42 protein-coding genes (1 of these 42 running past the window's edge) are annotated in these 57,671 nt (G+C 56.6%); 10 read left to right on the forward strand and 32 right to left on the reverse strand.

Annotated features, from left to right (window positions below):
- The coding region (locus B5M42_RS23030) for an IS3 family transposase (RefSeq protein ID WP_230632848.1) at nucleotides 1–192 on the forward strand (192 nt) is incomplete at its 5' end.
- 251 nt (nucleotides 193–443) lie between these two features.
- Here the strand turns inward: B5M42_RS23030 and B5M42_RS23035 are convergent.
- Nucleotides 444–878: a hypothetical protein gene (locus tag B5M42_RS23035; protein WP_134757725.1), complete on the reverse strand. Its 435-nt coding sequence runs from the start codon at nucleotides 876–878 to the stop codon at nucleotides 444–446.
- Nucleotides 879–1,459: 581 nt separating this feature from the next.
- On the opposite strand from B5M42_RS23035, the gene B5M42_RS23040 reads away from it, so the two are divergent.
- From B5M42_RS23040 to B5M42_RS23055, 4 genes are read left to right on the forward strand one after another with little or no spacing between them, the layout of a single operon-like run.
- Nucleotides 1,460–3,058, forward strand: a complete 1,599-nt coding sequence (locus tag B5M42_RS23040; RefSeq protein ID WP_134757727.1) for a hypothetical protein — start codon at nucleotides 1,460–1,462, stop codon at nucleotides 3,056–3,058.
- Between the two features lie 24 nt (nucleotides 3,059–3,082).
- Entirely contained in the window at nucleotides 3,083–3,763 is a 681-nt protein-coding gene (locus B5M42_RS23045) for a sensor histidine kinase (protein WP_134757729.1), read from the forward strand.
- 15 nt (nucleotides 3,764–3,778) lie between these two features.
- Entirely contained in the window at nucleotides 3,779–4,426 is a 648-nt protein-coding gene (locus B5M42_RS23050; protein ID WP_134757731.1) for a response regulator transcription factor, read from the forward strand.
- Nucleotides 4,419–5,360, forward strand: coding sequence for a polyprenyl synthetase family protein (locus tag B5M42_RS23055; RefSeq protein WP_134757733.1), 942 nt, complete (start codon nucleotides 4,419–4,421; stop codon nucleotides 5,358–5,360). Before B5M42_RS23050 ends, B5M42_RS23055 begins: the two co-directional genes overlap by 8 nt.
- 628 nt (nucleotides 5,361–5,988) lie before the next feature.
- Here the strand turns inward: B5M42_RS23055 and B5M42_RS23060 are convergent.
- Together B5M42_RS23060 and B5M42_RS23065 are read right to left on the reverse strand one after the other, a co-directional pair.
- The gene (locus B5M42_RS23060; RefSeq protein ID WP_134757736.1) at nucleotides 5,989–6,852 is read right to left on the reverse strand and encodes a M15 family metallopeptidase; all 864 of its coding nucleotides are present in this window, start codon (nucleotides 6,850–6,852) and stop codon (nucleotides 5,989–5,991) included.
- Between the two features lie 153 nt (nucleotides 6,853–7,005).
- Entirely contained in the window at nucleotides 7,006–9,129 is a 2,124-nt protein-coding gene (locus tag B5M42_RS23065) for a glycoside hydrolase family 52 protein (protein WP_134757738.1), read from the reverse strand.
- 127 nt (nucleotides 9,130–9,256) lie between these two features.
- Between B5M42_RS23065 and B5M42_RS23070 the strand changes: the two genes are divergently transcribed.
- On the forward strand, nucleotides 9,257–10,675 hold the full coding sequence (locus tag B5M42_RS23070; protein WP_230633155.1) for an AraC family transcriptional regulator: 1,419 nt from the start codon (nucleotides 9,257–9,259) through the stop codon (nucleotides 10,673–10,675).
- A 16-nt stretch (nucleotides 10,676–10,691) separates the two neighbouring features.
- Here B5M42_RS23070 and B5M42_RS23075 read toward each other — a convergent pair whose 3' ends face one another.
- The 11 genes from B5M42_RS23075 to B5M42_RS23125 all read right to left on the reverse strand — a co-directional run bounded on the left by B5M42_RS23075 (nucleotide 10,692) and on the right by B5M42_RS23125 (nucleotide 26,492).
- On the reverse strand, nucleotides 10,692–11,654 hold the full coding sequence (locus B5M42_RS23075) for an ABC transporter substrate-binding protein (RefSeq protein ID WP_230633156.1): 963 nt from the start codon (nucleotides 11,652–11,654) through the stop codon (nucleotides 10,692–10,694).
- A 327-nt stretch (nucleotides 11,655–11,981) separates the two neighbouring features.
- Nucleotides 11,982–12,812 (reverse strand): AraC family transcriptional regulator, encoded by an 831-nt coding sequence (locus tag B5M42_RS23080; protein ID WP_134755924.1) that lies wholly within the window; start codon nucleotides 12,810–12,812, stop codon nucleotides 11,982–11,984.
- Nucleotides 12,813–13,477: 665 nt separating this feature from the next.
- A complete protein-coding gene (locus B5M42_RS23085) occupies nucleotides 13,478–13,837 on the reverse strand; it encodes a 1,4-dihydroxy-6-naphthoate synthase (RefSeq protein ID WP_134755926.1) in 360 nt (119 codons plus the stop codon).
- A gap of 379 nt (nucleotides 13,838–14,216) precedes the next feature.
- On the reverse strand, nucleotides 14,217–14,540 hold the full coding sequence (locus B5M42_RS23090) for a hypothetical protein (protein ID WP_134755928.1): 324 nt from the start codon (nucleotides 14,538–14,540) through the stop codon (nucleotides 14,217–14,219).
- Between the two features lie 21 nt (nucleotides 14,541–14,561).
- A complete protein-coding gene (locus B5M42_RS23095; protein ID WP_134755930.1) occupies nucleotides 14,562–16,163 on the reverse strand; it encodes a pre-toxin TG domain-containing protein in 1,602 nt (533 codons plus the stop codon).
- A 373-nt stretch (nucleotides 16,164–16,536) separates the two neighbouring features.
- Nucleotides 16,537–17,415, reverse strand: a complete 879-nt coding sequence (locus tag B5M42_RS23100; protein WP_134755932.1) for an ABC transporter ATP-binding protein — start codon at nucleotides 17,413–17,415, stop codon at nucleotides 16,537–16,539.
- 3 nt (nucleotides 17,416–17,418) lie between these two features.
- Complete coding sequence (locus tag B5M42_RS23105) at nucleotides 17,419–20,298, reverse strand: ABC transporter permease (RefSeq protein WP_134755934.1); 2,880 nt, start codon at nucleotides 20,296–20,298, stop codon at nucleotides 17,419–17,421.
- 30 nt (nucleotides 20,299–20,328) lie between these two features.
- A complete protein-coding gene (locus tag B5M42_RS23110; RefSeq protein ID WP_134755936.1) occupies nucleotides 20,329–21,363 on the reverse strand; it encodes an efflux RND transporter periplasmic adaptor subunit in 1,035 nt (344 codons plus the stop codon).
- Nucleotides 21,353–22,021, reverse strand: coding sequence for an ABC transporter ATP-binding protein (locus B5M42_RS23115; protein WP_134756003.1), 669 nt, complete (start codon nucleotides 22,019–22,021; stop codon nucleotides 21,353–21,355). The genes B5M42_RS23110 and B5M42_RS23115 overlap by 11 nt, the downstream gene beginning before the upstream one ends.
- A 404-nt stretch (nucleotides 22,022–22,425) precedes the next feature.
- Nucleotides 22,426–23,538, reverse strand: a complete 1,113-nt coding sequence (locus B5M42_RS23120; RefSeq protein ID WP_167690181.1) for a YbjN domain-containing protein — start codon at nucleotides 23,536–23,538, stop codon at nucleotides 22,426–22,428.
- 35 nt (nucleotides 23,539–23,573) lie between these two features.
- Nucleotides 23,574–26,492: a hypothetical protein gene (locus tag B5M42_RS23125; protein WP_134755940.1), complete on the reverse strand. Its 2,919-nt coding sequence runs from the start codon at nucleotides 26,490–26,492 to the stop codon at nucleotides 23,574–23,576.
- Nucleotides 26,493–26,725: 233 nt separating this feature from the next.
- Here B5M42_RS23125 and B5M42_RS23130 point away from each other — a divergent pair, with 233 nt between their 5' ends.
- Complete coding sequence (locus B5M42_RS23130) at nucleotides 26,726–27,457, forward strand: glycosyltransferase family 2 protein (RefSeq protein ID WP_134755942.1); 732 nt, start codon at nucleotides 26,726–26,728, stop codon at nucleotides 27,455–27,457.
- A gap of 32 nt (nucleotides 27,458–27,489) precedes the next feature.
- Here the strand turns inward: B5M42_RS23130 and B5M42_RS23135 are convergent, their stop codons facing one another.
- The 6 genes from B5M42_RS23135 to B5M42_RS23160 form a co-directional block, all read right to left on the reverse strand.
- The gene (locus B5M42_RS23135) at nucleotides 27,490–28,434 is read right to left on the reverse strand and encodes a hypothetical protein (RefSeq protein ID WP_134755944.1); all 945 of its coding nucleotides are present in this window, start codon (nucleotides 28,432–28,434) and stop codon (nucleotides 27,490–27,492) included.
- Nucleotides 28,435–28,472: 38 nt separating this feature from the next.
- Nucleotides 28,473–28,964 (reverse strand): HAD domain-containing protein, encoded by a 492-nt coding sequence (locus B5M42_RS23140; protein ID WP_134755946.1) that lies wholly within the window; start codon nucleotides 28,962–28,964, stop codon nucleotides 28,473–28,475.
- Nucleotides 28,955–30,370: a sensor histidine kinase gene (locus B5M42_RS23145; RefSeq protein ID WP_134755948.1), complete on the reverse strand. Its 1,416-nt coding sequence runs from the start codon at nucleotides 30,368–30,370 to the stop codon at nucleotides 28,955–28,957. Before B5M42_RS23145 ends, B5M42_RS23140 begins: the two co-directional genes overlap by 10 nt.
- Before the next feature lie 304 nt (nucleotides 30,371–30,674).
- Nucleotides 30,675–34,187, reverse strand: a complete 3,513-nt coding sequence (locus tag B5M42_RS23150; protein WP_167690183.1) for an S-layer homology domain-containing protein — start codon at nucleotides 34,185–34,187, stop codon at nucleotides 30,675–30,677.
- Nucleotides 34,188–34,431: 244 nt separating this feature from the next.
- On the reverse strand, nucleotides 34,432–37,545 hold the full coding sequence (locus tag B5M42_RS25635) for a BTAD domain-containing putative transcriptional regulator (protein WP_134755952.1): 3,114 nt from the start codon (nucleotides 37,543–37,545) through the stop codon (nucleotides 34,432–34,434).
- A 56-nt stretch (nucleotides 37,546–37,601) separates the two neighbouring features.
- Nucleotides 37,602–38,336, reverse strand: coding sequence for a PaaX family transcriptional regulator C-terminal domain-containing protein (locus B5M42_RS23160; protein ID WP_230633157.1), 735 nt, complete (start codon nucleotides 38,334–38,336; stop codon nucleotides 37,602–37,604).
- Between the two features lie 203 nt (nucleotides 38,337–38,539).
- Here B5M42_RS23160 and B5M42_RS23165 point away from each other — a divergent pair, with 203 nt between their 5' ends.
- Nucleotides 38,540–39,499, forward strand: a complete 960-nt coding sequence (locus B5M42_RS23165) for a YbhB/YbcL family Raf kinase inhibitor-like protein (protein ID WP_134755956.1) — start codon at nucleotides 38,540–38,542, stop codon at nucleotides 39,497–39,499.
- Nucleotides 39,500–39,718: 219 nt separating this feature from the next.
- Here the strand turns inward: B5M42_RS23165 and B5M42_RS23170 are convergent, their stop codons facing one another.
- Complete coding sequence (locus tag B5M42_RS23170; protein WP_134755958.1) at nucleotides 39,719–40,975, reverse strand: mechanosensitive ion channel family protein; 1,257 nt, start codon at nucleotides 40,973–40,975, stop codon at nucleotides 39,719–39,721.
- A 247-nt stretch (nucleotides 40,976–41,222) separates the two neighbouring features.
- Here B5M42_RS23170 and B5M42_RS23175 point away from each other — a divergent pair, with 247 nt between their 5' ends.
- Nucleotides 41,223–42,302 carry a hypothetical protein gene (locus B5M42_RS23175; protein ID WP_134755960.1) on the forward strand — a complete coding sequence of 360 codons (1,080 nt, stop codon included), beginning with the start codon at nucleotides 41,223–41,225 and terminating at the stop codon, nucleotides 42,300–42,302.
- 31 nt (nucleotides 42,303–42,333) lie between these two features.
- Here B5M42_RS23175 and B5M42_RS23180 read toward each other — a convergent pair whose 3' ends face one another.
- The 6 genes from B5M42_RS23180 to B5M42_RS23205 all read right to left on the reverse strand — a co-directional run bounded on the left by B5M42_RS23180 (nucleotide 42,334) and on the right by B5M42_RS23205 (nucleotide 50,979).
- Nucleotides 42,334–42,936, reverse strand: a complete 603-nt coding sequence (locus B5M42_RS23180) for a class I SAM-dependent methyltransferase (protein WP_134755963.1) — start codon at nucleotides 42,934–42,936, stop codon at nucleotides 42,334–42,336.
- A 29-nt stretch (nucleotides 42,937–42,965) separates the two neighbouring features.
- On the reverse strand, nucleotides 42,966–43,829 hold the full coding sequence (locus B5M42_RS23185) for a DNA methylase (RefSeq protein WP_134755965.1): 864 nt from the start codon (nucleotides 43,827–43,829) through the stop codon (nucleotides 42,966–42,968).
- A gap of 6 nt (nucleotides 43,830–43,835) precedes the next feature.
- Nucleotides 43,836–45,134: a hypothetical protein gene (locus B5M42_RS23190; protein WP_209280767.1), complete on the reverse strand. Its 1,299-nt coding sequence runs from the start codon at nucleotides 45,132–45,134 to the stop codon at nucleotides 43,836–43,838.
- Nucleotides 45,135–45,355: 221 nt separating this feature from the next.
- The gene (locus B5M42_RS23195) at nucleotides 45,356–47,068 is read right to left on the reverse strand and encodes a response regulator (protein ID WP_134755967.1); all 1,713 of its coding nucleotides are present in this window, start codon (nucleotides 47,066–47,068) and stop codon (nucleotides 45,356–45,358) included.
- Between the two features lie 8 nt (nucleotides 47,069–47,076).
- Nucleotides 47,077–49,104 carry a sensor histidine kinase gene (locus B5M42_RS23200; RefSeq protein WP_134755969.1) on the reverse strand — a complete coding sequence of 676 codons (2,028 nt, stop codon included), beginning with the start codon at nucleotides 49,102–49,104 and terminating at the stop codon, nucleotides 47,077–47,079.
- A 354-nt stretch (nucleotides 49,105–49,458) separates the two neighbouring features.
- Entirely contained in the window at nucleotides 49,459–50,979 is a 1,521-nt protein-coding gene (locus B5M42_RS23205) for an MDR family MFS transporter (protein ID WP_134755971.1), read from the reverse strand.
- 131 nt (nucleotides 50,980–51,110) lie between these two features.
- Here B5M42_RS23205 and B5M42_RS23210 point away from each other — a divergent pair, with 131 nt between their 5' ends.
- On the forward strand, nucleotides 51,111–51,605 hold the full coding sequence (locus B5M42_RS23210; RefSeq protein ID WP_134755973.1) for a MarR family winged helix-turn-helix transcriptional regulator: 495 nt from the start codon (nucleotides 51,111–51,113) through the stop codon (nucleotides 51,603–51,605).
- Between the two features lie 505 nt (nucleotides 51,606–52,110).
- Here B5M42_RS23210 and B5M42_RS23215 read toward each other — a convergent pair.
- The 5 genes from B5M42_RS23215 to B5M42_RS23235 form a co-directional block, all read right to left on the reverse strand.
- Nucleotides 52,111–52,971: a hypothetical protein gene (locus B5M42_RS23215; protein WP_230633158.1), complete on the reverse strand. Its 861-nt coding sequence runs from the start codon at nucleotides 52,969–52,971 to the stop codon at nucleotides 52,111–52,113.
- Nucleotides 52,972–52,977: 6 nt separating this feature from the next.
- Nucleotides 52,978–54,174 carry an ABC transporter permease gene (locus tag B5M42_RS23220; RefSeq protein ID WP_134755975.1) on the reverse strand — a complete coding sequence of 399 codons (1,197 nt, stop codon included), beginning with the start codon at nucleotides 54,172–54,174 and terminating at the stop codon, nucleotides 52,978–52,980.
- Nucleotides 54,171–54,884 (reverse strand): ABC transporter ATP-binding protein, encoded by a 714-nt coding sequence (locus B5M42_RS23225; protein WP_134755977.1) that lies wholly within the window; start codon nucleotides 54,882–54,884, stop codon nucleotides 54,171–54,173. The genes B5M42_RS23220 and B5M42_RS23225 overlap by 4 nt, the downstream gene beginning before the upstream one ends.
- Nucleotides 54,885–54,966: 82 nt before the next feature.
- On the reverse strand, nucleotides 54,967–56,682 hold the full coding sequence (locus tag B5M42_RS23230; RefSeq protein WP_230633159.1) for an alkaline phosphatase: 1,716 nt from the start codon (nucleotides 56,680–56,682) through the stop codon (nucleotides 54,967–54,969).
- 115 nt (nucleotides 56,683–56,797) lie between these two features.
- On the reverse strand, nucleotides 56,798–57,671 hold the 3' end of the coding sequence (locus B5M42_RS23235) for an ATP-binding protein (protein WP_134755981.1). It continues 1,727 nt past the right edge of the window; 874 of the gene's 2,601 nt are visible here — the last part of the coding sequence; its start codon lies beyond the right edge, outside the window; the stop codon is at nucleotides 56,798–56,800.

The following is a 57,671-nucleotide window of genomic DNA, read 5'->3' on the forward strand; positions in this document are numbered from 1 at the left end:
AGCTTTTTTGCTACGCTAAAGAAAGAGAAGCTGTACAAGATCCGCACGGAGCGCTATCCGATGGCCGCGATGAAATCGATCATCTTCCGATATATTATGGTCTACTACAACAGGCGACGGATCTATACCTCTAATCCAGGTGGCTGGCCCCCCGCCATTTATCGCGAAAGAATGCTGTCAATGGCAGCGTAGAAACGAGATTTCTCTATGAGTGTGTTTTCAAACTGCACTTTTGTTGACAACTCCAATTCATATCTCTCCTCCAAAACACGATAATTTATTTTATAACGCACAATGATTGAAGATACCACTAACACAATTTTTCATGAGAAATTGTTAAAAAACGAATTATGTAAACCACTCCTTTGTTATCTTAAATAAATCCATTTTTAGGAAATATTATTATAGATTATTTTTTTGTCAAATAATTTAATATAACTCCCCTAACGCCTCTTCCGTCCATGCTTCACCAACGTCATCCGCCGCGAATGGCGCAGCCATGCGTAATAGCTCCGCAAATCGCGCAGCTCCAGAGTCTCCGACATCCGGCCGAGGAACGTAATAACGACCATTTTATACAGCGGCCCGCCCGCAATATCCACCGCATCATGCATAGCAAATTCCGCCACCAGCAGCAAATCGTCGTCCACGACGTACACGTCCTGCTCGTTCGTGTAATACAACGCCAGACGTCCTTGCTTCAGCTTATCCCACAAAAACGAACAAATCTCGTACACCCCGACCTGTTCCCGCTCCACTCGCTCCACCCACCGCTGCCGGGCATGACGCGTAATAATGATATCCGCCACCTTGCGACCGGCCAGCTCGATATAAAACAGCTCGTACGTACACCAACGCTTCATGGTTTTGTCCTTCATGATTGGATTCTCCTTTGTATGGTCTCAGCACCCGGATGCTTGCTTACATTATACGGCTGTGTCGAAAGGAATTTATTGCATAATTTCTACGAAAAGTTTGCATATTATTTTGCAACTTATTGCAAATCGGACGCATGAAATAGAAAGAAATTCCCAAACAGTATCCAATTCCTTGGATTCGATACAAATAAAAAAACTGCAACAACATGCAAGTATTCTTGCAAGAAGTTGCAGTTTAAATTTGTGATGTTGCATCAGGTAAAATCAGGTAAAATATAACAAGTGTTAATCTGATGCTTCTCTCACGACCATGTCGTGGCGCGCACTTGATCATTCTCTAATTCACTCCGATTAGATTCCATACAAATCGAGTGAAGCAAGCTTTTCTCTTGCAAAGTCAATTGAAAATGATTTAGAAATGTCGTGTCTAGCAATTTCGTCCATCCCTCCGAGCGATTAGTTTGACAGATGCTTGAGAAAACGCGCTTCAAATCTGAGGAGTAGATCGTTGAATCCATTGAAACCACCTCTTTTATTTAAATTTGGAAAATAATATAACACAACTTAAAGGAGTCTGCCAGATGAAAAGTAAACGCTTATTATGGATACTGCTCCCAATTTTGCTTACTTGCCAGCTCTGGTTTACCTACATCTCATTCCATTATCCATTTATGGGCATTTACGTTGCCAAGAAAGCCGATCACTGGGAAGTAAAAAATTTTGAGGCCAATGTGCCTTATTTACAAATGGGCTTACAGATCGGTGATGTCATCTTAAAAATCGATGATCATGATCCTGAACGCTTCTTTACCGTCAAAAACTTCGCTCAAATTGAGCAAGCCAACAAGCTCCTCATTTCCCGGAATCATCACACCTATGAGATTACAACCGACGGGGCAACAATAAAATTTTCTATCTTCGCCTACAGCCTTTTGGGAGAATTACTATGTCTGTGCATCGCCATTATGCTGTATCTCGATCATTCCGGATCTCGCTCCGCCCGCTTTTTATCCTTTATTTTTTTCATCGGCGGTCTGGCTTTTATGAGTCTGGAAGCATCACCGAGAGGCGATGTACTGGCAAAAATTTTAATTACCAGCATCGTAATGTCTTTGCCGTTCCTGTTCTTACACTTCCTGATTGTATTTTTCAATGAAAAAGGTGAACAGAATTTCCCTTATAAATTCTTATACACATGCTATGGACTTATAGGACTCGTCAGCTTGCCGAGTATTGCCTACTTTACATCGCTGCCTGCATACACCTATTTTTATTACTATGAAGTCATCACAAGAGTGAGCTTTCTTTCCGGTTCCCTAATGGTTGTAGGTTTTTTGATTTACATCTACATGAAATTCCGCAAAACTCAATCTTATTTCTCCGGCATCGTAAGGACGGTCTGGACTTCTTTCATGATTTCCTTCATGCCGCTTGCTCTTTTCTCTTTTCTTCCCGAAGCAATCTGGAACAAAGCTATGATTACCCCCTATATTACGGGAATGTGTACGTTATTTTTTCCGTTATCCTTCTTTTATTTGTTATCTGCCCAAAAGATTTATCATGTTCAACTCATCCTTCGCAGAGTTTTGGCCGCCCTTGTGATTGCGGTAATTCCAAGCGCCATGATGATGATTTTTATCATTCCTCTTTTCCAAAATGCCTTTTCATGGCAAAGAGTGATTTTCATTTTTTTATTTACCGTCACGCTCATCTCCATATTGTTGTATTCGCTGGAAGCCATCATGTCAGGTTTTGAGGCATTTTTGTTTCCAAGAAAGCATAGATTGCAACTCACTTTGAAAAAAATTGCCGACGACCTCAGCCATTTGCAAAGTTTCCGCGAACTACAAGAACTGATTCTCGTGGATATCGTCCGTACGCTTCAAGTAGCAAGCGGCGCAATTGTCTTCCAATACGAGCATGATATTGACATCATGAGTGAAGGCGATATGGAACCTGAGCAAATCAAACAGGCTCTTACTGATCCGACGCCATCAACGAAACAAATGTACGCCGTGTATGAAATCAATCGTCACGAAGAGTACACCAGCTTTTTGATTCTCGGCCCCAAGAAAACGAATACGTTGTTTCATAAGGAAGAATTGCAGTGGCTCAAGGTCGTGGTTTCGAATCTGGCGACAAGTCTGGAAAATCTATATTTGATTCGCAAGCTGACGTAGCGCCTGCAAGAGCTTGCTTCCCGGTTGCCAAGTGAAGAAGAAAGTCAAAGCTTGTTCTGGTTCCGCAAGACGATGTTTGATCTGCAAGAAAAAGAGCGCATGCGCATTGCTGCCGATATGCACGACACCACGATGCAGGATATCTTTTTTATTCAGCGGAAGCTCCGTGCTTTTCAAGCGCATGCTCCAGCCAACACCAACACAGAGCCTATTGATGATATTATTCAGCATCTGGATGCGGTTAATGTTACGCTGAGGCAAAATTGTTTTGAACTGCATCCCCCTACACTCGATACGGCAGGACTTTTAAGTACAATCGCCAATTATCTGGATATGCAGAGCAAGCTTTGCAGCTTTGCATTGTTTTTTATGACCGACGATGATCGACGGATTGAAGGCAAAGGTCTGGAAACGAAGCGCCATCTGTTTCGCGTGGTTCAAGAATTGCTGCATAATGGCAAAAAGCATGCTCAAGCCACGAAAGTAACGGTAAGCTGCACCAGCAGCGAAACGCATTTTTATCTCGAATATCAGGACAATGGCATCGGCTTCGATTCTTTGTCCCTGTTATCATCCGCCAAACGTGCTTCAGGCATTGGCATTGAGCAAATGAGAGGACGCATTCTCCATATTCACGGTGATTTTCAGCTACAATCCGCTTTGGGTCAAGGCGTGCAGGTACAGATTACGATTCCCCTTATATGAAGGAGGCTCTGTTTGATGAAAGAACCGTTTAAGATATTGATCGTTGACGATCATCCGATGTTTGCCTTCGGCACCAAAACTCTCTTGGAGCAAATGGAGCATGTGCAAATTGTCGGCATTGCGGAGACGGGTAAAATTTGCCTGGAGTATGTAAATACATACAAACCAGATTTGGTATTACTGGACTTTAAGCTGCCGGATCAGACCGGGTATGAAATTGCCAAGCAAATCCACGCGATGAAAAACCACATCAAAGTCGTGCTTTTTACAGGCATCGATGTACTGCCCTTATATAATGAATTGCTGGATCTCCATATTTGTGGAATTTTAGCTAAAAATTCAGGTGACGAGAAGCTTCGTAATATGGTCCGTTGCATCATGGAAGGTCAAACCGCTGTTCCGTTGGAATTTTTCCAGCAATTGCGCTTAGCGTCGACGCACACTGCTCAGGAGATGTTAACGAAGCAAGAGATGGAGATTATGGCTATGCTGACAGACGGACAAACGCAAGATCAGATTGCCGAAAATCTTTTTACCAGTAAGCGTTCCGTTGACAATTATTTAAGAAGGATTTACGAGAAATTGGGAGCTAAAAATAAGTCTCAGGCCATTCAAAAATTTGTGGAAATGCAAATGAATACGGATGTGAGCCATCTTGGATAAACGGCTGCTTGAGGAAATGATCAAGGTGATCGATCGACATTTTCACGTTCAGGAGTTAAATCACTTATTAAAAGCTTGTATGGACGACAAGATACAGAGTAAGAGCATTTGGGGGGAAATTACGCTTACGGTACATGAGATGCTTGAGGGTTCATCCCCTTATATTGATAAATTGGCAGCCTATATTGAGCTGTTGATGCTGGCATCGGATATGATGGACGATTTGGCCGATCAAGATAACACTAGCAGACCGTGGATGAACATTTCCACTCCTATTGCGCTCAACGCTGCGGCAGCGCTGCTCATTGCAGTAACAGGAGAATGTGCCGAGCTTCGAGAACAGCACCCACATCTGCCTTTGCCTGCGAATGGCGATATTCATCGCATGCTGACGCGTGCTGCCAATGGACAACATCAAGACATCCGCGGTCAAGCGATTCACTCCGAGGAGGATTATTTAGCGCTCGTTCTGCAAAAGTCCGCTCCGCTTATGCAGCTTGCGTTCTATATGGGTTACTCCAGCGTGGAATCCTGCGAGGATACCACCAAGCTACAATTAGATCAAATGGCCGAATATGTGGCTATCGCCGCCCAGCTTCATAATGATCTTCACGACCTGATTCAATTTGACGTCAAAGGCGATCTTTTTGATAAAAAACGAACCTTCCCGATCCTGTATTTGTTAGATCAATGCTCGGAGCAGCATCCCGTATTTTATGAATATTATGAAGGCAAGCTGTCGCTCGAACGTTTAAAAGAAATGAAGGAAGCGTGCTTGCAAGCGATTGTTCAATCAGGCTGCATCGAATATACCCGAGTCGTGCAAGGCTTGTATGTCCATGAAGCTGAAAAGATTGTGGAAGCCATCCCCGGGCAACCGGAGGGGAAACGGCAATTTTTGCAAAAAGTAATCGCTCCATACCGTAAATTTTGAATAATTGACTGAACGTACACGAAGAGTTGCATCTGTTTTCCCCGTTCTCAAAAAGAGTAACAAAAATCCATTCCAAAATTTAAAAGTATCTTGTAGTATAAAAAGTACAATTCGATCAGGAGCGGGCTCGGGGTGCCCAATATGCGCTAAGCTCCAATCCCTATGCGGGTATTGAAACGAATCCCTATTTTCAGAAGATCGTCAATCTGGGCAATGATGCGCTTCCGTTCTTGCATGATTTCATCGACCGCAGTCCCAATGACGGCTTAAAAGAATATATTTGCGCGATAGCCATACAACAAATCTCCGGGTGGGATGGAACGGATCATGGAGTACGGACATGGGCAACGGCGAAGGAGTTTGAACAGGCATGGAATCAGCATTTAGAAAATCCCCCCGCTTGCGTTGAACCAATTGCAACCTGCCCGCGCAATACAGATTTAAAATAGACCTGAAAAATCCAGTGTTCCCCCAAAGAAAAAAGCCCCCGTTCAAGCAATGGTTGAAGGCATACACCTATTTGCTTAAAGGGAGCTTATCGTAAGTGCGCGATGAACGGGGGCCAGCGGCTGCTTCGCCTTGGAGCGAGACCGCGCCCTGCACAACGGTTATGCGACTATGATTGGGCCTATTTGGCTACCGGCACGGCGTTAAAATATTCCTCCAGCGTGATGCCCTTGGACACAACCGCCTGAGCGATGTCTTTGCCAACGTAGCGAATGTGCCACGGCTCGTATTGGTAGCCGGTTATGCTATCTTTGCCTTTGGGATAACGGATGATGTAGCCGTATTCGGCGGCGTGGTCTTCGAGCCATTTGGCTTCTTTGGTGCCGGCAAAGCAGTCGGTAGCTGCGCATTTGCCGTCGCTGCCGGTGACATCGATCGCCAGACCTGTGGCGTGCTCGCTGGTGCCGGGCACGGCGCTGTAGGTGCGGGCTTTTTCCAGCCCGTCCTTGCGGACGTAGCTGTCAAACAACGCCTTCTGCGTAGCGTAAGAGCGGTAAGCGGAAACGCCGGCCAGCGGCACGCCGTCGTCTTTGGCGGCTGCAAACAGCTGCTCCAGGGCGGCTGCGGCTTCCTTGCGCATTTTGCGTTTTTCGTTTTTTTCATTGAATACGAACGGTACGTCCGGGTAGACCAGATCGTCCGGCGTATAGCTGGCCGGCAGCGCCCACATCTTGTTGACCAGCACCTCCAGGCTTTCAGGGTGCGCAACGACCTGCAGGTCGCCATATGCACCCGCCGCATCGTTCTTGGCCGGCGGCGTGGCGCTCGGCTTGGCTATTTCGCTCGCCTTGGGCGTGGCGTGGGCCGTAGCAAACGGCGCGGTCGTCCCGGCGGGAGTTTGGCCGCCGTTTGCCGATGTTTCGGCTGACGCGGTCGGGGCAGCTGCGGATGGTGACGGCGACGCCGTATCGCTTTCCTGACCACAGCCTGCGCAAAGCGCAAGCGTTAGAGCCAGCGCGAGCGCGCCTTTACTTTTTGCTAACATTTGTAAATGTCCTCCTCGCCTATCGATCCTGGCTATTATCCTTTTCTCTCTCTTACAAATAGACCGATTCACAGCAGCAAAAGTTGCCGCCGGACGCAAAAAAGCTGCAAATACGGCATAGCGCCCGCTCGCAGCTTTTGCTCTCGTTCTATTTTACGCGTTCGCGCGTTGCTCTTCAAGCCACAGAATGGCGGTGACGCCGCGCGGGTAATATTTGCTGCCGGTGATTTCGCCGGAAATGATCTGATCGCTCCAACTCCAGACGGACAACGTAGGGTGTGTCAGCCAGCGCACATGCGCGGCATCGGCGGCGGCGCTCGTTTCGTCTTCAGGCCAGCCGAGAATATGACGGGCGACAAATTGGCACAAATAAATTTTGCTCAGCCACGAATTGTTGCTTGTCGAGCTCAGCTTCCAGCCGCCATCGGCAAACAGGCACGTGCCGGGAACGAGCACGGTTGTCAAATGACGACGCAAAGCTTGCAGGTAAAACCCGTAGCGCCCGTCAGCATCAAGCGCCGCTTGACAGCCCGTCATGTACGGGAAAATCAGCCCTTCAATCGCAGGAATGATTCGCGAATCGTTGTTTTCGCCGAGCACGGCCGGAATGTAGCCGCCTTCGGTCATGTGGCTGACAATCGTTTGCGCGCAGCGCAGCGCCTGATCGGCCGATTGATCCGCCAGCTCCACCTCTCCCGCCTCGCGGAAAATGCGCTCCAGCGCGACATAGGACGCCCAGCATTTGCCGGCCATGTAGATATTGTTCCGCGCCTGCCCCAGCGAGACGTCGAGGCTGTCGTAGGTCGTAATCTCCGCACCGCCCATTGCCCGCGTGCTGTCCAGTCCCATGACGCCGTTGCGCTGAGTCGGGTCCGGATGGTCGCGATTCAGCATGCTGTCGAAGCATTGACGCAAAAGCGGCAGCTGCCCTTCCAGCCACTCGCGGTCCCCGGTCTGCTCGGCATACGTGGCTGCGCACAAAATCCAGTTCACAAGCTGCTCGTGCGTCATATGCGAGAAGCAGCCGGTCAGGCCGTACAGCTCATACGAGGAATATTGCGGCCGCGAAAATATGTTGGCCACGCCCATATCGTGCGTGAAGCTGATCCCGCCGGGATATTCCGTTTCGTCGCCGGGGAAGCGCACGCGATCTTCGTAGCTGTAGCGCTCAGCGAACAGCTCCAGCTCGTTTTTTACCGTCCACGGATTCATTTTCAGCTCGAAAAACAACTGGTCGACCGTCAAATCGAACGTGTTCATCATCCGGTATTCGCCTTCGTTCACGATCCAGACCGCCTTGCCCTCCACGTCAAGCAATTGCGTACTGCCATAGTAGGCGCGAATCGCATGGGCCAGCATAAAATGCTGGTCGTCGGATAAGCCGGAAGACTGAATGCGGGCGTCAGCAGCGGCGCCAGCGGCGGCAAGCTCGTCAAAGTGGGCCAGCGCATAGGCCGCGACGATTTCGATATTCGGAAAATAACGATTATAGGTATAGGAAGCGTCCCAGCCCGCGGTGACGATGCCCGCACGGTGGAAGCAGATCGCAAAGCGGTAGGTTTGTTTCTCGCCGGCCGGCGTTTCTGTCAGCAGCGCGCCGACGGTGCCTAGGCCAAAGGTCAAATTTTCCTCCAGCTTGGCAGTCAGGATATCTTCTATGCTAAAATGAAGCGCAGAGCGGACGCGCGGATCGTCCGACACAATCGCTGTCATCCGCCCCTGGCCGATGCCTGCGGCTCCCGGCAGTGTATCGTCAATCCGGCGCATTGCGCTGTACGGGTCAGTGCCTTGATAGCCGAAAAAGGCGCGGCGCGGCGTCGTGCCCGCCGTATTGTCGACGGTCAGCTCGGCGAGAATGGCTGGAAGCAGCGCTTGTTGCAGCGCTTCGGCGCTGGCTGTGGCCGGGTCCGGCACGGACATCACCGGCGAGATCAGCCGGAACGTCAGATCGCCTGCCGTCCACGTATCGGAGCTGACGCGAAAATCGCGGCGCACGTCGCTATGTGCAAACGGATGGACAAGCTTCGGCTTGTCCGGGTTCGGATCGGGATTCTCGATATCAAACCGTTTGCTTTCGTCGTCGCCGGACGCCCAGAACGGCAGTGCCTCGAATTGCCCGGGCTGGCCGGCGCTCTCCAGGCCGATAAACACGCTTTGCCGCGGTGGGCGGCCGATCTCCAGATCAAAGCCCCCCGCGGCTCCGGGGAAGCCAAGCGTAAAACTGGCGAAAGCGCCGATTGGCGCATGATGAGCGTTAAAAAACAAATTGTCGGGCATGAGCAGGTCATCCTTTCTGATGGGAGCGTATAGCTTCATCATAAGGCGGCGGCGGCGGAATGCCGATGGACAAATCGAGCGGGGTTTTGGGCAAAATCGCGTTTGGGTGCAAGCGCTTTTATGAAGGGTGACGGGCCCTGGATCGGCGCTACTTCCACGGAACCGGACCAACGATGCATGGAGATTTTCCCGACGGCCAGCCGCTTTCCAGCTTTCTACTCCCGCAAGCAACCATCTCGTTCAAGGAGCGATGCCAACCATGTCCAAGCCTACCCGCGACGCCGAGCTGCAACGCCATGCCGCTTCGGCGGAACACCGCCATCTTGAAGGAGCAATGCTGCCCGATTTGCAGCTGTCGTTTCGCTTGTTCGCTGCGCACCGCCGCAAGGTCAGGGCAGGCTGGACGTTTCCGGAGCACAGCCATTCGCTGTACGAAATCAACCTTGTGTTGGACGGCATTCAGCTGATGCAGGTCGAAGGCACAAAGCGCGAGCAGCGTTGCGGGGACTTGCTCTGGCTGCTGCCGGGCATGAAGCACGCCAGTCTGGGCGCGGCCGGGGGCGGCACGATGGAGTACATGTGCCTGCATTTTGCCGTCGACGATCCGTGGCTGCGCCACCAGCTCAACCAGCTCGCCGGCGTGCTGTACCGCGCAGATTCGCCGCTGACCGCGGCGCTGCGTCCGGCGCTCGACGCGTGGCTCGCAGCGATCCGGGACGCGGACGGCGAGCCGCAGCTTGTGCGGCTGCAGACGATGAACGCGTCCTTTCAGCTTTTCGCGGCGCTGAGCGGCTATTTGACGGCGAGCCGGGCAGGCGCGGAGGCGGAGGCGGCGACGGGCGCGGGGCGCGGCGCAAGCGGCGAGGCGGCTTTGCGCGCGGACGCAGCAGCGCGCTCGCAGGGGCGCAGCGACGCGGGGGCGGCGCGAGAAGCGGGGACGGCGACCGCGGGCGGCGGCGGGCGGAACGCGGAGCGCGGCGACCGCTCGACGGGCGCGAGCGCGGGCGACGCAGCGCGTGGGCGCGGCGACGTGGACGCCGCGACGCACGCGGCGGAGCGCGACGCACGCGCAGACGCGGCCGCGCAAGCCGACGCGCTCGCCCCGCCGAGCCGCGGCCCGGCCGCCGGCGGCGCAGCGCGCCCCGGCAGCAGCCACGGCGGTGCTCCGGCCGCCGCGCGCGGCAAACTGCCCGCGAGCGCGTCCGAGCTCGCCGGGCGGCTCGCCGCGAGCATCGAGGCGCTCGTGCTGCACGCTGGCGAAGCCGACGCCGACGCCGCCAAGCGCGGCATCGAGCAGCTCGCTCAGCGGCTCGGCTACACGGCGGCGCATTGCAGCCGCGTGTTCCAGAGCGCCTACGGCATGTCGCCGCGCCAATACCTCAGCATGGTCAAGCTGCGCCAGGCCAAGCTGCTGCTGATGGACAGCGAGCTGTCCGTCGAGCAGGTCGCTGTGCGGCTCGGCTACCACGATGTCTCGCAGTTCAGCAAACAATTTAAGCGCTGGACGAATTTATCGCCCAGCGCTTATCGGCAGCTTTCTTTTTAGCAGACAGTCCGCAAATTTATTTGCTCAAAGCCTTCAACACGGCGTCCACGCCATACGAATTGCCAATCGGAACGTAGCCCATCGCCAATGCGCCGTTCACCGCATAGGTCTGGTTATTTTGCACCGCCTTCAGCTTTTGCCAGACGGGATTTTTCTTCCATTCCTCCAGCAGCGCCGCTTTCGACTGGTCCTCATAGTTGAAATAGCCGAGGATCACATGATCCGGGTTCAGGGCAGCCAAGCCCTCCAGCGACATTTCGGCACCTTCGGTCATAAGCGAATTGTCCGGCGCCTTAAATCCCAGCCCATTGTCGTAATAGGGGGTCAAAAACTTCGTGCCGCCCAGCCAAATCGCATTATCCCGCACCTGCAGGAACGCTATGGTGCCCTTGACGTCGGCCAGCTTGGCCTTGGCGTCTTGCACCTTCGCCTGATAGCCGGTAATGAACTGGTCAGCCGTCTGCTCTTGGCCCAGCATCTTTCCGAACTTCGTCACCAGCTTCGGCCAATCGCTCCACACGTCGGTTGCGGTTTCGTCGATGACGACGGTTGTGGCGATTTTCGCCAATTGATCGCTTATCTCGGCGTTGACTTTATTGCCCGCAATGATCAAATCCGGCGCATATTGCTGCAAAGCTTCCATGTTCACAGCCGTATTCTCGCCGACGATGGAAATGTCTTTGATTTTGTCCGTAAACGGCTTGTACGCCTCTGTTTTCAACGAGGAATTTTCCTTCGTAAACGGCAGCGCCAAACCGACGGAAGGCAGATCAAACAACAGCAGCGAATCGACATATCCCCAATGTACGACAGCGACGCGTTCAGGCTTTTTCTGAATCACAATGCTGCCGTTAGCCGCTTCAATCGTGCGCGGGAACGTGCCGGACGCCTTCTCCTGCGGAATTGCGCTCGACGACGGACTCGACGCAACAGCCGGACTCGCCTTTCCCCCCTTTCTACCGGCGCTGCGCCTGCGCAAGCGCTTAACATCAGGATCATGCCGAGCAGCGCGGCAAGCCAAGCAAACGATGATATAATTCGACGATCCTTGTTCATAGTAAAAGGACACCCTCTCTTTTTCTCACAGCATTTTATGATAATGATTCTCAATATCAATCACAATCCTACCATTACCTTCGCTTTCCGAAAATAGAGAGTTTCCCGCTAGTTGCATGGACAATTTCCATAGCACACAACAACATCCATGCATACAAGGATCAGACAACGCCCTTGCCCGGACGTTCCAACCAACTTGCAGCTCCACATCGTCCCGACTCATCGCTTGCAGCACCCGGCGCGTTGACGCTCAAGCATCCCGGCTGTCAAAGCCGACCTGGCTGGGGGCAACCCCCTTATATTTTTTAAACAGCCTGCTAAAATAATACGGGTCGGCATAACCGACGCTACGCGCCACCGCCGAAACGGAAAACCGCTTCGTCAACAGCCACTCATGCGCTTTGTTCATCCGATAATGAATCAAATATTCGATCGGGCCCGTCCCCGTAAATTTGGTAAACAAATGCGAAAAATATTTCGGCTTCATCTGATAGCGCCCAGCAAGACTAGCCAGCGTCAGCGGCTCCATAAAATGCGCCTGCATATAACGCATCGCATCTTCGATCATCGGATAGCTGTCGGCATTTTGCTGATAGCGCTCTGCTTGCAGTACCTTGGCCACAATCTGGTAAAACAGCGACCGCTGATTCAGCTTGCCGATCACATCGGGCGCAGACGCGGTATTCGCGATTTGATCCACCAGTCGCAGCAGTTCGGGATCAAGCTCCGCCTCCACAACCGAAATTTCCTCCGGCTTGCGCTGATTCTTGACTTGCCCCGTTTCAATCGGCAAATAATGGGCCAAGCAATAACGAAAACCTCCCGCACCCGAAGCCATTTCCAAACGCCGTCCCACGCCACCGATCAGCACACTGCCCGGCTTCAGCTTATAGCGCTCCGTTTCGTCGAAAACAAACTCCGCCGCTCCTTCCAGCGCAATAATAACCGCGCAGCGGGAGGTCGGAATGTGAACGTGACCGCTGTAGATGCGGCTGCTTTCCAGGCACGTGCGGTACACGCCAAACAGCTCAATGGGCGTATTGGCAAAATACACCGCCAACTCCTCATACGTCCGCGACATGTGAAATAACTCTCCTTATATTCATTAGGAATGATATTGATTCTCAATTTCATTTACGCTGTCATTATAGGCAATCCGGCTCGCAATTGCAACGCAAAAATCGTTCGTTTACATAGTAGCGCTAGTAAATAACAAAACAGGCCCATCATGGTTGTTTTACACCATAACTAAGCCTGCTTGCAGTAACGAAAATCGCTATCCGAAAAAATCCCCCTCCTCTGACTGAGCAAAAGGACAGATGTTGAGCTACTCTGGCGGTAAAAAGATTCGCGGATTCATACACGGGTTTCATTAATCCTTACAATTGTACTCCTCATAAGCATGTTAGATAACCTCATGATATCGTTGAGGCAACCCATCGCCAAGCTCGCCACTTTCAACTAACGAAATCCATTCCAAATATCGTAAACAAATGGTTTTGCATAAAAGATTCGGAGTTCCTGACTCTGTAAAAATAGAGGTCATTAGATACTCTAAATCCAAATCGCTGCCAATCACTTTGGCAGGGCTAAAAAATGGCCCCATTTCGTAAGCATGCCGCTTCAAAAATATAGAAGCTCATCTTAAATATTCAGCAATCAACATCTCACTCGATTGTTTTTTTATTTCTCTGGCTCCCCAGTTCAAATCAGAAATTCGCGACACCGCTTGTTCCAAAAGATTATTCATGTCTCGTCTCCAAGCAGTTCATCTTCAAAGTCACAGGAAACAACTGTCTTGAATCCAGCTTCCCATAACCCTTTTACAAGTTTGGCAATTGCATCCATGTATATTTTTTCCCCAGCACCCGTGACGGGTTCGATATCCAGATAGTATCTATAGTACAAAAATTCATCATTTCCCTGATTCCGTTTCTTTTCTGAAAAATCTTCGTTATGAAAAACAAAAATCTCAGACAGTTGCGTTGTAATCACCGAACCTGAAGCAGCACCCTCGCCAAGTTGACAAACCATTTCAACTACTTTTTTTTTTTCGTAATCCGTATCCAAAAACACTTTTGTAAACAAATCGTATTGAGATTGCATAAATAGTACCTCACATCACATAGTCGGCGTCTCCATCACGAATACCACTCTCCATCTGAAAAGATGTCGTCGTTTTCACTGGCCTGAATGTTATGCAGATGAATAAATCTTATCATCTCCGACCTAACCAACGGCCAATCGGAGTTGGACACTGCAAACCCCCGGTGATGATTCCAGCTCATATCAACCTCTATGTTCAAATTCATCTCACGTCGACACCATTCTATAAAATCATACATGATCATCGTGAAACCAACATTCGATTTAGCGGATGAAACCCAGATTAATGTCTTTTCTTCCCCGCATACGGTTTGTCTAAAATGAATCTCACCTTCTGCGAACCAGGTGGTGCGCACGTATCCGTTCTTTGTAATGAGCCCTACACCCCCATTTCCTTACAACGGTCTGAAAACTGTTGAATGTAGGCCGCAAGCTTCTCTGGATCATGGGATAAATCAATGATAGTGCCCACATCTCCCCGTTTACTGACGGAATAAGCGCAATCCCATGAGCGAAACCCGTCTTCCGGTCCCACGATTTGTTTATTTCTAAAGAAAAACCAGCAACATTCTGCTTCAAGCATGTGTTCACTTAATAGCGGAATCGTTTCATTGGTCCGATAAGGGTTTAATTTGATCAACGCAAGCTGATCTGCCAATTGTCTGGCTTCTTCCAAGGTAATGGTTTGGATATACTCTTTCAAAGAAATAACCTGCCCTTCTCTTTAATTTGGTTTTCCTAGTTCCAATATAAGCTTAGGATCTAACTCAACAATTTTTCCTATTTGCGAATCGATGAAAATGACTTCCCCATTCTTGTTAATAACATTAATCACATGCAAGATATTTCCTTGATGGATAACAACCGGCGCTGTAAATCCATCACTTTTTTTAGAAACTTGTTCAATAACTTCAGAAACTGAACTTGGTTTCTCAAATCCCCACGGCGATGATGGCAATAAATCATTATGGTATCCATAGCCTTTCATGTTCTGAGCAATTGCTTCCAAGTCCGTCCCGGATAATCGACTATGTGTCGCATTTGCACAAGAAGTGCAGTTCGTATTGATTCCAGGACTGGCATCCTCAACATAATGAGGATTAATATTCTTTAGTTCAGGAAATACTTCTTCAACTGGACGGATAGAAGTATAAACATGGTCATATGCACTTCCTATACCATTCCCTAACTCCGCAACCCGCGCCCCATCCTTCACCGCTTCCTCCGTGCCGAACACTGCTTTGACGCCCTTGCTTATGCCCTTTGCAATCGGCTTGGCCACCACAGGTGCGAGAATGCCCGCTCCGGCGATGCCGTAATCCCAGCCGTCCAGCTCGTGGCCCGTGACGGAGTCCTTGCCCGTCGACAGGTCGATCACGGCTTTGATCGAGCCGACAATCGGCGTCAAGTCCAGCACCAGCGACTCCCACGCCCGCGCTTTCTGACGCGATTCTTCTTCAAAAACCTTGCGGCCGATGACATAGCCGAGCATCGCGTCCCGGTCCTGGGGATTCAGCGGCAAAAAGGTCCGCGGATCGTAGCCTTGTTCCACCGCATATTGAAAAAACTTCGTATAATCCACCGGCATCATCATCAAAATATCGCCGGGATGATAGTTGGCCCCGGTCCTGTTGAACTCGGCCATTAACGCCTGCAAATTGTCAAAATCAATCAGCGTCCGCTTCCCATGCTCATCGATGTAGTAGACGTCGTTGCTGCCGGCATGCTCTCGCTCGTAGCCGCCCACCATCGCCTTGAACTCGGCCGGCGTGCGTTCAGCCAGCGATACTGGCTGAGGCTGAGGCTCCTCCGCCGGAAGGTAGGCGCGCTGCTGCGCCGCCTGATCGATGCTCGCTCTGAGCTGGTCGCGCAGGTTGGCCGGCACCTTGTCCCAATCGAGGCCGGGGATCTGATATTTCTGCTGCTCGGCGTTTGCGATACTGTCCAGCAATTGCTGCTTCATGTTGTCCGGCACCTTCGACCAATCCAACCCCGGAATATCCGGATAGGAGGACGGCAGCGAACGCCGCTCCATGAAATCGCGCGCTCTGCCGGCGAGTCCGTCTTCAGCTTGCTGGTAACGGTCGGTCGCTTCCCTGATACAAGCATACAAGCTCGTCAGCCGCTGCTGCAAGCTGTCCACGTCGCGCTGCGCCTTATTGATCCGGCTGGAAATCCCCCGGCGCGCCGATACGCCCCCTTCCAGCCCATATACCAACAACCCTACGCCGCTGCGTACTTCAGCCAGTTTCCCCGTCTGCCGGCTTGCGTCCTGCGTCAAGCTGCGAATGACGTCTACATCTACTTTCAGCCCGCTAATGCTCATCACCCCTCAGTTTTATATTACATGCAATTTGTAAAATGTATTCAACAGCCTTTAGCGAATTCCTGCATGCAACCTTGCGCGTTTTTAACTTTTCGTCCAGAACCAGGAAGATAGGACCACGCAAAAAGAGAGCTGCAGAAACGAAGGCAGGGATGCCTTGTCGTTCTGTAGCTCTCTTGGCCAATCTTTATCACATTCTACCACGTTCGAGCACGCCATATCGCGTTTTCTCCCGCATTCTTAGCGATCTCCTCTATCAAGCTCTATTGCGTCCTAACTCATTCTACCTCACTAAAACTCACTACAACTCGCAATAACTCACTATACCGCGCTCTGTCTCGTTCTGTCTCGTTCTGTCTCTTTCTGTCTCGTTCTACCGCGAATCCGGCGGCAGCAGCACGATGCGCCCGTCCTCCACAGCGACGCGCAGCTTGTTGGTGCCGCTCGCGCCGATGGAATCGAGATAGCCGGACGGAATTTGCAGACGGCCCGCTTTGTCTACGACGGCGTATTCCACGTGCGTATCTTCTTCCCCGTCGCCTTGCTCCAGCTCCTCCAGCTCTTCGGCGTAAGAGCGGCGGCGCAAGATTTCCGCCGAGGTTTTGCCGTCGCGGATCGCGACGACGCGGTCGACCTTTTTGGCCAGCAGCGGATCATGAGTGACGATGACGACGGTCAAACCGAAGTTGCGGTTCAAGTCGCGGAACAAGTCGAGAATTTGATTGGCCATTTTCGTATCGACCGAGCCCGTCGGCTCGTCGGCCAGCAGCAGCTTGGGCTGGTTGGCCAACGCAATGGCAATCGCGACCCGCTGCTGCTCGCCGCCGGACAGCTGGCTGAGCTTGTTGGAGCGGCGGTGGCTGAGGCCCACCGCTTCCAGCAGGTCGAGCGCCCGCTGCCGGCGGCGGCGGCCCTGCAGCAGAATCGGCAGCTCGACGTTCTCCAGCGCAGTCAGATACGGGATCAGGTTGCGCGCATTATTTTGCCAGACAAAGCCGACCGTTTCGCGCTTGTAGCGGACCAGATCGGACTCGCTGAATTTGAGCAAATCTTTGCCGTCGACAAGCAAATTGCCGGCCGAGGGGCGGTCAAGCCCGCCCAGCATGTTGAGCAGCGTCGATTTGCCGCTGCCGCTGTTGCCGATAATCGCCATCAGCTCGCCTTCATCGACATGCAGGTCGAGCCCTTGAAGCGCGACGACTTCGATGTCGGCGGCTTTGTAGATTTTGACCAGATTTTCGCAATGAATCATCCGTTAATCCTCCCCGAGCTTCACGGCCTGATGAATTTTGATCCGGGACAGCATCGAGCCCAGCGTCAGCAGGCCAATCGACATCATCAAGCTGACGATGAGATACAAATTCAATTGATCGCGCGGGTCAAAGCGCACCTGGAACGGCGGCACCTGCGTCGACGCATCGAACGACAGCTGGAACAGCGGCACGAACAGCTCGCTGGTGAGGTTGCCGGTCAGCACGCCGATCAGGACGGCCGCGCCGGAGGTCAGCAGCTGCTCGACGATCAGCATGCCGACGATTTGCGCGAAGGAGACGCCCATCGCCCGCAGGACGCCGAATTGCAGGATGCGCCCCGACAGCGACAACACCCAATAGAGCAGGAAGCCGATGAAGCTGATTCCCGCCGCGATCAGAAAGCCCAGCGTCATGACGCCGTTGATGGCGAGCTGGAACGGGTCGTTTTTCGACCGGACGAGCTGCTGCTTGGTGTCGTGGATTTCCGTAATCGGCATGTTTTTTTGCTTGAGCGCCTCGTATAGCGCTTGGCTGGAGGCCTCCGGCTTCATTTTCAGCCATACGTCATAAGGCTCCACCGCCAGATTGTTCTGGATGAAGGACAGATGGCCGACGACCAGATGCGGCACCTTTGTTTTCGTCTCCTTGTTGGCGGCCGTCTCGCCGCTGCCCAGCGCCGGGTTCGGGTTCCAGCTCGGCCAGTAGTCGATAATGCCGTAGACAATAGCCGTCGAGCCGTCGACGCCGCTCCAGCCAACGCTCACCTTATCACCAGGCTGCACCTGCAGCTCGTCAGCGACGGAGCGGGAGATCAGCACCGCCCGCGGGTTGGAGGCCATCACATTCAAGTAGGCGTAAAAATCATGATCCAGCAAGCCGTCGCGCAGCCAGGCCGTACGCCCGAAGGCATCGGTGTCAATGCCCATCAGGTCGGTTTCAAGCACCTCTTTGCCGATCGTCACGGTTGCCGCTTGCTTGCGGAAGACGCGCGCCGCGGATTCAACGCCCGGCAGCTGGCTGTAGAGGAGAAACGGCGGCTCTGTGTATTGAACGCGCTTGAGCTCCTTTACCCCGCCCGAATCGGCTGGCGGTGCGCCCGGACCGGAAGGCGCTGGCGGCGGCGCGTCGTTTTGCCACATCGTGCGCAGCGTGATATCGGCGCCGGTCGCGTAGCGGATTTTGTCCTCGATGTTCTGGTTCATCGTACGGGCCGCGCTGGCGCTGAACAGGCCGGTTGCCATCGTCAGAATCAGGAACATCATGATGAACTGATATTGCGTCGTCGAGCGGCCGACCTGCAGCAGCGTCGAATACAAATACGGCGGCCACCATTTGCGCCCGAGCCAGTAAACGAGCCGGATCAGCCACGGATACACCCGCAGCAGCAGCAATCCGCTGGCCAGCACGAACAACGCCGGGACGACGAACAGCAGCGGATCGACCTTCAGATCGACCGAATCGAGCCCGAGCGACACCAGATCGCTCATTCGCCGATGGAACGATTGCAGCAAGTAAATCGATAACGCCATCAGGATGACGTCGATAAAAATTTTATGGGCAAACGACATCCGCCCTTGCCGGGCCAACGTTATCTTATGGCCGACAATCGAGACGCGAGTCGCCAGCACAACCGGCAGCAGCGTCATGACAATCGAAGCGCCGACCGCAATCAGCGCGTAGCGAAACGCTTCGCGGTTCAGCTCGACGTCCATCGCGGCGCGCTGGACAAATTCGAGGAAGCCGTTGGCGGCGCCGAGCATTTTCGTCAAGTACAGCCCGATCCACGGCCCGATCGCCAGCGCCACGACGCCCAGCAGCACGCCTTCGATCAAATAGCCGAGCAGCATCTGCAATCGACTCGCGCCCCGGCTGCGCAGCACGGCGATTTCCGTTTTTTGCCGCTCCGCGATCAAATTCGCGACCATGAACAGATAGAACGCCAGCAGAATCATCACCGGTACGTTCAGCGACCAAAGCATCAGCCGCAGACGTTTTTCCTTGTCAAAATACGTTTTAAACGTCTTGAGCGCCGGATTGGTAATCGTGTAGGTTTTGAAATGGGTCGATAAATAGTTGTCAATACGCGCGGAGCCGCCCGTGAAATCGTCGATGCTCTCCAGCTTCATCGCATGATAATCGAAGGCATAATACCAGTAGCCGAACAGCACCTTGAGCTTTTTGCCGACGGTAAAGTCCTTTTCGAACAGCTCGTACGGTACGAAAAAGGTGGAGCGGAAGTTTTTGTACCCGCTTGGCCAGTACAGATCGGCATTGTCCTTGCGCTCGAACACGCCAACCGGCTTGATGCGCACCGGCTGGGGCAGCGACTTGTCGTTGATCGTAAACTCATTGCCGATCACAAGCTTGAGGTTGCCAAGCAGCTCCGGCGCAACCAACGTCTCATAGACGCCGTCCACCGGCTCCTTGGCCGGCATGCGTCCGTCGATCAGCCGGATGTGCGCTTCCATATCCTGCATCGCGCTAAGATCGGCCGTGCGGCTTGGGCCGGGATCGACCTTGCTCGGATCGCTCGGCGTCAGGTCGAGATTGATCGTTGCGCGAATCCGGGTCGCCGCCAGCACAGGCAGCTTGAAGTCGCGGCTCGCATCGGTGAAGAAATCGTCGGTTGCCGTGATCGGCTTGCCCTGCGCGTCCAGCCCGTCGCCGTTCAAATATACGTAGGAGTAGTGCGTGCCCGGATATTGCTGCGTATCCTGCTGCAGCGTCTCCAGGTCCTTGACCAGCATCCGCTGCAAAATCGCGTGCGTATAAATGGGCATCGTGCTGGCCAGCGCTACGGAGACGATCAGCCCGAGCAGGAGACTGAGCTCCAGCCAGCGGTTTTTGACCATTTTGCGGAGTATCATAAGGAATAAGGCCACGAAAGGTCCTCCTTGCCGATTGCGAATTTGCTAATTATTGAGAATGATTTTTTGCCCTTCCATCAGCCCTTTGCGAATTTCCACCTCGGTCGGCGTCACGAGCCCTTTTTCCACATCGACCTCTTTGCGGCTTTCGCCCTCCAGCACCTGCACGTAGTCGCGGCCCAAATACGAGCGCAAGCCGACGCGCGGAATGATCAGCACCTTCTCGCGCTTTTCCAGCGTGATGGTAATATCGGCATAAGCGCCGATTTTCGCGCCTTCCAGATCCTTGTCGACGCCAATAATCACCGTCTTGGCATTGCGGTCGTTTTGCTCCTTGTTATCGGTCGACGCGGCGCTGGTCGGGGATTGCAGCACCTTGCCCTTCGCCACTGTGCCCGAGTCGGATAGCTTGATCTCGACCTCCATGCCGACCTGGATGCCGGCCAGATCGGTGCTGTTCGGCGCTTCATAAATGAGCTGAATCCGGCTCGGATCGGAAATCTTCGCTATCGTTGTAAACGCATCCACATAATCGCCTTGCTTGACATCGCTCAAATAGGTCACAATCCCGCTTTTCGGCGCGCTCAGCCGTGTTTTGTCAAGCTGGTCCTGCAGCGAGCTGAGCTCGATTTGTGCCGCTTCGACGTCGATCTGCTTCATGCGGATCGCCCGCGCGTTGTTCGGATCGTCCTGCAGCGTCTGCACGCTCGCCAGCTGCGCCCGCTCCAGATTGAGCTTTTGCAGCTTGATGCGCGTCTCCAGATCGCCCTGTTCCAGCTCGGCCACCACGTCGCCAGCTTTAACCTCGTCGCCGAGTCTCACCTTGATGCCAGCCAGGCGCTGCCCCGACTGCTTGTAGTACAAGCTGGACGTTTCGCTGGAGGCAAAGGTCGCGACAGCGGTAAATTTTTTCGTAATATCGCCCGGCTTCACTTCATACAGCTCAAAATTCTCCTTCACCGGCACGACGAGCGGCGGCTTGAGCGCTTCTTCCTCCTTGGGGACGAGCGAGCAGCCCGACAGCACCGCCAGCGCCCCGGCCACCGCCAACAGCTTGACCGCTTTTCCGTTAGCCTTCATCAACAATGACACCATCCTCCAATGCATAGACTTCATCGACAATTTCCATAATCGCCGGATCATGCGTAGTCAAAATAATCGTCATGCCCTCGCGCACGAGGTCCTTGAACAGCTTGAGCACCTGCAAGCCCATGCGGCTGTCCAGCTCAGCCGTCGGCTCGTCGGCCAAGATCAGCTTGGGCTTATGGGCAATCGCCCGGGCAATCGCTACCCGCTGCTGCTCACCGCCGGACAGCTCATAGGGCCGATGCGTCATCCGTTTGGTAAGACCGACAAAATCCAGCGCTTCCTCCGCCCAAGTGCGGTAGGCGGCCGACGGCGCGCCTGCGATGCGCAGGCCGAATTCCACATTCTCGTAAGCCGACATATAAGGAACAAGCGCGAACGATTGAAAAATCAGACCGATGTCGCGGCGGCGCAGCGCGTCGCGTTTTTTCTCCGGCAGGCTGCTGATCTCCACACCCTCCAGATACACCGCGCCTTCCGTCGGACGGTCGAGCGCGCCGAGAATATTCAGCAGCGTCGTCTTCCCGGAGCCCGACCTGCCGCGCAAGGCGACGAGCCTCCCGGCCGGTATCGATAAATGGGCGCCCTTCAGCGCATGCACGGCCCCCGCGCCCTTGCCGAACGTGCGTTGAACGCCGATCGCTTGCAGCATGGGCACCTGTACGTCTTGCGGCTTCCCTGCGTTCAAAGGCCACTCATCTCCTTTTCGTATTGAAATGACACTCTAAATGTAACCCTTTACAAAACAAAAAAATAGACGCCCTTTGTTCGAAAAAGGTGTCTATTTGTTCGATGCACGGCCGCGCTCAAGGTGCTCTGGCGGCTAGCGCAGGCTGATCGTAGCTTTCGTGCTTGCAAAAGGAGGCCGGCGCTCCGGCAGCCGGTTGCCGATCATGCGGGATGCGGCTTTGCCTGCAATCCGGCAGGTTCGCGTCGGCAGACAGATCGCGGCTGGGCGCACGGCTGGGCTGGGCCGTGTATAGCACCGAGGGACGCTCGCTGATGAGCCGCGTTGCCCGCTCGGCCGCTGCCCTACAGGGCGTGTACGCGACTCCCCTAGCTGCCGATACGCTCGGCCAGCTCCGCGTAATAACGCATCATGATGCCGGCATTCATGCCGAACAGCCGCGCAAACAGCGCTTCGCTCAAACGGTCGCCTTCCACATCAAGGCTGGTGCGAAAACGCAGCTCGCCATCGGCGGGGTCCAGCTCAAAGCTGCCGAGCGCCAGATCGTAATTTTCCGCATTGAGGAAAACGGCCAGCTCGGTCCGGCGTTCCACAGGCACAGGCGTCGGGAACAACGAGTAGACGATGCACACCTGATCGGCTTCGTCGGTCAGGACCAGCATCGTCCACGCGCCGGCTTCGTCGGCGTAAGCGATGCGCAGCAGCGACGCCGAGAGCGGCTCCGCCGGCAGCCCCACGTGCTGCAAGTAGCCGGCCGCGACAGCCTGCAGCGCGCGCTCGCCCACGGCGCGCCCCTCGTGCGGCGCGGGCGGCGCCACCTCAGGCGGCGTTGTCCGCGCCGGCGCCTGGAGCGGCTGCGCGGCTGCCCGCTGCCCCGGCCAGGCCGGCTGCAACGCCGCAGGCTCCTGCGGCGTCGACGCCTCCGGCTGGCCCGACAGCGCCGCAGGCCGCGCAGACGGCGCGGGCGGCCACGGCCCGGCGTCGGCCCACAGCGTGCGGTAGCCTTGCTTCAGCACGCCGCCCGCCAGCTCCGCCGGCACATCCACCCGCTGCTTCGCCTCGGCGACGAGCCAGCTCTCGCTGTGCCGCAGCAGAACCTGCGCCGCCGCCGCCTCGCCAAGCAGCGCCCGCAGCGCGCGCTCGGCGTCCAGCTCCGCGCCGTCCGGCCACAGCGCGCGTTGCACCGCCGGCTTCAGCCGCGCCGTCAGCTCGACCGGCCGGCCCGGCTCAAAGCCGCTGCCGGTCTCTCCGCCCCGCGCCGCAGCGGCCAGTCCCATCCACTCGCCGGCCGTCAGCGCCGCGTAGACGGTCCAGGCCGCCTCCAGCGTCAACTCGCACGCGCGTTGCGCCGCTTCTCCGCTGACGCGCAGCCGCCTTGCCGTAAACGCCAGCCGTTCGCCGGTCAGCGTCACCAGTTCCAGCGCCTGCTCAAATACAGCTTGCGATTGCTCCGCCGATCCGCCCTCCGCGATTTCGCTCATCGACATCTCCCTCTCTTCCCAGTGCGGCAAGCCGCTTAATTGCCGAAGCCGAGCCCTTCATATTGCACGCCCTTGCCCTTCGCATAGCCAAGCTTGCCGAGCCGCTTCGATTTCTCCACCGATGCCTTAACGATTTCCGCGTCGACCTCCAGCGATTTCACCTGGCTGGCCGAAATTTCAATCTCCCAGTCGCCCGGCAGGCCGTTCTCGTCATACTCGCGTTTGAACTCCGCGGAAAGCTTGAGCGCGTTCGCCAGCGCAATTTTGTTCACTTGCTCAATCGCCGACGCTCCGGCATCTTGTCCCGGCAGCCAGGAGCGCATCGTGTCGTTGACCGTTTCATCGCCCTGAATTTGCTGGGCAAAGCTCGCCCCGATGTCGTCAAAATAATTCCCGGTGAACAATGCGTCGCTGCCCGCGTCCAGCGCCGTGCCGGTAGCGCGCACCGTACGGTCGGGCTCCGGCCCCGACGCCTTCTTGATCAGCGCGCTCAGGTTTTTGCCCGCGCCCACAGCCGCCGTCACGATTTTACCCGCATACATAGCCAAGTCGCCGCCTTCCTCGCCGAACTGCGAAGGAATGCTGGCCGACAGCCCCATGCTGAGCGCCCGTCGCTTGCCGCCGACCTTGGTCATCGAGCCCTCGACGCCAAAAGCGACCGTATCCTTGCCGAATTTCACCTCGACCTCGGCTTCCGCTTCATAGACGCTTTGCTGCTCGCCCTTGCCGATGGCGTTGCCGGCGACGCGCTCGGCAGCCGTCAGCATGCGGCCGGACGCGTCCTTGCCTTTTTGCTCGATGATCGCTTTGCGGTAGCTGCTGAGCTTCTTGAGCGCCAGCTCGCCGGAGAACTTCGCCACGCCGACATTCGCTTCCATCGCCAGCTTGGTCAGCAGCCCAACGTTGACCTCGGCCTCGTCGTCCATATGCTGCTCCTCGATCATCATCGCCCATTTCTCGGCTTCAACCATCTTCGATTCGCCGGACTTGCCGCCTTGGCCCCAGAAATGGCCGGCAGCAGCCGGAGACACATTGTTCATTTCGCGGTACAAACCGTAAGAAAGCAGCTTCATAACACTGTCCGTATCCTTACCCTTCCCTTCCAGGAACAGCCCTAAACGGAAGTTGGCGTCAAAGCCGAACGTCGTAAAACCCGCGCCAAACGTCAGCTGCGTATTCACGGTCAAATCCTCCGCTTCGCGCTCCGCCTCGCCGGCAAAACCGAACAGGAAGTAGCCGGTTCCGCCGCCGGCCGCCGACGCCACCGGAATTTTCAGTTCGACCTCGATGGAGCTGGCGTCGCCCGCGTTCGGCGTGGACAAATCGATCAGCTTGCCCAATTTGGCAAAGCCGGTTTGCAAGTCCTGCGCCTCAATCGTTTTGTCGATCACGGCCTTAGCCAAATTCCTCGACTTCGTATCGTCCTGCACAGCATCCCGCGTCTGTGCGGTGCGAGCCGCATCCGGTCCCGTCGCCGGCGCCGTATCCGTCTCCTTGGTGCCCTTGGTCAGCTTGCGGGCCTCCAGCACAGCCGTTTCCTTGCGCTCCTTGAGCAGCTTCTCGGCCTGCGTCTTGGCGCCGGCGATGCCAGCCGCCTGAATTTTATCGGCAGCCGTCCGGTCCTTGCGGGCCACCTCGTAAGCCGCGCTTTTGCCCGCCTTGCCCAGCTCCGCAATCGTAGTATCCTTAGGTACTACGCGTTCAACGATCGTGTCGGCTTCGTCACTCATAACGCCGTCGACAAGCTGCTTGGCTTCTTTATAAGCCGTCGCCTTGGAGGCCATCTTGATGTATTCCTGCTTCATCGGCGCGCTCGGCGAGCCGGAGCCCTGCCGTGCGGTGATTTCCGCATCGATCTGGTCGTTCACCTTGCTACGGGCGGCCTGCTTCAGCTCGTCGCGGTATTTGTTCAGCTCGTCCGAGCGCCAGAACGCGCTGCGCCCGACGCCGAGCTTCGACATGACCGCTTGCTTCATCGGAGCCAGCAACGCCGTGCGATAGACGTTTTCCATATCCTTGACGTCATGAACAGCACCTGCCACCGTCTCCTGCCGGACGACCCGCTGATCGACCAACGAGCCGTCGAGATCGATCCGCTTGTCCAACTCGTCGGTGCCGGCCGTGCCGACGTCAATCCGGTCGAAGCCGGATACGCCGCCGGGACCGGCAGGCGCAAATTTGGCGGCGATGACCGTTTTGCCATCCTTGACCGCATTGTCGATCAGCGTCTTGGCCGTAGTGTTCAGCCTTTTTTGCGCATCGGCCGCCGATTTGGCCTTTTGCTTCTCAAACGCGGAATCGTTCAGGCTCGGCGTAATCAGGTCATACGCTTTGCTGGCCTCTGCGGTCAAAGCGAGCTTTTTGCTGTCATCCAGCTGGCCGTGCGCAACCTCTTGCGCATACGTTTTCAGCTTCGCGGTCATAATGCCGTCGGCGCTGGCCTGTGCATATTTCAGCGCATCCTTGCGTTGCTCCGCGGTTCCCCGGGTCATGCTCGCTTCGATTTCCGCGATTACCTTGGCTTTGACGTTTTTGCGGATCGGATCGGCGCTGGAATCTCCGGTCATATACGTATCCAGATTGCGTTTCGCTTTTTCCCGGCTGTCATTGAAAGCGTTATCAACCAGAGTTGGCACCTTGCCGTCACGTTCAGCGTCCATGTCCGCCCTGCGCTGCTGCGCCGGGCTCGGACCTTGTACCGGGGGCGTTCCGCCTCCGCCCGTACCGCCAGGACCACCTGCGCGCTGGATGCGCGCAGCTCCGGCCTCCTGCCGTTGCACGAGGGCTTGCACCGCTTTATTGCCCAGCGTTCGCTGCAGCTGCAGCATGCCGGACGGCGTCAGCGAAGGCCTCTCGGTTAATCCCGGAGCCGATGCTTCCGCCTGCTGCCGCGCATCTTGCGATATGTGGCTGCTGCTTGTCCGATGCTTGTGCCCCTGGCTGTGTTCGCCCACACTGAAGCCCCCTCGCTGTTCATAATACCCTAGATGCCATTTGGTTTTATTGTAGCATCTGCCACGAGCATACGCCGAACATTCAAGAATGCGGACCAATTATGCGTGAAACTGGAAAAGCCCCATTGGCCATCCATTATCCTCACGATTTGCCAATGCATCCGGGACAGCCGACCAGACCCGCCCGCCCTTTCGTTCATATAATGGAGATATCCGCAGGAAGGAGGAGCGCTATGAGCATGCCCGGCGTATCGATCGTCACGTGTACGAATCGACCTGAATTTTTGACCAACCTCGTGCGTAATTTTAACAGCCAGCGTTACCCACGCAAGGAGCTGATTCTCATTGTCAATAATGATAGCGCCAATCTTCAGGCGATTCGCCAGCAAACCGCCCACAATCCGCGCATTCGCGTCTACCGCGTTCCCGAGCGCGTGTCGCTGGGCCAATGTCTGAATTGCGGCGCTGCCGTCGCCCGTTATCCGCTGATTGCCAAATTCGACGACGACGATTATTACGCGCCCGCCTATTTGCGCGAGCAGGTCCGCGCGCTGATCCGCACCGGCAGCACGGTCGTCGGCAAACACGCCTGTCTCGTCTATCTGGCCGCCAGCGGCCGCCTTGTCATTCGCTCTCCCCAAGAACGCAACAAATTGCTGACCTTTGTACAGGGCGGCACGATCCTGTTTCGGCGCAGCGTGCTCAAGCAGGTCCGGTTCGCCGATATTTCGCTGGGCGAAGACGTGCGCTTTCTGCGAGCCTGCCGACGCAAGGGGCACACCGTATACGCCACCTCGCCGTTTCATTACGTCTACATGCGCAGAAAAAACAAAAGCAGCCACACCTGGAAAGCTGCCGACCGTTTTTACTTGCAAAATAGCGTGCCGCTTGCCGTAACGCGCGACTACCGGATCGTCGCCTCCAGACAGGCGCGAATCAGGCATAGCCGGCCTTCATTTTTTTAAATCGTTCAAGCTGCCGGTTCGCGCCTTCTTGTCTAACCTATCACATAGCGAAAATTTTCAAGCGCTTCGGGGTAAGGCCTGGCCAGCCGATCCATATGGTCATAAAAGCTGAACGGAAACTTGAAGGCATGGCCAAACTCCCAATCCAGCGCGGACCAGTCACGCTCCCAATACGCGGCTTCCAGCGGAAGCGTGGCGGATCGCCTTGCAGGCACAAGCGGCAGCCGGTCAACCGGAGAATGCAGCAGCGGCGGCTCCCGGTCCGGATCCAGCTCGCGACTTGCGCGCAGCGCCGCGATCAGCTGCAGCAGCGCAGGCAGCCCTTGGGCAAACAGCTTGCGGTGGCCGCGGTCAAGCAGCGCGTTCAGCGCGTGCGAGAACGTCAGCATATGCCCGAGCAAATCGTGATGCGCCTCCGCGCGATAAATCGTGCGAAATGCCGCCAATTCCCCGGCAACCAGCGCCGATAGCTGCTTGCTGTCGGCAATAGGCGGAAACTCTCCCGCCGCCGGCTCCAGCCGCTTGACCTCCTTGGTCGTGTAGCCGATCCAGGAGCGTCCAGGAATCGTGCCCCGAAAGGCGCGAATCAACGCAGCGATCCCCGTGACAGCTTGCTTGCTGCCCCAACCGCCCAGTTCGTGCAGAGCCAGCAGACTGATCGCGGCATATATGAAATTGTGGCCGACCCAGTGGAGACGATCCGCAGTGGCTTCCAAAGCCGCCACAATCAGCGCTTCGGCCTCGAACGCGTCTATCGTTGTCTCTGGTTCCGCCATTTCCGCAAACCGCCGGGCGTCCAGCATCGTCTTCGCCTCGCTTGCGATACGCACAGCCGTCGATTCCGACAAGTCCGCGCGCAGGCTCAAGAAATACCCGGCAATCGCCCCCGCCCCATAATGGGCGTACCAAACATCGCCCGTGCGCTCTTGGCATTGCGCCAGCAAAGCCAGCCCGCCGGCAAGCAACTTTTTGTCCATTGCAGTCGCCTTCCTCTCGTTTCATTTGCACCATCATTTTATATGTTCCTCCACGACGTCTGCAAAATACGCAACGCTTCGGCCTTCAATTCCTGTGTAATTCCGTTGTATCCGCGACACCGCACGAAACGATCTTTCGTAAACGGCCCCATCTCCCATTCGTCATCGATAATCACAAACGATTCAAGGGTCAGATCGGCATTGAGATTCAACCATGCTTCGATTTCCTTCCACCTTACCGCCGTTTGCAGCCCCTCGGAAAACACCGGCGTTGCTCCGAGCAAACGGTCGTCAATCCCGGCTTGCCGGAACTGCTGCGTCAGCGTATTCCACAATCTGCTGTCCGTCCCCCAATGAATGCGCCATGTCGAACTCAGCACAATCTGCGCACCGGACTCCTCGACCAGCTCCCGCAAATACCGTATCGCCTGCGTATCGAATAGGCCGTTCTCCCCGCCGTGAAGCCTTTGCAGCCGCACCGCGCGATCCGTATTCAGCACACCGTCAATATCCAAAAAAATTATTCGCATTCTTTTCCCTCCAGCCACTCCGGCCCCAGCAGCGGCAGCGTGAAGTAGAATGTTACCGTTCCTTGTCCCAGCTCATAGCCATAAGACGCCTGATGCTTGTCCAAAATGACCGCAACGATGGACAAGCCCAGTCCCGTGCCGCTGAACCGCTGGCTACGGGTGTTTTCCATCACATAAAACGGCGCCCACACGTTCTCCCACCGCCGGGCGTCGGAAATTTCCGTGCCGTTGGCGATTCGAAAATGAAAGCGGCCGTCCTTCGTCTCCAGCGTCACGCTCACTCGAGCGTCGGAGGTATATTTCAGCGCATTGGACATCAGATTGCGCAGAACCGACGCCAGCTTATCCCGGTCCGCCAGCACTACCGCCTCTTCGCGCATCATCCGGTCGTCGGCTTCCCAGGCCAGCCCCTGCTGCCCGGCTGCAGCCTTATACGTGCCGAGCAGCTCCGCGAGCAGCGGACACAGCGCAACCGCCGACCATGCGTAAGCCTCGGTTTGCTTTCGCGACAGCTCCAGCAGCCGGTCAAGCAAACCACTCATCTCCGCGCTTTGCTGGCGGATGGCTTCGGCATAGGTACCGTCGTCCCGTCCGTCCAGCAGGCCCGCGGCATAGACCTGAATCAGCGACAACGGCGTCTTCAGCTCGTGTGAAATCTCGGAAATGAAGCGGCGCAGGTTGGCATTCTTGACCTCCAGCTCCTGATGCGCTTCCTTGAGCTTGTCGCTCATACGGCCCAGGCTGTGCGCAAGCGATTCAATTTCGTCGCCGGTGCGGATATCCGGCTTGACAAACGAGAGGCGCGAAATCGCTTCGGCCGTCCGGTCGAGCTGCGCGAGCGGATCGACAATCCGCATCGCATACAAAGCTGCCAGCAGCAGCAGCCCTGCCAGCATCCCGATCCAAATATACAGATTGAAGCGATTAACCGTCCGCAGCAGCTCCGAGGAATAGGCAATCGATTCTCCAACCGCAAACACGTAACCGTCAGCGGCAAAAAAATGAACCAAAAAGCTCGCCTTCAGCTTGTTCTGATCATACATTTGATGGAATCTGGCGCCGGTGCGCAGCAGCTCCACCTGATCCAAGGTTAACTCAAAACTGTTGAGCGCAATTCCCTCGTGCTTCCACTGCCTTAGCAGCTCCGCGTTGAGCTCAGCCACGGAACGGACAAGCGGCGCATATGCCGCTGCAAGCGGTTCCTCCGCCTCCAGCTCAGCAATGCGCGCCATAACCAAGGTCTGTGACAGCGGCGCAAGCTCTGCCGTCAGAGCCGCCAGCTTGCTTTTGGTTTGCTGCAGCATGTATTTCGGCAGCAAATACGTATTGACGCCATAGGATAACACAAAAACAAGACAAAGCGCGGCAGTAATCCGCATCATCAGCTTGCGGGCCAGCTTACTCATCTTTGGCCTCCAGACTTCAACAGCAACGGCTTGACATCGCTCATCGGCACTTGCATCGGCGCTTCCCCTTCCCGAGCCTTGTCGCGCACCCGGCGCGACCGCTCCCCTTGTTCCTTTCATTATACGTTCAATTTGTTACACGAGTATGACAGAAGCTCCTAAAGCCCCCAATAGGAGACAAACGGGCTAACCAATTAGCGAAAACCGCGATGCAGCCGAGCTGCACAGCAAAAATAAAAAAAAGCGAACGGGTCCCTTTCGGGCCCGTTTCGCTTTGCGGAGCGGTCTTAACCGCCGTTGATGCTTACAAATCGGCTATCAAATCTTTGATCGAGCTGTCGCTTTCCAGCGCCCGAATGATCAATGAAACGGCTTCGATGCGCGAAGCTGCGCTTTGCGGCTCGAAGGTCGTCGAAGTCACTCCGTTGACGAGGCGGGCGTCATAGGCTTGTTGAATCGCGTCCTTGGCCCAGTAATCGCCGCTCACATCTTCAAAGCTGTCCGTAGCGCCGGTCGCCATCAGCCCCAAATTCAGCACTCTGGAGAAAATGATTACCATCTCCGCACGGGAAATCGAAGCGTCGGGGCGGAAGCTGCCGTCCTCGTAGCCGTTGATAATGCCCAGCGAAGCCAACGCTCCGATATATCCGGAGGCCCAATGCGAGCCGGTATCGCCGAAGGAAGCCGGATCCCCGTCCTCTTGAAGACCAAAAGCATGAAAGATCATCGTAGCGAACTCGGCGCGAGTAACCGCAGCATCCGGATGGAAGGCGCCGTCTCCGGAACCTTCAACAATGCCGAGCTTCACCGCTTTTTTCACGTCGTCTGCTCCCCAATGATCAGAGGTGTCAGTAAAAACCGTAGTGACATTGGCTGTGCGAGAAAGGGCAAGCTTAACCGCTTGAACGACGCTGTCTGCTGGAATGACTGCATTTTGAAACGGACTTTCTGCAGAAGGCTTCGGACCGGACGGATTTTCCTGATTGCCCGGATTTTGCGGATTAGCCGGTTCGCCTGAATCAGTTGGACCTGCCGGTGTGTCCGTTCCCCCGTTTGACGATCCCGATCCCGTACCGTTTCCTGACGAACCGCTGCCGGAAGCACCGCTGCTCGAATCCGGAACCGAAGCCGCATCGCGCGTGACATTCAGTGTATAGGTTCGCGTCGAGCTGTCCTGCGCAGTAACGACGATCGTAATCGCATTGCTGCCCACGTTAAGTGAAATGGCATTGCTGGCCAGACCGCTTGCGACCGCGTTTCCGTTAATTGAAATCGTTGCGGCAGGGTCGGCTGCCGTTGCCGTTACTGCTGTACGGCTAATTCCGTTGCCGACTCTGGATTTGTAGACAATTGTATTCGGAGCGAAAACCGGCGTCAACGCAGCTCCCGACAGTGTGAGACCGCTTAGGTCCGCATTGCCGTTGGTGGTCCGGTTGATCGTAACGGTATAGGTATGGCTTACTCCGTTTTGGGCCGTCAGTTCAATCTCTACCGTGTTGGCGCCCACGACGAGATTGGAAGCCAAATAATCGTATACGTTTGCAGTCACACTGTCATAAGTCGCCCCTGTTACCGAAAGCGTCTGGTAAGCGTCTCCCTTGGTCAAAAGCAGATGAAGACTCGTTACAGCGGTATCCACATGAACCTGGTAGGCGAAGTCCGCTGCCGAAAATGCCGGCGAAATGCTGCTGATATCGGTTACCAGGCCCGACAGCAGCGACATTGAGGACTCCCATTTGGCATACAGCGTCAAGCTGGCTGTGATCGGCGAAGTAAAATCAAAAGCGTTCGTAAGGCCGCTGTCGCTGTACCAGCCGGCAAACGTGTAACCCGTCTTGTCGGGAGAAGCGGGAGCGCTGGCCGTGCCATTATAGCTCACGGTTTGACTGTTCACTGCCGAACCGCCGTTGCTGTTAAAGCTGACCACCGCATTCACGGTCACCCGCGCCGCCTGGCTCGCCAATGTCGCGGTTTGCGTGCCGCTGACGCCGCCGTTTGTGTTCGTTACGACTACGTAGTAATACGTCGCGCCCACGCTAGCCGTCGGCGGATCATACGAAGCGTTCGTCGCGCCGCTGATCAACGTGCCGCCCGTATTGCTGTTGACTGCATGGCTGTACCACTGGTAGCTCAACATCCCCCCGTCAGTCGAGGTGGCTGTCACGCTCAGCGTAGGACTGGCGTCGTTCTGCTGCATGATCTGGTCGCTCGGCTGTGTGCCGATCAGAGGAGCTGCCGCATTCACCAGCGCATTTACGGTGACCTGAACCGCAGCGCTCGTCGCGGTCGCGGTTTGCATGCCGTTGACACCGCTGTTCGTATTGGTTACCACCACATAGTAATACGTCGTGCCGGCGCTCGTTGTCGGCGGGTCAAACGAAGCGCCCGTTTCGCCATTAATCAACGTCCCGCCTGTATGGCTATTGATCGCATTGCTGTACCATTGATAGCTTAATGTCCCTCCATCAGTCGAGGTCGCCGCCACAGTAAGCGTCGGGCTCGTGCCATTGACAAGCACGGTTTGGTCATTCGGCTGCGTATCGATGCTTGGCGCTGCCGCGTTCGTCACGGCGTTCACCGTTACCGCTGCCGCGTTGCTCGTCTGCTTCGCTGTCTGTACGCCGTCTACGCTGCCGTTCGTGTTCGTCACGACCACGTAATAATACGTCGTACCTATGCTTGCTGTCGGCGGGTCGAACGAAGCGTTCGTTTCGCCATTAATCAGCGTGCCGCCTGTATGGCTATTGGTCGCATTGCTGTACCATTGGTAGCTCAGCGTCCCTCCATCTGTGGAGCTCGCCACTACCGTAAGCGTCGGGCTGGCGTCCCCCTGATTCACGCTTTTGTCGGCCGGCTGCGTGCCGATGCTTGGCGTTGCCGCATTCACCGTAGTCGTCTGGCGTATCACGCCCCCGCCGCCGCCTACCAGGTAAGAGCCGGCGCCATAGGCTAAGGACCAATACCATCCCGACAAACCCGTATCGCTCAAGGTCCAGGCAATGCCGTCTGAAGAAGTCAGCACCTTGCCCAATTGACCTGCTATAACGAACAAGCCGTCGGCTGCGTTATACATGACGCGGTAATACGCATAAGCGATCGGGAACATCGGATTGGTCCCCGGAATTCGCTGACGTTCCGTCCAGGTCACGCCATCGGTCGAGGTCAGAATCAGCTCCTCGTAGCCGGTCACAACAAACATCCCATTGCCGTAAGCGGCCCCATAAAGCTGATTGGTCGACCCGCTGGTTCTGGCCGTCCAGTTAATCCCGTCCGCAGACGTCAAGATTTTGCCGGAATCCCCGGCAGCCACATACATGCCGTTGCCGTAGGTGATCCGGTTCAGCGAGCTGCTTATCCCCGACGTGCGCCCTGTCCACGTAACGCCGTCCGTCGAAGTGCTGACATAGCCTGAATCCCCGACGGCTACGTACAGGTTGTTGGCGTATACCACATCGCGAACGACGCCGGATGTGCCCGAAGCCTGCATCGTCCAGTTGGAACCATCAGGCGACGTCATCAAATTGCCCGACCAGCCTACGCCAACAAACAGACCGTTGCCGTAAATCATACTGGCGATAAAAGAAAATCCAGGAGGTGAGGTAACGGTATTCCACGTAACGCCGTCCGCCGAGGTTATAATCCGGTCGCCCCCCGCTACAAACAAGCCGTTGCCGTATGCAATACCATAGATTGTATCCGTAGAACCGGACGTTCTGGCCGTCCAACCGCCCAACGGACTGCTATCGGCCGAAGCATAGGCGGGCACAAGTCCCATTACTAGAAGTACAGCCATCATGATTGCCAAATAACGTTTCATTCCTGCGTCATCCCCTCTTTGCATCTCAATCGATCAGCGGGCGTCAAGCCTTGGCTTGCCGGCCCGGTTCAAGCAGACGCTCGTATCCCGACCTCCTTTTACTATATCAATTCGATAATTAAAAACCGCTCAACAAACAATCAACAAAAAAACAGCGCTCTGAAGCCACAAAGCCTTGTCCAGCCAGCTTTGCCACAATCAGAACCCTGTTATCTCCCTACCGTTCGTCACAGCGGGCACCCGTTCAATTTCCTTGTCGGTTCAACCGCATCAGCCTTTGAACTTCTTCGCTCGGCTCGACCCCAAACTCCGTTTTCAGCATCCGCTTGAGCGCTTCATATTGCCGTTGCGCAGCGACCCGGTCCCCTGCGGCCGCATACGCCTCAATCAGCCGGGTATGAATATCTTCATTCAGCGGATCGTAGATCAACGCTTTTCGCAGTAATCCCGCCGCTTCAGACGTGCGCTTCTCACGCATATAACGCTCTTGCATGCGCAGCAGTTGATCGACATAGCGCTGCTCCAGCCTGCTGCGCTCCTCCTCAGCCCAAGGATAATCACTGCCGCTCAGGTAGCCCGAGCGATACATGCGCGTCAGCTCCTCTTCATAGAGAGGGAACAAATCGGACGAAGCCGGCAAGCCTGACGCCAACTGCTTGTGCACAGCGTCCAGGTCGCAGTCGATCGCCGTCATATCGACCCGGTAGCGGCTGCGGGCATACAGCACCACGTTATCAAGCCCGATCGCAGCCAAATTTTTCCGCAAATAATATACGGTCGTATTCAGCAGCATAGCCGCTTTGTCGGCATCTACATCGGACCACAGGCGATCCATAATCACATGCTTGTCCACCGGCTCGCCCCGATGATGGAGCAAATACGCCAGCAATTCCTCCGTCTTGCTTGTACGCCATTTCACCTCTTGGCGTTCGTCTTGACTACCTTGCACGTGAAATCGGCCCATGCAGCGAACCTGCAGTCGCGCCTGCGCTTTGACTTGCAGCGGCTCACGCCGGCACGTAGCCAGCAGCAGGCTTGCATACTTCGCCAAATCGCCGTTCGCATCTGCAAATGCCCCACTGCGCAGCGCTGGCAAGTACGCAGCCAACAGCTCGACCATCGCCGGACCTTCGTCGGCAAAGCTACGGATAAAGCCCTGCGGCTTCGCCAGCCGTAACGCGCTGTCGAGTCGGCTCAGCGCCTTCTCCGCGCGACCTGTCCGCCAAAGCGTCACGCCCTGCAGCAGCAGCATGCGGATACGGTCGCGCAGGCGATCCGCCTTCCACAATAGCTGCTGCAGACGCTCCGCCAGCTCCAGCGCCTCCTCTGCGCGTCCGCACGCTGCCAGTACCCGGGCTACGGCAATATGCTCGGAAACGTCGGGCAGTGATACTTCATCGGCAGCCGTCATCCCGCACCGCTCCAGCCATGCCGCTCCGTGGGCGAAATCGCCCTGCCGGACAGCCAGCACCGCCCGCTCCGCCTCCACCTTGCGCATAAACAGCCCGTAGTCGGGAGAATCCAGCATGAGCTTCAGCTGCTCCAGCTGCTCAACGGCCCGCTCCGGCCGGCCCAACGCTTGCTGGATGCGCGAAGCGCTCAAATAAATTTGCAGCAGGCTCCGCGTATTGGGCGTCGGGGCGTCTGCCTCCAGCAGCGGCATGAGGCAAGCTTCGGCCTCGTCGAGCCGATCCCATTCATGCAGCAGCTTGCTGTAGGAAGCATACAGTCGGCCCATGAACGGATGCCGCTTTTTGTGCGCCCACAGTTGCAGCCATTTCGGCAGAACCTCGGCCACTGCGTGATGATCGTTAATAAACGACAAGTGATCGTCAAATTCCTCGGAAGCATGGTACCGATTATCGCCAATTGCCTGCAAAAAACCGCCTTCGGGCGCATATTGCTCCGCCAGATCGAAATATTCCGAGACGCGGGCCAAATCCTTGCGAAAATAGCTGGCCGTCGCGCACAAAAAATACATGTTGCCCATCAGCGCCTTCCACTCGGCTTCGGGCAGGCTGATCTTCATCGCCGTATAACGCAGCCGGGCCTGCTCGATTTTGCTTGCCGCCGCTTCCGCTTGTCCGATACCGACCAGCAGCAGCAAATAAAACATCTCCACCAACGGATGACGGGTCAGCACGCTCTCCGGCACCTGCATCACCCAGCGGCCGACGACAGCGCTTTTCCTGTGAATCAGCTCCGGCAAATGCGGCTCAATCAACTGCACGATCGCTTCATATCGCCCTGCGGCCAAATAGTGCTCCGCCGCTTGCTCCACGGCGCCCCGGCTCTCCATCCATACCGCTGCACGCACGTGCGCCTCTGCCCATTCGTCGGGCCTCGTCCGGGCAAATCGCTGCTGAAGAAACTCGGCCAGCAGATGATGGTACCGATACCATTGCCGTTCCTCATCCAGCGGCACAATAAACAGATTCAGCGCCTCCAGCTGCTCCAACTGCTCCTGCGCATTCGCTTGTTCGGCTACAGACCTGCACAAATCAGCGTTCATTCGCCCTAAAATGGACGTGCGCAGCAGAAATTCACGCAGCGGCTCCGCCAGATCCCGGTACACCTCCTCCAGCAAATAGTCGGCAATGTGATGCTGATGACCATTGAATTGGCGGATCGATTCCGCTGCATTGCCGCTGTGCGCCAGCGAGATCGCTGCCAGCTGCAAGCCGCTGACCCATCCTTCCGTCTGGCGGCCCAGCGTCAACCTATCGTCCCGGGATAAGGACAAGGACGTTACCGCGTCGAAAAAAGCGAGGATTTCCTCCTGTCGAAAACGCAGGTCCGTGGACGAAATGCGAAGCAGCTCCCCCTTCACCAGCAGCCTTGAAGTCGGCAGCGTCACCTCGGTGCGGCTGGAGACATACAGATGCACCGTGCGCGGCAGACGCTCCAGCAAATAGGCCAGCGAGCGGTGAATCGCCGCCTGCTCGATGAAATGGTAATCATCCAGTACGATCACCACCTCGCCGGACACTTGATTCAGCTCATTGATCAGCGCAGTAAGCGCAGGCTCCTGCATGAACGCCGACGACGTCGGCCCCTGCTCCAGCAAAGGCAGCACGCTGGCGCCGAAGCCGGGAATCCGCTCGGCAATAGCCGCCGTCACGTAGCTCCAGAATTCAAGCCAGCTGTCGTCATACTTGTCCAAAGAAATCCAGGCGACCGGACAAGCGCACTGCGCCGCCCATTCGCCTAATGCCGTCGTTTTACCATAGCCGGCCGGTGCGGCAACAAGCGTAAGCTTGACCGCCAGCCCCTCGTCAAGCTTGCCGATCAGCCACGGGCGGGCTACCAAATCCCCGCGGTGCAGCTGAGGCACGCCAATCTTCGTTGTCACGATCACCGAAAACCCTCCAGAAGCCAGTTGTTCATTGATGAAATAAACGTGCACAAAGCCATTTATCTGACAAAGCGGGCGTACTCCGAATCACGCGGAATGGCCGCTTCCGCTTGCTGCAAGCGCCCCAACAACCGCTCAAGCGCTTGCTGTCCCGTCCAGCCCTGCGGCAGCAGCTCCAGCGGCAGCATCGGATCGGCCAGACAGAGCTCGTTAATCTGCTCGCCCAGCGCCAGATACAGCACAAACAGCTCCAGCGCGCCGGCCGTTCCCACGCCGCTGTTCAGCGCTGCAGCAAACGCGGGCTCGAACTGCTCGCGCAGCCAGCGCAGCTTGTCCGCGTATCGGGCGGCGATGTCGGCCAGCGCCCACACATCCGCCGCCTGCTCCGGGCTCAGACGCCCTTGCTCCAGACGCCCGGTGAATACCGTCGCATACGTCTGCGCCTCGTGCCGCTGCAGCAAATCGGCCAGCTCCTCGCGATACGCCCACGGCGACACATACACCCCGCCCTGCAGCTGGCCGAATCCGGTCTGCAGCAGATCGGCGCGAACCCGGTCGCGGCGTTTGCGCTCGGTCTCGGGAAACGACATCAGCACCAGATGCCACTGGCCGTCCCAGCTCTGCCCGTAGAGCTGCGGCTTCCGGTTGACCGAGCGGATGAACGAACGGCCGCTGCCGGTGATCCGGTAGGTGGAGCGTGACGGCGAATCGGCGTATCCGTCTTTTTTCAGCTGTGACAGCATGTTGCGGATATAAGCCGCCGAGTAGCCTCTTTTTTCGTAAATTCGAATCAATTCCTGTGTCTCCATAACGTCAACCTTGGTTAAAAGAAAAAGCATCTGCTTTTCCACGGAAAGCAAAAAGATCACACCCCATTGACAATTGGTGCCAACTAGATATAACATAAAAATAGTCGACAAACAAAATTAATGTTACAAAAGCGGCGCCGCTATATTTATTGTACATCATCTATGTTCAAAAGGAGAGTCGGAGATCCATGAAATTATTTTCCGTATATCGTACCGTGCTGCTGGCCGCATTGTCGCTGGTGCTGGGGGTCACCGTCTCGGCGGCCGGTCCAGAAGCTGCAGCCAAACCGGCAAAAGACGCCATGCTGAATGTCGCCAGCTTCACTGCCTGGAACAGCCCGTTTACCGTAGAAGTAAACGGCAGAAAGCTCGAAGCCCAAGGACAGATGATCAACGCCCATCTGCTGATCCCTGCGCGAGCCGTGTTTGAAGCCGCTGGCGCAACCGTATCATGGAAAGCGGTAGATCGGGCCTGGTACGCCGAGAAGGATGGCAAATCGCTCGTCGAGCAACGTGTAGGCGACAGCCGGGCAATGGTAAACGGTGCGCCCGTCGAGCTTGACGCCGATGCCGTTCTGGAGAAAGATACGGTGCTGGCGTCCGCCCGCTTGGCGGAAGCGGCGCTAGGGCTGGAGCTGAACTGGGATTCGGTCAACCGGGTGCTGAAGGCCGACATCCCGCAGGCTGTTCCCAGCCTCCGCGTCTGGTCGGACGCTTGGGCGGCCTACGGCGATATTCCCCGTACATATGCCCACAGCAGCGTAGACGGCGGTCAAAATATCAGCCCGCCGCTGCACTGGGAGGGCGCGCCCAAGAACACCCGCTCGTTTGCCGTCGTCATGTACGACGTGAATCCGATCGCCGACAGCTACATTCACTGGAGCGTGGTGAACATTCCGGCCGCCGTCGGCGGACTGCCGCAGGGCAGCGCCGGTCAACTGAACGCCGGGGAAGAATGGAACGCCTACTTCGGAATGGCTCCGCCGCAATATTCGGGCGATCATTTGTACCGGATTGCTGTGTACGCGCTGGACACCGACCAGCTCGCGGCCCCGGAGCAGCCGCCGGTTTATTTTAATCAGCTGGAGCCGCTGCTGCTCAAGCATTCGCTCGGCTACACGGCAATGGACGGTTTTTTCAAGCTGTAACGCTATACGCAGGCATGTAACGGCCCTCGGCCCGCAGGCCCAAAGCAGCCCCGAGCCTCCTCATATGGAAGCCCGGGGCTGCCCCCTTGCTTGATTGTCTTTCCGGCTGGCCGGCCGTTGCACTTGCAATCTGGCCCGGCGTCCTTCTAGCCGGCGACCGCCCGATCACTCGTTAATCTGGCGCCCATGCCGCCGACGGGGCAGCCTCGTTTACCGGCCTCAAGCCAAGCTGCGCTCCCCCTGCTCCTTGCGCAGCATGCTTTGCATATCGTAACCCGTCGGATTCTGAAAAATCCGCAAACCGAATTCCGGCGCCACAGCAAACAAATGATCAAAAATATCCGCCTGCACCCCTTCATACACCGCCCAGTTCACATCGTTCGTAAATGCATAAAGCTCCAACGGCAGGCCCGTATCCACCGGCTGCAATTGCCGGACCATACAGGTCATGCCTTGATGAATTTTCGGATGCTGCTCCAGATAAAGCTGGATATAGGTACGAAACACCCCGATGTTCGTCATGGCGCGTCCGTTCACCCGGCACGAGCGATCGATGTGGTTCTCGATATGGAATTGTTCGATTTCCCGCTCCCGGTCCACGATGTAATCGCGCAAATATTGAATGCTTTTGAATTTTTCCAGCATCTCCGGGCTGCACATGACGATGCTGCTTGTATCCACGAACACCGAGCGCTTCATCCGCCGGCCGCCAGCAGCCGACATGCCCCGCCAGTTTTTAAAGGAATCGGAGATCAGCGTATACGTCGGGATCGTCGTAATCGTTTTATCCCAATTCTGAATCTTGACCGTATTTAGCGAAATATCGATGATCTCCCCATCCGCTCCATACTTGGGCATCTCGATCCAGTCGCCGACGCGCACCATGTCGTTCGAGGTCAGCTGAACCCCCGCCACGAGTCCGAGAATCGAATCCTTGAACACGAGCATCATGACAGCCGACAAAGCGCCGATACCGCTTAGCAAAATCAGCGGGCTTTCCCCGATCAGATTCGAGATCAGCAAAATGCCGCCGATGATAAAAATAAAAATTTTCATCACCTGAAGATAGCCGCGAATCGGCCGGGCTTTCGAAATCTCGAAGGCCGAATAAATATCGTGAACCGCATCGAGAAAGGCGTTCATCACCTGCAAGCCGACGATAATCATGTAGAGCAAAATTCCTTTTTCGATCCAGCTTTGGTAAGCCGGAAACATAAACGAGAAATAAAAAATAATCAGCGCCGGCACCACATGCGACAGCTTATGAAACACCTTGCGCTGCAGCAAGTAATTGTCCCACTTAAACCGATTATTGTGTATGTAAAAGGTTAATACCTTCAGCACGACCTTCTTGGTCAAAAAGTTCGCCGCGATACACAACACACTAATACCAACTATTACAATCAAATTAGTCAGATATAAAGCCAAATCCTCCTGAACGCCCAGACCGACAAGCCAATTTTGAATCAATTCCATATGCGCCTCCTTATGCGATAAGTTGGAGCGGGCATGCCGGACATCGTAACCGATCCGGTGCAGGCAATTCCAGTAACGATCCGCGTTGACATCCGCCCGTTCCCAATTATAAGCACCGATTTTTATTATAGCATATAGCTCCGTTCAGAGGGGGCGCCCCGATTATGCTCCATAACGACGGACGCGTAGAGAAGGAATCCCAGGCAGCCTTGTCGAAATACGGGGAAAAATAACCCAGGAGGCTGCTATGAAACGTCTCACCCTCATCATCCTGATCCTGCTTGGCGCTTGCGACAAGCAGGCTGCTTCATCGAACGGGCATGTGGCTCCGGCAGGCTTGCCGTCTGCACAAGCCGTCACCGTAACAGCAGCCCCATCCGCAACGCCAGCTTCGCTCGCGACCCCGCTGGACACGTCCGCTGTTAATCTCGCGAAGCCGTCGCCAGCCATCGCCCAACAGCCGTTATCCGTTAACGGCTGGGTCGCGGGCGCTTTGTTTGCTGACATTCAAAGCCGCATTCCGGACTACGCCGCCGTCGAGCAAAACCATGAATACTACGAAATCAAATTTGACGACACGATGCTGATGTTTGCACAATCCGGCCAACTGACCTTCCTGCTCGTCAATGGATCGGAAGGCAGCCTCAGCAACGGCCTGCGGATCGGCGATGCCGAAACGGAGATCGTCAAGCTGCTGGGACAGCCGGGCAATGAAAATGCCGAAGGTTATCACGCTTATGTGTATACGTTTCCTGAGTACCGCGTGGAAATCGATACGGTCGGGATGCAAGTCAATGCCCTGCGCCTGACCTATCTGGGGGAAGAACTAGCTGTCGAGGACCCGGCTCTGCACGCCTATGTCCGGGACAACCGGCAAGCTGCCGCTGCAACCCAAGCAACCACTCCCGCCCGGAACCAGACGAACGAGCAGGCTGCCAGCCAATCGAGCCAGCCCCGCCGCATAACCTTTGACACATATGTCCAGATCAGCGATGATCTGCTGAACGCGCTCGTCCAATATACGCAAATCATGTCCAAAGACGAAGCCGATAGCGAGAAGCTCAAGGAGCTGGAACGACTCGACGCCAAATATCAAATCAACGAGCGGGCCTTGCTGCTGGAAACAGCCGTTCCGGACGACGACAAAGACCGCAGTTTACATGCACGCTGCGCCGCTTTCGCCGCCAAGGTCGATTCACTGCTCGGAACCGGCATGTTTTATTTGAATATTAAAATGAAAGAAACCGATGAACAAGTAGTCGCCGGTTGGAAACAACGCGCTGCGCAGGAATTGCAAGCGGTTTGGGCTTGGGCCGGGCAAAAGTGACCGGACCCGCTGGACCTGCTACGGTCCGGGCCTACTTGCGTGAATCCAGCACAAACATCGAGGCGTCCTGCCCCATGAACAGCCGTTGACCTGTATAAAAGGTGCGGGATTGAATCCCGGTGTAGCCGATTTTCGTCATCAAATCCGCCAATTTCGCTTGATCAAACCCGTTATGGACAAGCGGCGAAGCGACGTGCTCGTTTTTGTCAAAATCGACAATCAGCAGATGCCCGCCTTCGTTCAGCATCGACCGCAATCGCGTCAGCAACGCCTCAACGTCCGGAATATGCAACAACACCTGCACCATAAAAATATAATCGGCTCGCAAGTCGGGCAATCCCTCCCGCTCCAGATCCAGGCAGCGGGCTTCCGCCCGGGTGAGCGAGCGGGCGGCAATCTTGCGGTTGACCTGCTCGATCATGTTCGCAGACGAATCCAGAAACAGCACGGAGCCGAATTCAGGCAGCAGCTCCAGACCGACAAGCCCGGTCCCGCATCCAAAATCAATCGCGCTCCGCTCTGCGGCATCGCCGATATAGGCCCGAATCGCATCCGCGGACAGCCGGGCGATCTTGATCCGTTCCGGCGCGTCGTACGTGCCGGCAATCGCTTCAAATTTATCGGTATTCGCCATGTGTTGCCCTCCTTATTCGTCAAAGGCTTCTAGGCATAATCAGCCAGAAAAGCCATTGCACTTCGCTTTTCAGCGAATTGGCAGTCGATTTTGTCCCCGTTATTGTACCGGATGCTGATTTCATATTTGACCAAGGGCGCATGGGCGTCTTCTTCCCTATAAGAAGAAATATAGTCGAGCGCTTCATTGACCGAGTCAAGGCTCGCCAGCTTGCCGTGCAGGGAAAACACCCGCACCGACTCGATTTGCCGTTGAATCGCTTCATCCATCTTTTGGACGAACGCCTGCAGCTGCTCGCTGTTTGCAGCTAACAAAGCATGAATGATGACGTCCCGCTCGGCCTCGGAAAGCCGCTCATACTGCTCAACCTTCCTGAGCACCTCTTCGTCGCTCGTTTGTTCACCCCAAAAAACATCGATCCCGACCAAGCGGAATGCCGCTATAATCGTAGCAAATGAAAAATGTACGACCTTGAAGCCCTCGGATTTCAGTTGGGTCAGCGAAGGCTCTGTAAATTCACCGGCCACAACCGCACCATAAAAGGGGGAATGCTTGCTGTATTTGCGAATCAGCGGAAGAATGGCACCCTGAATTTCCTGAGCCTTATTCTTCGAATGCTTCGTGTACCGCCGCCACGCCATTTCGATAAAAACAACCGGCTGCCCGTATTGCTGCTCGGTCCCGTTTTTTTCCAGCACGATATCCAGCTTGTGCTTGTTGTTGTTGATATCCGTCCAGACGACGTCGCTTTTGCCGTTTCTGGCCCATCTGGGGTGCTTATAATCGAAAAACAAGCCGTGCCGCCGGGCAACGGGCTCCATATACACATACATCGCCTTTTCCAGTAAATCGCCGATCATTTGACCGAATTTATGCGAAGCCGATTGCGCCATAGCGATCTATCCTTTCACCCACAGAAATCCTTCCTTCAGTGGCACGGTATGTTTTCTGTTTTTCCATTTCGTATTGCGATCTCTGGCTTTGTCAAACCGATAGGACGTAAAGCCTGCCGCAAGCGCCAGCTCGCCCAGCCATGTATCGACCGGGACGTAGATGCCGTAAGGCGCAGAATCCCCGATCACGAAGACGACATCGGCCCCCGGCTTGCAAATCCTGCGAAGCTCGATCCACACGCGAGCCAAATCGAGAAAATACAAGGCAATCATGGTGTGATAATTTTTTTTGCCCCCATGAAGCTCCTTTTCCGCATCCAGCCTGCGGCACACGTCCAGCAATGCCGGATAAATGGGACGAAGCTCCTCGCTTTGCAAAATCTCGTACGTTTCCTTCTTCAATTTGGACACATGCTGCGTGCAGGAACGGACCAAATGACTGCGAACCACATCCTGCAAGTCGCCCCAGCCTTGAATCTCATTGAAAAAGGACATTTCCAGCCGGGTCGCATCGGCATAATCATAATTGTTGGCGTAAGGCGGCGAGGTCACAACCAGATCGGCCCAAACGTCCGGAACGGACGGGCACGCTCTGGCGTCTTCCTGAAAAAAGGCGACTTTCGAAACGCCGACGTGCTGCTGCCAAGCCTGCATATCGGCGCTCATCATGCGAGCCTGCTGCTCGAACGCTTCGAACGGTATTTTGGCTTTCGTTTGTTTATTGGGCAGCACATATTGCCATTGGGCCGTACCGGCAGGCGAGCAAGCCCGCAGGATCGCCACCAGCGCCAGCCAGAGCAGCTCGCTGTAGATGCCGTCCCGCTCCCGCTTTTGCCAGGCTTGCTTGAGCGCAGTCAATTGGTGCAGCGTATGTGGCGGGTAACATTTATAGATCAATTCATTATAGGATTCCTGCAGCTCGGCAGGCTCCAGCCTCCGGGCTTCCTCCAGCAGCGCTTTGGCCGATTGCATGAATTCGCCCGCCTTGGCTTGGGAGCCATGCAATTTCGCTCGGGTCATTCTGGCGACAAAAGGATGGGCTTCCGTTCCCGCGCTGCAAACGCCAGCTTGATCGCTGGCCAACAGCACCGTGCCGGAGCCGGCAAACGGGTCAAATACATGGAAATCCTCCCGTCCGTCCGGATTCCGCTCCTGAATGACCGAAGCTATCCATTCCGCTGAAAAGCCGGCTGAATATCGAAACCAGCGGTGAATCGGCAGCTTCATATTATCGAGAAAGGTGGTCGACCTTTTCGGCTTGTCCTCTATATCGGCAAACAGCTCCAGCTGCTCTTCCATCATCATGCGTCCATCCCCGTTTCGAGCTTATTTGCGCGGTAATCCCGACTTATTCCCTACTCATTGTATTACAGATGGCGCATGCGGTCACGCCATTATCCGTTATTTTCCAGATTCGGCAAACGGCAAGTGCGGAATACATGCCCGCTTGCTGACAGGCTGCATCCCGTTGCCTGGCGTTACGTGGCAGGGGTGGGTGTTGCGCAAGGAGGCCAGGGGCGCGGGACTTACCGTTCAAATTCCTTGGGCGAGCAGCCGACCACCCGCTTGAACGTCTTGGCAAACACCTTGGCGTCGGGAAACCCGACCGCTTCGGCGACCTCGTAAATTTTCAGCTCGCCGGCGCGCAAGCGGCGCTTTGCCTCCTCGATACGGATGCGCGTCAGCGATTCGCTTAGCGACTCGCCCGTCTCCTTGCTGTACAAATCGCTTAAATAGCTGCGGCTGAGCCGGACATGATCGGCGATATCCAGCGTGCTGATATTCGCTGCGTAATGCTCCTGCATATATTGCTGCGCTTTGCGGATAAACGGATTTTGCGCTGTGACCGCCGGCTCGCGCCCGCCGACGCGGCGGACTTCGGCCAGCTGGGCAAACGCTTCTTCCAGCAGCGCCTCCAACTCGGCGGCCGAATGACATTGCAGCGCGCGGCGACTCGTCACATACGCGTCTTCAAAATCGTCCAGGCCCGCGTACCCGCGCTCGCGGGCGTAACCCGCCGCCAGCCCGAGCAGCTCCTGCGCAAACGCCAGCGCCTTGCCGCGCGGACAGCGCAGCCGCCGCAGCTGCTCGCCCAGCTGTCTGGCGTGGTGGAGGAAGCCGTCGACATTGTCGCTGGCAATGCAGCGCAGCAAATCGTTGCGCCCCTCCACCGGCAGGGGCGACTCCGCTTCCGCCGGCGGCTCGGCAAGCGCCGGCATCCAGCGATTCCGGCCTTCGCCGTAGAATCGCTCATCGACCTGCCGCTCGTGCGCCTCCAGCGCGCGCGGCAGGTCCTCCAGTCGGCGCAGCGCCAGCCCGGCGCCGACGAACCAGCCCGGCTCGTCGGCTATGCCGAGCCGGTCCAGCCAGCGCTCGGCCGCTGCCGCGAGCGCTTGGGCTTGCGCGGCAGCGCCGCCCGAGCCGGCTGCGTCGGCTGCGGAGGAGGCTTCGCCTCCCGCAGCCGGGGACGGCGGCGCCGCCGCGCCAGCTGCTGCTGCCGCTTCGCACAGCAGCAGCACGCGATCCGCGCCGAGCGGCAGCGCGGCGCGGGAGGCGGTCCAGCTCCAGTCCTGGTAGCTGGCATTCAAAGCGCTGCCGGTGTACAGCAGCAGCGTCACCAGCCCCGCTGCGCCGCCTTCGCTCCCCGGCCTCGCCTCTCGGCCCGCATCGCCTTCGCCGCGCTGCTCCGCTCCGCCCGCCACGCGCGCCCCGGCCCCCGCTGCTCCGCCGAACAGCTCCGCCGTCAGCTGCGCGCCGCCCTCGCCGCTGCGCAAATACGCGGCAAGCCGCGCCGACAGCCGCGACTGCTGCGTCGATGCCAGGTGCTGCTGCCAGCGCAGCACCTGGCCGCGCTCGGCGCGCCTGGCCAACAGCTCGCTTCGCACGCCTTGCAGCGTTTCCAGCAGCGTCTCCGGCTCCATCGTCGGCTTGAGCAAATAATCCTTGGCCCCGTGCTTCATCGCTTCCTTGACATATGTAAAATCGTCCATGCAGCTGAGCACGACGATCCCGACATCCTTGCCGCTCATCTTGAGCCTGCGGATCAGCTCCAGACCATCCATCCGCGGCATCAGCAGGTCGGTGATCACTATATCGATCGGCTGGGCCTCCAGCAGCTCCAACGCCTCCTGGCCGTCCTCGGCTTCGCCCGCATAGCAAAAGCCGTGCTCCTCCCACTCCACCAGCGTGCGCAGGCCGAGCCGGATAATCGGTTCGTCGTCCACCACCAGCACATTCATGTGCGACTTCACTCCTCGCTTCGATGTATGGGCAAAAACATCCGTACAACCGTGCCCTCGCCCGGCTTGCTTGTCATATGCAGCTTGTATTCCGGTCCGTAATACAGCTTGATCTTCTCGCGAATATGCGCAATGCCGATGCCGCTCATCCGCTCGCGCAGCGACTTGCCGCCAATTGGCGTCGCTCCGGCTCGCTCATCGTCCGGCCTCGCCTGCGCTTCCGCAAGCTCCTGTCCGCTCGGGCGTTCGCCGCCCCCGGCCGCCCAAGCTTCGCTCGGCCCGGCTCCGCCCGGCTGCCCTGCTCGGCCGCCGCCGGGTCTGACAGCCGCCGCACGGCCGGCTCCGCGCTCCGGGAGTCGCTCGCCGCGCTTGGCCGCCGCTTCCGGCTCCGCCCACTCGGTCTCCGGCGCTTGTCCCTCACCGCCAGCCGGACCGGCTTCGCCTGTCAGATCGGCATCCGCTTCATGCCGCTCAGCGCTCAACGCCGCACCCGCGAAGCCGTCAGCTCGCCCGCCTGCCGCTGCCTCCATGCCGATTCCGTTATCCTCGACCTGACAAAACAACAGATCGCGGTCCAGCCATGTGCGGATTGTGATTACACCTTGCCGGCGCGAAGGCTCAATGCCGTGAATAATCGCATTTTCCACCAGCGGCTGCAGCAGCATGCGCGGCACAATGCAGCGCTCGGTCTGCGGATCCAGCTCAAAGCGCGCCTGAACCCGGTCGCCATAGCGAAAGGACTGGATTTCCATATAGTCGCGCACAAGCCCGCATTCCTCACGTAGCGTAATGAAATCGCCTTTTTTGCCGAGACTGGCCTGCAGCAGCCGCACGAGCGCGCTGACCACCTCGGAAATTTGCGGCGTCTTGTGAATTTTCGCCACCCACTTGATCGTATTTAACGTGTTGTATAAAAAGTGCGGATTCAGCTGATAATGCAGCGCCTCCATCTCCGCTTCCTTTTTTAGCGCCTCCTCCAGCTTGACCTGCTTGATCAGCTCCTCCAGCCGGTTGAGCATCTGGTTATAGCTTTCGCCGAGGTCGTTCCATTCGTCCATGCCCTTAGACATCCAATACGCCTTCAGATCGCCGAGCTCGGCGCGCTTCATCAACCCCTTGAGCCGGTGCAGCGGCCGCGTGACATACCGCGCAAATACAAGCGAGCTGCCAATCGACAGCACCGCGAGCACCGCAAACAGCAGCGCTAGCAGCTTACGCAGACTCGGCATCGCCGTTTGGGCAAACGTGTTCGGCGCCTGATAATACGAGCTCCACTCCCCGCCGGGGACATCCAGCTTGCGGACCGAGCGCACGCTGGCGCCGTCCAGCTCCAGTCCGTTCACGCTCGCCGGAAACAGCGAAAGGTCGAGATTGCCGCTGCGATACAGCATCCGCCCCTCTTCATCGACCAGCGCCTGATCGACCGACGCCACCTCCAGATCCTTCATCATCCGGCTCAGATTGTACCAAATGACGATGTAGCCCAGCTCATCGGAGGAGGCGCTGTCCCCGACCGGCTGCAAATACCGGACGATGTAGCTGCCCTGGTCGCTGCCGCCCACCGACGGCTCAAACTTGCCCGGACGCATATCCTGCGGCGAGCCCATCGCTTCCAGACCGCCATAGCCCTGCGAGCAGAGCGTTCGGTTCGAGCTGCTGACAGTCAGACAAATTTGCGCAAAATATCGGTTATGCAGCGTCTGCTGGTACAAAAACCGCTCGATATAGCTTCGCAGCTCCCCGATCTGCGCCGGATAACCTCCTGCGGCCTGCTGACGGGAATAAGCCAGCACCGCATAATCCTCCGCAGCTTGCTGGGCAAACGACCGGACCGCCTGCAGCTCGCGCGCCGCCCCGGTCAGCACCTGCTGATGCGCTTGGGCGACGTTGGCCGTCAGCTCGCGCTGGCTGTAGCCGTTCGTCTGGTGATAGAACACCCCGACCGCCACCAACAGCGGAATCGAGCCGACCAGCAGCAAATATAACAACAACCGCATTTGAAAGCGGTACAATAAAGCAGGAAACGAGGATCGCATACACTCACCTTGGCCCAAACGGATTTATTATGTTCCATTATAAATCTGCCTGCGGCTGTATACAACGCAGACCGCTTTCACTCCGTCAGGTTGTGGCCGGATGTACCGTCCGCAGCGCCAAATAAACGGACACAGGCATCCCCCACGCCAGCTTGATTCAGCAGTTGCCGAAGCCGCGCAAAAAAGCCCCGCCGCTGCACGGCAATGCCGGCAGTAACAGGGCTTTGATATAAGCTGGCCAATCTCGGAAAGCGGCTCGCCGACGGTCAGCCAGCGCTTTCCGCACCACGCGCGACTCCAGAGCGCGGTGCCGCAGGTCAAGCGGATAGCCGCTTGCCTGCGGCCAATCCGCTCCTAGCGGCCGGTTTGCGCCATTTTGCTGTCGCGGATCGATTCCTTGCTCATCCACAGCACGCACACAATCGTCAATGCAGCGGGGATTACGCCCCACATGAACGTTTTGGCGATCGAGGTCGACAGTGCGGCGATGACCTTGTCCATGACCGCTTGCGGCACCGCGGCGCGGGTTTCCGGCGTCAGCATGCTGCGCGCGTCTTTGAACAGGTCCGCCGGCGGCGCTTGACCGCCCGCTCCGGCGAAAGCCGCCGTCATTTTGTCCGTAAACAGATTTCTTTGCACGATCCCGAAAATCGTAATGCCGATGGTCATCCCGAACGAACGGGTGAACGCCATCGTGGCATTGGCCGAGCCGCGTTGTCTCTCGTCGAAATGATGAATAGCCGCCATGCCCAATACGGAGAAGGAGAAGCCTACGCCAAGACCGATAATGATCATGTAGATCGTCAGCAGCCAGTGAGGCGTATCGAGCGAAATCGTGCTGAGCAGGAAGGCGCCCACGACGAAAATCAACGCCGATGCCAGCATAATGCTGCGATAGCTGTATTTGTTGCCGAGCATCCCGCCCCCGGAAGCCGTCACCACGGACGCAACCGTCATCGGCAGCAGAATCAGACCGGAGTTCGTTGCCGAGCCTCCGTATACCCCTTGCACGAAAATCGGAATGTACACGCCGGCCGTAATGAACGCCGCGCCGAAGCACAGCGACGCCGCTGTACTGGAGCCGAACAGTCGGTTGCGCAGCATGCTGAAAGAAATAATCGGCTCCGCCGCTTTGCGCTCGGCCAGAACAAACAGGATGAACAGCACGGCAAACACGCCGAACAAACCGAGAATCACGCCGGAATCCCAAGCGTATTCCTTGCCGCCGAGCTCCAGCGCAAACATCAAGGCGACAATCGCCCCGACAAGCGTAATCGCGCCCCACCAGTCAATGACCTGCTTCCCGTGCTGCAGCGATTCCTTGTAGAAAAACGCCACCAGAATGAAGGCGATCACGCCAAGCGGCAGGTTGATGTAGAACACCCAATGCCAGCCGATATAATCGGTAATATAAGCGCCGAGCAGCGGACCGAACAAGCTGGAAATACCGAATACCGCGCCGAAAATACCGCTCATCTTGCCGCGTTGCTCCGGAGGGAACACGTCGAAAACAATCGTGAACGCAATCGGCACGAGCGCGCCGCCGCCAATTCCCTGAATCGCCCGAAAAATACTGAGCTGCACGATGTTTTGCGCCAAGCCGCACAGCACCGAGCCGATCAAAAAGACGATCAGGCCGAAAATGAAAAAGCGCTTGCGCCCGTACATGTCCGACAGCTTGCCGAAAATCGGCATGCCGGCCATTTCGGCAACCATGTAAGCCGAGGTGACCCAGACAAATTTGTCCAACCCTCCCAAATCGCTGACGATGGTACCCATTGCCGTCGCGACAATCGTGTTGTCCATAGCGGCGATCAAGATACCAAGCAGCAGGCCGACCATTACCAGGCCCAAATGTTTGTTCTCTGCATTCATAACAAGCTTGCCTCCCTGTTTCAATATGATATAATCTTACCCAAGTAAGATACTTACACAAATCAATTATTTAACCTCCGAAAGTATCTTATCAAACTAAGACATTTTCATCATATCGGGAGGGGGCCGCTATGTCAAGGCGAACACCAAAAATTTCCCAGCTGCTCAGCGGGCTCAGCGATGAGTTCCGCATCCAGAGTACGAATACGGTCTTGTTCCATCAGTTAATCGCCGACTATCTCGGCTTGAATATAACCGACCATAAATGCTTGAACTACCTGATCGATCTCGGGCCGCTGACAGCCGGCCGGCTCGCCGAGCTGACCCATTTGACGACGGGCGCCATCACCGGCGTGATCGACCGGCTGGAGAAAGCCGGATTTGTCCGGCGAGTGAAGGACCCTAACGACCGCAGGCGCGTGATCATTGAATGCGTGCCGGAAAGCATGGCGCGGCTGCAGGGTGTTTTCGAACCGCTGGGCCGGATGACGGACGAAATTTGTCTGTCGTATTCGGAGGAAGAGCTGGTCTTTCTGCTTGCTTTTATGAAAAAAATCAACGGCCGCTTCCAGCAGGAGCTGGCTTCGTTCCAGGCCAATCTTGGCCGCCTGGACGATGACAACTGATCCGCGGCAGCGAACGGTCGGCCATGCAAAAACGGAGCTGTCCGATCCAAAAAGGACCCCAAAATCCACAGTTAAGTGGAGAGAGGGGTCCTTTTTTATGGGCATTTTGCTACTCCAAGCGGGGCTCAAAAAATCACAACCGCATCACAAGAAAAACGATGATTTGTCAGTCCGCTCGACTCTCGCTATATGGAGCATTTCAATAACCAGGGTAAATCGAACGTTGCTGGCAAGCTGCTCGTCTTGACGGATTTTCACATGTCGAGCACTTCAATAACTGCGATTCGTCATCTAATTACGCTGATTGGGCGAGTATGATGGACAAACCTGCGAGTCGGCATGCTTCACCCTGCAATTCGATAGCTATGCACCTCGGCGGGCAGGATAGCAACCTTTTGGCACGTATATCGTCCTTAAGATCAGCAAAACAGCAATCATCCTGCCTTTTTGCAGGTGAAATTTCAAGAACGTGTCGCTGTTCGTTCAGACATGCGTTTTTGGCGCGTTATTCCTTGATCCGCTCGAACGAAGCGTCGTATAGCCGGAACATCGTTTTGTAGCCGGACTCGTCGAGCTTGATGCCAACGTCGAGCCGCCCTTTGATCAGCAGCGGCCCAGACGTATAACGCAGCTTGATATCATCGGGCACGTACACGATCATAATTTTGTTCCAATACGTCTCGTCGCCGTTGTCAAACGGACATTCCGCTCCCGGAGACGGAATAAGCAGGAACCAATGCTTTTCGAAGCTCAGCACCTCGCCCATAAACCCTTTGATCTGCACGTTATGACCGCTCAAATCCCAAAACCGGGAAGACGGCGTCGTCTGCAAATCATTGTCGAAAAACTGATCCCAATTGATTTCGTTGCTCGGCGCAGCGCTAGCCGCATGGGCCGGCGCTGCCGGCGAAGCTGACGGGCTGGCGGCTGCGCCCACTCTCGCCTCCGGCGCTACGCCGCTCGCCGCTCCGCCCACTCTCGCCTCCGGCTCTCCGCCGCTCGCCGCTGCGCCCGCGTTCGCTACCGGCGCTCCGCCCGCGCTCGCCCCCGGCTCTCCGCCGCTCGCCGCTCCGCCCGCGTTCGCTACCGGCGCTCCGCCGCCCATCGCTGCGCCCGCGCTCGCCTCCGGCGCTCCGCCGCTCGTCGCTGCGCCCACTCTCGCTACCGGCGCTCCGCCGCTCGTCGCCGCGCCCGCGCTCGCTACAGGCGCTATACCGCTCGCCGCCGCATACGCTGTCGCGCCTTCGGCAAACGTCGCACCCGCCTGCGGTTGCCCGGCTCCGCAGCCGGCGCACAGCGCCGCCAGCAGCGCAAGCGTCACCGCCAGCGCACTTCCGCTTCTGCCCTTACCCTTGCTTGCCGTCATTGACCTTCACCCCCGAAACATCTGCAGCGGGTCCATCCGGTACGCCTGCAGCGCAGGACCGACAGACGCCGCGAATCCGACCAGGCACGCCTCGGCCGCCAGCAGCGCTTCACCCGGCAGCAAACGCCCAGGCGCAATTTGCAGCCCCGTGTAAGCAAAAATCGCATCCTGCCCGGCAAAACCGGCGGCATGACCAGCCAGCAAACCCAGCAGCGTGCCAAGCACGGTCAGCAGCAGCCCCTCGCCGATCAGCGTCAGCCATATATAACCGCGCGGCTTGCCGAGCAGTCGCAGCAGCGCTACATCCCGCTTGCGCTCGTTCACCGCCTGCGTCAAGCTCAGCAGCACCGTCACCGCTGCCAGCAGCACGCACAGCGCCGTGACGATTTTCACCGCACCGGTCCCCGTATCGACGACGTTCACCACGTCGGCCACCGCCTTGCTTGTAAAAATCGCCTGCACATTGCTGACGTTCTGGTATTTCGTCTTCAAGCTTTGCGCTCCGGCGAGCGACTTCGGCTTGAGCAAAATCGCCGTCACCTCGTGCTCCCCGCCGTGCTCGTTATGATGCACCTGCCAGGCGTAATCCGTCGTCGTAAACACCGCGCGGTCGTCAGCCGTATGCAGCGCCGGCAAAATCCCGACCACCGTATACGCGAACCGGCGATGCTCCTCTTCGTCGCCGTCCTCGTCCGCCGCTCCGGCGACAAGTCCGTGCGCGCCGTGAAACGTATCGCCGAGCTTCGCGTGCAGCTCCTTGGCCGCATACGCGCCGAGTACGACTTCGCCGGTCGCTCCGTACAACCGGCCTGCGGCCAATTGCCGGTCGCTGTACCGCGTCACAAAATAACCCGGCGCGATCCCGACAATCGGGAACCCGTTGTAGCTGTCGCCCGTCGTCAGCGCAAACGCCCTTTCCGCTTCCGGCTCGCGGCTCACCGCTTCGAACACGGCATAGGGCACGTTGCCCGTCGGCGCGCCGACATGATAATACGTATTCAGCGCCAGCTGCGAAGCGCTGCCCTTCGCGCCAATCGTCAGCTCAAACGGGCCGTAGCCCGACGCCGCTCCCGTCTCCAGACCGCGGCTGCATAACAGCAGCACGACCAGCAGCGCAACCGTCACCGCTACAGCCGCTACTGCGAGCAGCGACAGCAGCTTGCGGTGCAGCAGGTTTCGCCACAACAGCTCCAGCAAGCTCATCCCACCTGCACCTCGCTTTCCGTTCCCCACGGGCCCGCTCCCGGCTGCTTGAGCAGCTCGTTCAGCTCGCCCATGTGCGCCTGCACGGGGAACAGCCGGGCCAAATGCAAATCGTGCGTCACTGTAACGAGCGTCATCCGCTCGGCCGCGCACAGCTCCAGCAGCAGCTGCATGACGGTGCCAGCCGTTTCCCAGTCGAGGCTGCCGGTCGGCTCGTCGGCGAGCACCAATGGCGGCTTGCCAATCAGCGCGCGGGCAATCGCTACGCGCTGCTGCTGGCCGCGCGACAGCTGGCCGGGCCGGTGATGCTGGCGGTCGGCCAACCCGACGCGCGCAAACCATTCATCCAGCTGCTCACGGCGCTGCTGCTTCGTCCACGCGCGCGGCAGCGCCAGCTCGACATTTTGCCGAGCCGTCAACGATGACAGCAGATGAAAGTCCTGAAAAATGTAGCCGACCTGCTGCGCGCGATAACGGTCGCGCTGCGCTTCGCTCATACGCTGCAGCGCATAAGCGCCGATCTGCAGCTCGCCCGTGTCGGCTGTCAGCACGCCGCCCAGCAAGTGCAGCAGGGTGCTTTTGCCGCAGCCGCTCGGTCCGGTCAGCGCTACGCGCTCGCCGGTTTCCACGGTCCAGCTTCCGATTTGCACAATCGGCACGCGTTTGCCGCCTACGACAAACGATTTGCTTACCTGATGTAGCTGAATCATCGCTACGCCTCCTTGCGCAAAGAGGGCCAAGGGATTGCTCCCCAGCCCTCCTTTTTTCAACCGCTTACGTCATCCCTGTCCGTCAGTTCAGCACAATCCGCTCAGACACCGCATCCCATTTCAGGGCTTTGCCGGTCAGCTTGTTGTACACGTCCAGCGGCAAATACAGCTTGCCGTTATCGACGCTGCCCATGCCGGCATCGGCGCCGTTCAGCTTCACTGCACCCGTCGCCACGGCAATAACCGCTTGATTACTGCCCTTGGACAAGGTCACCGTTCTGGAGCTTTCGTCCCATTGGACATCGATGCCAAACGCTTCGGCCATTGTACGAGCCGGGTATTGCACCGTATTGTCACGCGTCGTTTTGAACATCGGGTACACGTATTTGGCTTGCAGCTCGCCAGACGCCACTTGCAGATCGGCCCCAATCACCTTCGCGCTGTTTTTGGCAATGTCGGTGTTGTCGATATCGCCTTTGACCAGCGTTGCGATCGGCCCGTACGCCCACACGCCAACGTCTACCGCCGTATGACCGTGACCGGTCCAGCCAACGGCCAGACGTTTGGACACGACAGCGTTGTAGCCGCCTGCGCGCTTGTAGGACGAGCCGTCACCGGCGAGGATCAGGTTCACTTCTTCGTCCGTCAAATCGGTAAAGCCGATATTGTCGGCAACGATTTTGCGGATGTCGGCGGCATTTTTCGCTGCTTGCAGCGTTGCGTCCAGCGCCTCGTAGGAATGTTTTTCTTGATTCCACAAATCAACGTTCAATTCATACACGTTGTTGATGCCGAGCGACAAGCCGCCGGTTTCATGATCAGCCGTGATCACAACGGACGTATGGCCGTCTTTTTTGGCAAAATCCATCACCGTCTTCACCGCTGCATCAAAGTCCAACACCTCTTGCACGTTGGCCGGCAGGTCGTTGGCATGTCCGGCATGGTCGATGCGGCCGCCTTCGATCAGCATGGCGAAGCCCTTCGAGTTTGTCGACAGGATGTCGAGCGCCTTTTGCGACATTTGCGCCAAGCTTGGCGTCTCGCTGTCGCGGTCCAGCACGTAAGGGATTTCGTTCATTGCAAACAGTCCGAGCGCCTTGCCGCTGCTGGCCGGAAGCGCCTGCAGGCCGCTGGCGTTAAACGCCGTTTGGTATCCTTTGGCTTGAAAATCGGGAATGATGTTTTTGTCGGTACGTTTGCCTTTGTCTTCTTTGCCAACGAAGTTCGTTTTGCCGCCACCAAAAATCACGTTCAGGCCGCTGTCCAAATACTGGCTGGCAATCGCGTTCTGGTTGGAGCGCAAGCGCACATGGGAAGCGAATACCGCCGGCGTCGCGCCCGTGATATTGTCGGTGGACACAATGCCCGTCGATTTGCCCAGCTTCATCGCTGCTTCAATGACCGAAGCGTAGGGCTTCGCCATATCGTTATTCGAAACGCTGATCGCGTTGTTATACGTTTTGTTGCCTGTCGCAAACGCCGTTCCGGCTGCCGCCGAATCCGTTACTGCGCCCGACTCGGTCGAATACGGGCTTTGCTGCGAAAACGTCGTCGCTTTGCCGACGTAGTAGTTGTCGAGCTCCAGGCGGTCCTTCTGTAAAAATGTTTTCGCATAATAACGCGCTGCTGTAATTTCGGCCGGCCCCATGCCGTCCCCGATCATCACGATCACGTTTTGCGACGGCGTAGCCGCTACTGCTGCTGGCGCCGCCGGATCGGCTGCGAACACTTGTCCGCCAATCGGCAGCAGCGTAACTGCAAGCGCCGATACGAATAAACCTTTTAACGAATGTCTCAATGGATTTCCCTCCGATTCAGTTTGGTTACCTCCTTCATTGTAGGAGCCAATGATCAAAGGGATGTAAACAAGTATGAACCGACGGTTAACGGGGATTGAAGGTTTTGTAAACCAGCTAAATCCATTTTTTGCTTTTCGCCAGCTTGGCCGCATCGGTAATATTGTCGGCGCTTATTTTTTTGAGCATATTCGTAATATGGCTGGTCAGCGTTTTTTCAGTAATCGCATTGGGTCCCCTGTTCGTATTGATGCGTTCCAAAATTTGCCGACGCGTTTCACCCTGATATTCATAGTAGTAATTCAGGATTTCCTTCTCTGTTTTCGTGAATACGGATTTGCTTTTTTTCAATTCCTGCAGGTACAGACGAGCTTCGATCCGGGCCAGCAATTCTTTTTTCAGAAATGGCTTGCTAATGTAGTCGTTGGCCCCGGCTTCGAATCCCCGTGCGATATCGTCGGCTGTATCCCTTGCGGAAAGCATGAGAATCGGCAGCTCTTCGGGCGCATAAACTTCCCGCACCTTCTCACATACTTCATAGCCGGACATGCCCGGCATCATGACATCGAGCAGCAGCAAATCAATTGGGCGGCTGGCCACAATGTCCAACGCCTGAAAGCCGTCGGTCGCCACTACGGTTCCCCAGCTGTGCATCGACAGATGATTCAGCACGACTTGAATGTTGATCGGGTCGTCCTCCACAAGCAGAATTTGAATCGGACTGTCCGGATTCCGCGGACTGCTTACCGCTGCGAGCTGCTCGTGATCATTGACGAAAACCGGATGCAGCGCTGCAGCTTCCTGCGCAGCAGGCTCGTCTTCCGCAAAAGGCAGCGTAAATATAAACGTAGAGCCTTGACCGGCAACGGATTCGGCCCGGATCGCGCCGCCATGCATCTCCACCAGCTGCTTGGTGATCGTCAGCCCGAGGCCCGTCCCCCCGTATTTGCGGGAAATGGAACGGTCCGCTTGCTCAAACGATTGAAAAATG

Source organism: Paenibacillus athensensis, assembly GCF_004514475.2.
Lineage (GTDB): Bacteria > Bacillota > Bacilli > Paenibacillales > NBRC-103111 > Paenibacillus_AL > Paenibacillus_AL athensensis.

Excerpts from the sequence above, each read along its gene's own strand:
- B5M42_RS23120 (WP_167690181.1), bottom strand. The coding sequence starts at position 23,538 with ATGAGCGAAATCGCGGAGGGCGGATCGGCGGAGCAATCGCAAGCTGTA.
- B5M42_RS23065 (WP_134757738.1), bottom strand. The coding sequence starts at position 9,129 with ATGCCCGACAATTTGTTTTTTAACGCTCATCATGCGCCAATCGGCGCT.
- B5M42_RS23110 (WP_134755936.1), bottom strand. The coding sequence starts at position 21,363 with ATGAAGGCTAACGGAAAAGCGGTCAAGCTGTTGGCGGTGGCCGGGGCG.
- B5M42_RS23180 (WP_134755963.1), bottom strand. The coding sequence starts at position 42,936 with ATGGCGAATACCGATAAATTTGAAGCGATTGCCGGCACGTACGACGCG.
- B5M42_RS23210 (WP_134755973.1), top strand. The coding sequence starts at position 51,111 with ATGTCAAGGCGAACACCAAAAATTTCCCAGCTGCTCAGCGGGCTCAGC.
- B5M42_RS23060 (WP_134757736.1), bottom strand. The coding sequence starts at position 6,852 with ATGTTAGCAAAAAGTAAAGGCGCGCTCGCGCTGGCTCTAACGCTTGCG.
- B5M42_RS23115 (WP_134756003.1), bottom strand. The coding sequence starts at position 22,021 with ATGCTGCAAGCGATCGGCGTTCAACGCACGTTCGGCAAGGGCGCGGGG.
- B5M42_RS23190 (WP_209280767.1), bottom strand. The coding sequence starts at position 45,134 with ATGATGATGGAAGAGCAGCTGGAGCTGTTTGCCGATATAGAGGACAAG.
- B5M42_RS23185 (WP_134755965.1), bottom strand. The coding sequence starts at position 43,829 with ATGGCGCAATCGGCTTCGCATAAATTCGGTCAAATGATCGGCGATTTA.
- B5M42_RS23195 (WP_134755967.1), bottom strand. The coding sequence starts at position 47,068 with ATGAATGTGCTGGTGGTGGACGACGAACCGATTATCCGGCTCGGCCTG.
- B5M42_RS23135 (WP_134755944.1), bottom strand. The coding sequence starts at position 28,434 with ATGGACAAAAAGTTGCTTGCCGGCGGGCTGGCTTTGCTGGCGCAATGC.
- B5M42_RS23225 (WP_134755977.1), bottom strand. The coding sequence starts at position 54,884 with ATGATTCAGCTACATCAGGTAAGCAAATCGTTTGTCGTAGGCGGCAAA.
- B5M42_RS23205 (WP_134755971.1), bottom strand. The coding sequence starts at position 50,979 with ATGAATGCAGAGAACAAACATTTGGGCCTGGTAATGGTCGGCCTGCTG.
- B5M42_RS23175 (WP_134755960.1), top strand. The coding sequence starts at position 41,223 with ATGAAACGTCTCACCCTCATCATCCTGATCCTGCTTGGCGCTTGCGAC.
- B5M42_RS23100 (WP_134755932.1), bottom strand. The coding sequence starts at position 17,415 with ATGATTCATTGCGAAAATCTGGTCAAAATCTACAAAGCCGCCGACATC.
- B5M42_RS23145 (WP_134755948.1), bottom strand. The coding sequence starts at position 30,370 with ATGAGTAAGCTGGCCCGCAAGCTGATGATGCGGATTACTGCCGCGCTT.
- B5M42_RS23220 (WP_134755975.1), bottom strand. The coding sequence starts at position 54,174 with ATGAGCTTGCTGGAGCTGTTGTGGCGAAACCTGCTGCACCGCAAGCTG.
- B5M42_RS23130 (WP_134755942.1), top strand. The coding sequence starts at position 26,726 with ATGAGCATGCCCGGCGTATCGATCGTCACGTGTACGAATCGACCTGAA.
- B5M42_RS23085 (WP_134755926.1), bottom strand. The coding sequence starts at position 13,837 with ATGCAATCTCAATACGATTTGTTTACAAAAGTGTTTTTGGATACGGAT.
- B5M42_RS23095 (WP_134755930.1), bottom strand. The coding sequence starts at position 16,163 with ATGAGCATTAGCGGGCTGAAAGTAGATGTAGACGTCATTCGCAGCTTG.
- B5M42_RS23040 (WP_134757727.1), top strand. The coding sequence starts at position 1,460 with ATGAAAAGTAAACGCTTATTATGGATACTGCTCCCAATTTTGCTTACT.
- B5M42_RS23150 (WP_167690183.1), bottom strand. The coding sequence starts at position 34,187 with ATGAAACGTTATTTGGCAATCATGATGGCTGTACTTCTAGTAATGGGA.
- B5M42_RS23080 (WP_134755924.1), bottom strand. The coding sequence starts at position 12,812 with ATGTCGCGGACGTATGAGGAGTTGGCGGTGTATTTTGCCAATACGCCC.
- B5M42_RS23035 (WP_134757725.1), bottom strand. The coding sequence starts at position 878 with ATGAAGGACAAAACCATGAAGCGTTGGTGTACGTACGAGCTGTTTTAT.
- B5M42_RS23050 (WP_134757731.1), top strand. The coding sequence starts at position 3,779 with ATGAAAGAACCGTTTAAGATATTGATCGTTGACGATCATCCGATGTTT.
- B5M42_RS23215 (WP_230633158.1), bottom strand. The coding sequence starts at position 52,971 with ATGACGGCAAGCAAGGGTAAGGGCAGAAGCGGAAGTGCGCTGGCGGTG.
- B5M42_RS23140 (WP_134755946.1), bottom strand. The coding sequence starts at position 28,964 with ATGCGAATAATTTTTTTGGATATTGACGGTGTGCTGAATACGGATCGC.
- B5M42_RS23200 (WP_134755969.1), bottom strand. The coding sequence starts at position 49,104 with ATGCGATCCTCGTTTCCTGCTTTATTGTACCGCTTTCAAATGCGGTTG.
- B5M42_RS23170 (WP_134755958.1), bottom strand. The coding sequence starts at position 40,975 with ATGGAATTGATTCAAAATTGGCTTGTCGGTCTGGGCGTTCAGGAGGAT.
- B5M42_RS23165 (WP_134755956.1), top strand. The coding sequence starts at position 38,540 with ATGAAATTATTTTCCGTATATCGTACCGTGCTGCTGGCCGCATTGTCG.